Below are 57,671 nucleotides of genomic sequence, written 5' to 3'. Positions count from 1 at the left end.
ATTTGCTGAAGCGCGCGACTTTGCTAGTCAGGCGCTGAGTACCCAAATCAACCGGGAACAACAGCTCGTGCTCCGTTTTACGCAGTATGACCGGGAACAACAAGTCAAGTTAACCCAATTGGCACACCAATTAGATGGCGTCGTACAGGCGAGTCCGGCGGCTTTGACGATGCTGCTCAGCCAACCAGCAGCCCGCCAATTAACACGGCACTGGTCCCAAGTCTTTCAACAACAGGCGACCGTGCAGATTCAATTGACGCAAATCATGAAGCAATATGACATCTACTGGCAAGCGGGTGATCATCGCTTCAATTTAACGACGAAACCCTTAATCTATGGCATTATGAATATTACGCCTGATTCCTTTTACGATGGTGGCCGCTACGAAACGATGGCCGATGTCTTGGCGCACGTCGATGAGATGCTGCAAGCGGGTGCCGATGTCATCGAGGTCAATGGTCAAACGACGCGGCCCGGCTTTAAAGAAGTCACACCAGCCGAAGAGCTAGATCGGACCTTGCCATATATTCGGGCCATTAAAGCCCAATTTCCAGCAGCCGTCTTGGCCATCGATACGTACAAGTATCCCGTGATGCAAGCAGTCTTAACGGAAGGCGTCAGCATTATTAATGACGTGAATGCCTTTACGGATGATCCGCGTAAGCTACAATTAATGGCGGATAGCCGGGTGGGCTTATTGACGATGCATAGTAGTCGTGACCAAGAGTATGCGGACTTAACGAGTAGCATGCGGCAGTTTTTCGAGCAAAATCTAGCTGAATTGACCGCGGCGGGGATTGATCTAGAACGAATCGCCTTAGATCAAGGCATCGGGTATTCCAAAGTTGCTCATGGTGAACAAGACTACGTGATGATGCGTAATATTGATGAATTCAATTATTTAAAACGGCCGATGATGGTTGCCATCTCACGCAAAGGTTACTTGGGACTCTTATTGGGTCTGAAGAAAGAAGACCGCTTGCCAATGACTTTAGTGACGGAAGCGGCGATGATGTTAAAAGGTGGCCGAATCTTGCGGGTACACGATGTTGCCGAAACTAAGCAACTAGTGACATTGCTGAATCGGATTGAAAATGGGTATTGGTTGGCGAGTGCCAAATGATTGCGAGCGATGATTTTAATGAGATTATGGCTGATGGGGTTGCAGATTACAGCGCGTATTTCGGTACGCCAACACATGATGATCATGTCTTATTCGAATTGTTGATCGTCGGGATCTTGCAAACCGGTCTCAGTTGGCAGGTGGCGGCGAGTCAGTTGCCAAGCTTGCGTCAACACATGGCTGGACTACGGGTGGACCAAGTAGCCGGCTTTGATGAACCAGACTTTGAACGACTGATGCAAGCGCCGGGCGTGATGCATAATGGTCGGAAATTACGTGCAATCATGACCGATGCGCGGGCGATTGTAAAGTTGCAGGCCGAATATGGCAGTTTCAGTCATTATTTATGGGCATTTGTCGATGCAACGCCGTTCATCATGCCAGCGCCAGACGATGAATTGCCGATGCGTTCGGCCTTGGGGGCACGGGTGGCGAAAGACTTGCATCGCCATGGCTTTACTTTTGTCGGGCCAGTGGTGACGCATATGTTCTTGTTAGCGGCTGGAATTATTCAAGTTAATTAAGGGCAGGTTGTTAAGACCTTATATCTAGGCTGGGATTTTGGGTTAAATAAACCCCCAAAATTTAACATTGACTACTAATTAAGGATAAAATTCCTGGTTGGTAGTCTTTTTAGTTTTGAATCTGAGTTATCAGTTGATATAAGAAGTGGTTTCTTAAGGTCGGTATCAGTGTCATCATCCATCGCTTAGTTGGCAATGGGCAATAATTATGACCCAAATTTCTTTGTCCTTAGAACGTGTCTTCAAATTATTTTGTAAGTAGAAATATAGTCGCAATTTGGACAAATGCTAAAAACGACGACGCTAACTTATCAAAGCGCGTCGCAATATGTCTAAAATGCTTTAATTTATTGAAATAACACTCGATTATTTTTAATTTGAACTTTAGTATTGCTGTTTAATCGGGTTTTATGTAAGATTGACATTGGAAACTCTCCTTGCTGTTAATGTGTGTGTTGTGGTGACTTCACAATAACATAAGTGGAGTTTCTTTTTTCACCCAATGGGTGAAAAAAGAATAGCCTGGAATCTCTTATCGCTAAAGCGATGACAAGATTTCAGGCTATTTTTGTGAATAGATCGGGTAACAGGACTGGTAATATTTATGCTATCTGTATGCTTTGAAGACACACTCTAGTAGAACAGGAATAGTGACTAGATTAACATATTGAAGGCAGGTCTTAAAAAACGACTTTACAAAAAATTTATCTTTTCTTCAAAAAGGTAAACAATAAATTTACAATAAATTGAAGATTGTAAGTAATTACAAATGTTAATATAACTTCGTAACATATTGGTTGTTTCTTAATCAGGATTTCAGAAAGGATGTTTTTACTATGTTGAAAAGTCCCGTGCTTTATGGTTTATTAGCGACAGTGCTTTTAGCGCCAATCGTACTTGAATCTGCAACTGAGGCCAGTGCGAATGCAACTGATAACTCTTCCAACACAGTGGTAACTGCTGCATACAAGCAACGACATACCACTAGTCAAGAACATAATGCTACTGGGTTAACGGAATCTCAAATTCAAAAGATCAATCCATATGTTACTGTTTTAAATAATAGATATCAGTTAAATCATACTGCTTCAGGAGCTTTTAATAAGCAAGAATTAAAACAAATTAAGTTATCAATTAGTCAAGCCAATAAAACTGTCATTGAACAACACTTAACAATTGAGCCAGTGACTAAGAGTACAGTATCTATTCCTGAATCGAAAGCAGCCTGGAACAGTCATTATACAGCAACTAATTTTTGGTGGGGAACAAGATACTATTTTACAAGTAATGCGGCAGTGGCAGAAATGACAAATGAATTATCAAATATTGAATATGGGTTTGACGTGGCGGGAGTAATTGGGACTTTATTTACTGATGGCGGTGCGGCTGCGGTGGCAACAACCGCTACTGCATACTTTAATTCAATGTCTATCTATTTAAATCATTATAATAACAATCACCGACACAATCAGATATATATGGATGTAAATTACTCAGGTGGCTATTCGTGTCACGTTTTAGCTTAGTATTGTAAACGGAAATTAGGGAATTGTGTATACTATGTATTTGTCAGTTCTAACACATGTAATCATCTATATTAGTATCATTTTGTTGCTCAGTTACATTAAGAAATATTTTCCAAATAATTCAATTATAACGTTTTTTAAGCGATACGGTGGATTGCTAATTGTTATTGTATTTATCTATGTACTTTTACAATTGAGAGTGCCGATTACTACAGTTGGTGTGCTTATTATTGGGTTTATACTTGTCTTTGGTTACTTGATATTTAAAAGTAAGCAATGATCTTGATTTGGACGGCTTGATTTCGATACTTTTCGGAATCAGGCCGTTTAATGGTTTAATGTTGATTTACCAGCTTGACGGGATTGCTAGGCGCTTAAAGTTAGCTTTTAAAGCTTGATTTTGACCAATAAAAATAACCGTTCAGAGAGCGATCTGAAGCAGTCAATCAAAATCACATTCTAATTTTAATTGTTAATTCTAAATCGTGGCATCCGTCGTTTCACAGGCGTCTTTGCCAAGTTCTACTTGTACTATAATATGGAAACTATTCGTTCAAACCTCACTGAGTTTTTCCAGAAAGATATTATTATCATTTAAAGCTAAACGACAAAGATGAACGGTCGTTGCCGTTTCGGTTGTACTCATGCCCCAGATATGCAAGTCAGGACTTGATTAACCTTTGACAATGACATTAAGTAATCGTTTGTTGATCGATATTGTCTATGTGGCATATACTTATATAACGCGTTGTGCTAGGTTCGTAATAATTTAAAAAATCAAATAGTGAATTCGGGTCTAAAGCATGCAAAAAGCCCGCATTTGCGGTAACTTCTAAGGCGTCCAAACCAAGAAAGAAGAATCGTAAATGCTAGGCCTCCCTAAAGTTATCGCAAAATTCAATCCAATTCAAGTTTCTGTCATGAAATTCGTGTCAATTATCAAACCTTTCTATGAAAAACTGCCGAAAGAATTCCGATATCGTTGTAATTATCGTGAGCTTAAAGTTAGTGACCTTATCATTTTGGCTTGTATGTTGGCTCGAATTGACTTGCATGAATCCAGTGAATCGCATTTCCATCAAATGTTAGTGGCTTCGGGAATCGTCGTCCCAGAAAGAAGTCGCTGTAATCGGCGCTGTCGTAAATTGAAGGATGCGGCAAAGCCAATTCGACTTTGGATGTTGAAAAAGTTTGTGCATGAGCCAGCTTATGAAATCATTGATAGTGCGCCAATTACATTAGTTTCAGCACGACGCAGCAATCAAGCAAAAGTCTTGCGAAGTATTGCCAATAAAGGCTATAACGCCACCAAAAAGACTTATTATTATGGATTCAAATTACATGCCGTCATGACTAACGATGGTTACTCTGTTAATTGGAAATTAACACCAGCTTCCATAGATGACCGCAAGGCAGCCATTGAATTATTAAGCAAGAGTCCCACCAAATATGTGTTAGCAGATGGCGGTTATTTAAGCCGACCGTTGCAAGAGTTTCTAAAGCGGACCTATGGCATTCATCTCTGGTTTCCATTGCGAAAAAATATGCGACCAAGTGATCAAACTAACCCAGCATTCTTAAAGAATCAACAACGACATATTGAAACAGCTTTTAATAATTTGAACACTGTTAGTCACTTTGAACATCCGGGAACGGATACCATGAATGGCTTGGATAGCCGTCTATCAACGATCTTTCTTTGGAATGTAATCAAAGCTCACGAGCAACTACAGCACGGACGCAGTGGGCTTAAAATCAATGATTGAACAAAATGTGTCAAACCTAGAACAACGCGTTATATATACGAATGGAGGCAATCAATATGCCAACAAGAAGGAAAGAACGAGTTATTGGTGAGTATGAGACACGTAAAATTGGTAATTCTCTTGTTTTAACTGTTCCACAGAAAGTGGGAGTGCCTGAAAAGTCCAAATATTTATTAGTTGCCAAGTCAGATGGGGTGCTGGAATATAAACCTGTTGAGAGTAATCCTTGGCTAAATGGTGAATTTGATGATATTGATTTTGATGCTGAAATTGCCCAACTGAATGACATTGATACGGGCGTAGCGGTTGGCAAGGAGTCTGTGATATGGTAATGCCACAACAAGGAGACCTAATCTTTATCGATGTGGAGCCACATGCAGGACATGAAGAAGGAGGACATAATCCGACTTCAGGGAATATTAGGCTTCCATTGGTTGTCCTTTCAAATGATGGCTATAATCAGAGTACCAGAAGGGATGCCAATCACGTCAAAGCTACTGAGTAATGGACGGTATATATACAGATTGCTGAACCTGAAAGTGGTATAAAAGGCTCGATTATTACTTTCATGTTACCGAATTATGATTATGTGGCTAGACATGGTGAAGTTGTTGGTAAGGTAAAGACTTCAATGTTAAATGAATTGCTGACACGGGCTAAAACGGTATTTTAGGATAATGATAAACAGATCATAATGTGGCTTAAAAAAGACTACCAATTAGAGAAAAGTTCCTAATTGGTAGCCTTTTTTAGCTTTAAATCGAAGTATCTGTCGTCTCATAGTCGACCTTGCCGAGTTCTACTTGCACGGTAATATGGGTCACTGGGAATTGGTCGCTCAAGCCTTTGTTGAGCTTTTCCAGAAAGACGTTATTATCGTTTAAAGTCGAACGACAAAGATGGACGGTCATCGCGGTTTCGGTCGTACTCATGCCCCAGATGTGCAGGTCATGGACTTGATTAACCGTTGGCCGTGATAGCAAGTAATCGCGAATCGCCTGTTGATCGATATTGTCAGGAACGGCTTCCAGCGAGTAATTCATGGCATCGCGGAGTAAGCCCCAAGTCCCGATTAAGATGACCACCGCAATCAGTAAGGAAATTACGGGGTCTAGCCAGTACCAGCCGGTCATTAAGATGACGAACCCGGCTAAGACCACGCCTAGCGATACCCCGGCATCGGCGGCCATGTGGAGAAAGGCGCCTTTGATATTTAAATCATGTTTTTGCCCTTTCATGAATAAGAGAGCGGTGAAGCCGTTCACTAAAATCCCGATGGCGGCCACGATAATGACATCCCATTCGGCAACTGGCGCCGGATGGTCGAGTCGTTGAATAGCTTCGACTGAAATCCCACCAATGGCGACAAGTAGGAAGACAGCATTGAAAAGCGCCGCGAGAATCGAGGAGCTTTTATAGCCATACGTGTACTTTGCATTAGCACTTTTTTGTCCAAGCCATAGTGCTAACCAGGAGATTAAGAGGCCGAGAACGTCACTGAGATTGTGACCGGCATCGGCGACTAAGGCCAGTGAATGACTCGACAACCCGTAGCCTGCTTCTAAGACGATAAAGACTGAATTTAAGATGACCCCAACTTTAAAAGCCGTGGTCTGTTGTTTGATTTGATGATCATGCGCCATTCGAATCGCACCCTTCTAAGTTGAATTTGACCGTTGAATGGTTATAATTAATTTATGAATGACCAGACATATGAATGGCTGTTCATGTGTATTGTAACACCTTTAATTTGTGGAAACAATCGGAAAATGGAGCAACTATGAATCCAGAGAATGAACATCAAGCCATCGTTACGAAACTCAGTCAGTTAATCCCGCAAGACGCGGAGCTGAGTCAAATTACCGCCATCTTTAAAGCCTTGGGTGATCCCACGCGCGCCCGTATTCTGTATGCTTTGGGGGTTTCGAAGTTAAGTGTGGGGGAACTCGCATCCGGCTTGAATCTAACGCAATCGAACATTTCGCACCAACTATCCGTGCTACGGAACTTAAAGTTGGTGGTTGGGACGCGTAATGGGCGTAACGTCCACTACCAACTGGCCGATAAGCATATCATCAGTATCTTTCAGCAAGTCGCCGCGCATGCGGAAGAACGGGTCTGATCGTGGGACAACGCTTGATGCTGGTTAAATTCAACTAGTGTCAAATGTATGGGTCATAAAAAGTCCGATTATCGTTAGCGCGATAATCGGACTTTTTATGTCGTTTAAACTAACATCCGCAATCCCATAATGATTAATAAGACACCCATAAATGGTTTCACATACGCATTGAGCTTGGCAGCATCGACTTTAGCTAGTAGGCGGGGGGCACAAAAGGCACCCACAACCGCACCGACCATCAAACTGAGGCCGACTGACCAATTAATGTTGTTGGCCGATAGGTGAAAGAGTAGACCAACTAATGACGTCCCGACTAGTACGTAAGCTGAGGTCGCAGTGGCTGGTAGCATATCGAGTCCCAAGACGAGTAAGCCAGCGATAATTGGGCCGCCACCACTTAAGCCGGCCACACCAACCATAATCCCACTGATTAGCCCATAAATAGCGGCTTGGATTCCTTGGTGTTGAACGGGGTGGTTGCCATGACTAAGAAAACGTTTGATGAGAATCTGAATACCTAGTCCCGTCAGGATGACAGCAACAATCCAAGTGTACGCGATGGAAGAAATGTAAGGCGCGACTAATGCGCCCACGATGGTCGCGGGAATGGCGGTCATCAGCATTTGATTGCCGACTTTAAAGTGAATCTGACCGGTTCGGTAATGCCCATAAGCGCCGACTAGCAATGATGGAAACGCCGTGACGAGGGACGTCGAGGCGGCGACGGCTGGGGCTAAACCGAAGACGCTGGTGAGTAGTCCTAAGTAAATCGCCGCGCCCCCACCGCCAGTGGAGATCACTAATAGCCCGACTAAAAAGCCGATAATGATTAAACTAATTGACATTAACATGTTGAGGCCCCTACTTTCATATTGTAATGACTAAGCTTAGTTTAACATAAGGGCGTCAGGGGCTTGGACATCAATAGATTAGGTGACGGTTTTTAACAAGCTAAGTAAAAGGACTGAAATTTTTGGTTTCAGTCCTTCTTAGGTAATTTATTTGATTTTTTCGTTCGCAATCGCTTCAACGTACCCCTTAGCCAGCTGGTCTAAGTGTTTGTTGATGTGCTTGAAGTCGGACTTATTAGTAATGAAGCCGGTCTCAATCAAGCTGTAGTCGATGCCGCGTTTACGTAAAACGTTACAATTCCGTAAGTTGGTGCGGAAGCTATAGCCGTGGTTGGCGGGGTTCAAACCGACATATTGTTTAATAACTTTCCGGAGCTTAACGTCACGTTTAGTGGGCTTGCGTTTGTGAATAATCACATGGCCGCCGTGCGCATAGGCACTGGTGGTGGCGTCGAGATGGAACATAATGACGGTCGTATGTTTCTTGATCTTGTAGGACCCCTTATGGAAGACTAACGTATCACGGACAATGTTGTGGCTAGGATTATAAATCGTCACGTGGCTCTTTTTAATCTTCTTCGCGTATTTTGCTAACTTAGGCATCAACTTTTGCCGCATAAAGGTGGCCTCAGTTGTTCCTTGACCGCGGGCGCCAGGATCGCCAGCCCCGTGACCCATGACTAATAAGTAATGATGTTTAGCCTTTTTCTTTTTGGTTACTTTTTTAGTTGTTTTGGCAGTTGTGGTCTTGGCTGGGGTCGTGTCGGCTTTAGACGGTTGCGCCCAAGCTAAGCCCCCAGTGATAGCACCTAATGCGAGTAATGTGGTTAATTTTTTCATATGTAACAAACTCCTCCTTTAAATTCCCCTTATGGCTATTTTAGCAGACTTAACGTTGGTCAGACCGTTTTCTTTAATAATGACGTTCCCGTATGGTTATTTTTGCTATAATTATCACGACATTAAAACCAGCTAATTTTGGAGGAGCTTATGAAAAAAGGATTATGGATCTTGTGGGTGCTACTGGGAATGGGACTTTGTGCGATGATCTTCTTAGTAGGCTTGTTTTGGATGGGGGCGTCGAGTGATAACCAGACACAACCTACGACGGCATCAAGTCATGCCGCTGTCAGCAGCAGTAGTAGTTCGTCATCAGTATCGACGGCTAGTTCGGTTGGTAGCAGTAGTACCGCAGTAACGAGTACGGCGCGTGAAACTAAGGATGTTAAGCCGCTCAATCATGAATTAGTTCGGACACTGGATTCGATGGAGGGTAAAAAGGCGATTGAAGATCCTAAAACGATTGATAATAGTGAAGTGACTTATTCACGGTTTTACCAGACTGACGACCAGTGGTATTGGGAGTTAACTTCCGCTAAACGAGGCACGATTGAAAAAGGCCGTATCTTATCCGATCAAGGTAAGACTGACGGGATGGAATGGTATCTGAATATGGCAAGTGTGACGCAGAATGGACAACACTATACGTTGAAGTTCGTCGGCGCTAATGACTTGTTATACACGGTTGAAACGAATTTTCAACATTTGAAAGGTGTCTATCATTTTGGCGATGACGGTATTGATCAAAAAGAGAAAGTTTTGGGACAATTTACTGATACGGCTACGGAAGAAAGTAGTACCCGTAACAATGATGAAGTAACCTATTCAAAATTCTTTGAAGCTGACGATGGTTGGCACTGGCGGTTGTGGTCGAATGAACGGGGAACGATTGAAGAGGCTCGGGTTCAGTCACGTACGAATGACGGGTATTCAACGAAGCTCCAAATGATGAGTATCACCGCCGCACCGGGACAGACGTATACGTTGCGGTTAGTCGATATGGACGATGGCGAATACAGTGTAGAGACGAGTTTCCAACATATTAAAGGGGACTATCAGATTAATTAAGACTTGGAGGTCTGAAGCATGCAAAAGTTTGGTTGGGTATTAGGACTGGCAACTGTTACAGCTGGCATAGGATTGATGGTGGCACCAGTTAACTCGCAAGCGAGTGACTATACGCGGACAATGCCAAAATCGTTGCGCGGTACTTGGTATTTTTATAACAATGCGACTTTAAGTGGAGATGGGCATCATTACCGGTTAGTGATCAAGCCCCGTTCCGTTCGAAAGTATATGAAGAAAAGCCATCAATGGCATATTGTGACTAAGCTGACCGGTAAGAAGCTGCGGGCATATAAATCGACGATGTACCTCAAAAATAATCGGTCTGTGCGTGCCTATCGAATTGTGTTGGGTCAGTTTACGGATGCGCCGGACATACGTGCGAGTCATCGTACAATTAAGCACAAATCACATAAAGTCTTAATTGAAACGGCACAAATGGGGCCAAACCTCGTATGGACTAAGTTTCAGCCTAAGCGTGGGTATTACTACTAAAATGGAGGTCTTCGCTTGAAAAAATTCAGTCGCGCCGTTTTAATCCTGCTACTTGCAGCTGTCGGTCTGGGGCTATGGTCGACTAACGCCCAAGCGACGAGCTTAAAGCAGGAGCAAACGGCGATTAAAAAAATAGCCAAACGGGACCTAAAGCCCATGGGTGGTCGCTGGTCGGTTAAAGTGACGCGCCTAGGTCAACGGCCAGTCAGTGTGCAGACTGGTCATACCAAAGTCGGGCGGCAACGCGCGGCTAGTACGATTAAAGTCTACATCATGCTGGCGGTTTATCGCCGGGTGCAGCGACATCGGTTCAGATTGACGGCTCAAAATCAGCGAGATTTAAAATTAATGATTCACAACTCTGATAACGCGGCGGCCAATCGTTTGATCAAACGGGCTGGCGGTCTAAGGGCAGTTAATCAGACGATTAGGGCGTTTCATTTTAAGCAGACAATGTTAGCACGGCATTTGCTAGATACGCAAGCGTTGCGGCGCGGGCATGATAACTACACGTCAGTATCGGACTTAACGCATTTCTTGACTCGCGTTTATCGGCACCGGCTGTTAGGTCGGACCTATGACCGGAAAATGCTGACGTTATTAAAGGGTTGTCGTAATCACAGTAAGTTACCGGCGCTGGTCAAGCGGGCGACCGTCTACAATAAAACGGGTGAATATCCAGATAAAGGCGTTCAAAACGATGCAGCTCTCTTTAAAACTAAACACGGTGTTTACAGCATCGTTGTCTTGGCACAAAGTGGGAACCAGTATCAGCAATACCGTGGCATGAATCACTTCGGTCGCGATGTCGTGACTTATTTGAATCAACATCGTTAAGCATCAAATCGTGCGGTCAGTCATCAGCTGGTCACGCGATTTTTTTAGCTATGGGATAGTTTAAAAGGCTGATCTTGACGATTGTTTAAGACCAATACTCCAGCTGAGCAGTTTTAGTAACTGGTTTATCTATAACTACCGCTAGTTAATTTTGGTCCAATCAGAGTGGCAATCCGCACCAAACTAAGTAAAGCAATTTAATCATCTAGTTTTATAGACTAGATGTGTTGATATTAACATTATATGATGGTATGCTAGACCCAACGATATTTCGAGGTGATTAACATGCAACAGCCAACGCGGCGCTATCAAATTACGAATGAAGTTTTAAATGCGGTCACTCACGGCATCGGCCTGATTATGAGCATTGTCGGGTTTGTCTTTCTGATGTTCAAAGCCTATGAGGACAGTCGGGGATTAGAATGGACAGCTTTTATTATTTATGGTTGCTCACTACTAGTGCTCTACACTTGTTCAATGATGTTTCACAGTCTGTACTTCACCAAAGCACGTGAGGTGTTTCGAATTTTAGATCACAGTGGGGTGTACGTCCTAATCGCCGGTACGTATACGCCATTCAGCTTGTTGGCGATTCGCGGTTGGTTGGGGTGGACGATTCTCATCACCATCTGGATCTTAGCGATTGCAGGGATTACTGTGAATGCCGTCTGGCCAGGACGGTTGCATAAGATTGAAACGATTATCTACGTCTTGATGGGTTGGATGTGCTTGGCTGGTGGTCGGCAGTTGTGGCTGAATCTGGGGCTGACCGGCTTCTGGCTCTTGGTTGCTGGTGGCGTGGCATTTACTTTGGGCGCCCTGTTGTACAGCTTCCCGCATATCAAGTACTTACACGTTATCTGGCACATCTTCGTGATGATTGGGACGACGTTGATGTACTTTTCCATCTATTTTTATATTTAAAAATTTGAGCGTGATTTAGCTAGTTGGCTAGATGACGCTATTTGTTTGTCTTCATTTTGTCATGAAACTGTAATCAGCCAGGCGTATCTTTTGATTGCCTTTTTAGAAAAACTTCCGTAGAATGGGAGAACAGCGAAAATTTTAGCGAGGTGATAAATATGGCATACGTATTATTGTTTGGCGGTATTTTAATGGAAGTCGTGGGCAGCTTTTTCTTGAAGAAAGCGAACGGATTTCGAAATTTAATACCGACGATAATGGTGTTGTTGGGGTATTTTAGTTCTTTGGTCTTGGTGACGCTCGCCATGCAAAAGTTACCATTAGGGGTGACGTATGCCATGTGGGCAGGTCTCGGCACGTTTGCTACGGTGATTTTAGCCGTTGTTGTGTACCGAGAACGGCTTAGTCTTAGTCGAATCAGTGGCTTATTGGCCATTGTGATTGGCGCGATTTTATTAAATAGCTAAAAGGGGGTCTGTGTCATGCGGGCATGGGTACAGTTAATAGTAGCAATTGGTGTGGAAATTTTAGGGACTAGTTTGTTGAAACTTTCAGATGGGTTTAACCATCAATGGGTTGGCATCGCGGGGATGTTATTATACGGCTTAGCCATTTTTAGTTTTTCCTTAGCGTTGCGCCAGTTACCACTCAGTGTAGGTTATGCAATCTGGGCGGGAGTTGGTACGGCCATCACTGGCTTGATCGGTGTCTGGGCGTTCGGTGAAATTTTGACCGGAGCCAAGATTGTTGGGTTTGCGGCGATCATTATTGGCGTTATCTTACTCAACCGGCCCATCAAGGCGAGCAGTTCGCAGCCGGTTAAACCGTGGCGGCAACGACTACGGTCACGGACCACGCGTAATTAATTGAATATACAAACAAGGTATCTCAGCTGAAAAAGTTGTGTGAGATACCTTGTTTTTTGTTTAGATCGATTTGTCTGATACTTATGGTCAAATGACCTTGATTGACCTAAAACGGAAAATCAAAGTTGTAGTAAACAATTTGCGCGGCTCGATAAAAGTCTTCGTCACGCATAGTCTCAATGAAGTCGATTTGACGATTTGCATTGGGTGATGCATCAAATGAGTAGATTTGTGCAGCGACAACTTGGCCATGAATCTGGTAGTTGTCACTCAAGGTCAGATAACCTGGTAAGTCTCTGATTGTGGATGTGATTGGTGCAACAATCACAAAGCCAGTGTTCTGGTTGTAAAGGTCACTACTGAGTATCAGCGCAGGGCGACGCTTTTTGATTTCTCGTCCACGCTGCGGATCAGAATTAACCCAGATGAGGTCTTTTTGCTTAGGGGTATATGCCATTATTCTACTTCGCTCCAATTAACGTCAGACCATTCTTCAGTCATAGATTTTGAGCCTTTAGTTTGGGCGTATGGATTTTCCATTTTTGGAACCAAAGTGAAGGATTCTCCGTCTGTGGCGGGGATTAGCAGCCAACGTTGGCCTTTTTTGAAACGTTCATCTTTCGGCAAGCTCAATGCTAAAGAGTTACCACGACTTACTGTTTTTACTTCCATCATGATAAGCCCCCCCTTTCTTTTAACTAGTATAACACGTATTACGAAGTTAAACTATTTTGTAATCGGCAAGCCAGTATTGTTTTAGATGCATGGATGATAGTCACGGACCACGCGTAATTAATTGAATATAATATAAAACAAGGCTCTCGAATCGATTAACAGATTCGAGAGCCTTTTGGGTTCATTAAGCTTCTGGCCAGACTTTGTTAGCAGTATCAATGACCAGTTGTAACTTGGCCCATTGATTGGCTTCAGTTAACTGATTGCCTTCTTCAGTCGAGGCAAAGCCGCATTGCGTGGATAAGGCTAAGTTAGCTAGTGGTACTTTCGTCGCGGCTTCGTGGATGCGAGCAATCAGATGGTCGCTGGCTTCTAGTTCTGGGAATTTAGATGTGACTAACCCTAAGACAATCCGTTTGTGAGCGTCACCGTTCCAGATTCGGTCTAAGACGTCAAAGCCACCTGCGCGTTGGTTATCATATTCTAAGAAGAGTCCGTCATAATGTAGCTGACCTAAATAATCAGCGACAACATCATAGCTGCCAGAGAAGAGGTAAGTCGACTTGAAGTTTCCACGGCAAATATGCGTTGTTACAGTCAGGTCACTAGGGAGGTCAGCTAATAACGCGTTGATTACGGTTACGGCGTCTTGGGCAACTTGTAAGTAATGGTCATGATCGGCGGTGGACAACTGGTCGTCATTGAGCTTGCTGATTAAGAAGGCCCAAGTGGTGTCGTCGAGTTGAATATAGCGGCAGCCGAGGTCATAGAAATGTAAAATCGTTTCGTGATAAGCTTTTGCGAGGTCGTCTAAATACGCGTCCCAACTGTCATAGAATTGATGCCAGTTATCGCTACGGTTGTCTCGAAAGAGCATTGATGGTGACGGAATCGTTTGTTTGGCTAAGACGCCATCAGGAACAATCGATTGTAAGTAACTAAAAGCTTTGAAAAAGGGATGGTCGGGGTTAAACGCAACCTTGCCGACCAACTCGGCATTATCAGTCCGGGTGTGGTCACCTTTGAACTTATAACTTTGATGATAGTCGTATTTACCAACGCCGGTTAGGCCCCATAAGAAGTCGAGATGCCACCAGCTTCGTGAAAATTCGCCATCGGTCACAGCATGTAGGCCGAGCTTAACTTGTTCATCAACGATATGTTTGATTTCGGTTTGTTGGACCCGCAAGGCTGCTTCAGCGGTAATATCACCTGCAGCTAGTTGGGCATGGGCTTGTTTTAAAGCGGTCGGCCGGAGTAAACTACCGACGACATCGTAGCGAAATGGTGCGGTTAAAGTCGATTCTGTCATAATTGAACACCTCATAATTTTTTTAGTTAAGAACGAAAAAAACGCCGTCCTTGATTGATCGTTAAATCAATCAGGACGACGTTTGGTCGTGGTACCACCTGAGTTCCAAGCTGGGCGCTTGCTCATAAGGACGGTGACAGTTGTCACGATCCCTAACTGCGGTAACGGGCAGTTGCGGCGACGTTAGTTTGTGATAGTCACTCACCAACGTGAACTTAATCCAAGACCATCTTCAATCAGCGCGGTGACATTGTTCCACCAACCCAATGCTCGCTTAACACCACAACTAATCTACTCATCTTTTAATCGTTCTTTAATGTTGAAACCATTCTACCGGTTCAAATCTGGAAAGTCAAGTTTTGCTTAAGGAAGTGGCTGACCCCACGTTTTGCGGGGGGCAATGCTATAATGACAAGTAATACGCTTGGTGCTAGTTGAATTAAATTGCCACTCTGGTTGGCCCAGAATCGGCTGGAACGTGGTGGCCGCGTTTGCGAGCCACAGACCGGTCTCACAAGCCGGGCTTTATCTAAGTCGGAAAATCACCGACTAAGATAAACGACACCACTGAGCCAATTCTGGACCGCCCGGCGTTAACTAACGGGAATTAAAAAATTAACGATTAATTATTTAATTCCCGTTAGTTAGCCGAGAGGTTGGATTCTAAAATGCTCAGCCGTGTCGTTGGCTTTAGTGCGAGTGGGTTGCTCGGACTTAGGCCAAGGCCAGTTTTGAAGACCAGTCTTTGGCTTCAAAATGGCCCATGGCGTTCCAGCATTTTAGAATCCAACCGGCAGGCGGCAATTTCAACTAGCACCAAGCGCACAAGTAATGTATTGACATTTGATACGACTGCCAACTTAATCGGTAGTAAAAAGATTTGGGGGACCTGTTCATGGATCGAATCAGTCGTTTTTTGAAGCGTGACGACGTGGCTATGTATCTCACGCTGGCGTTTTTAATCGTGCTCATTTACTTAATGCGGGGTTTTGCAACGGTTGTCTTACTGACCGTGATTTTTGCCTTTTTAGCGGTAAAAGTCAGTCGGTGGTTGAACGTGAAGACGCATCTACCGTATTGGATTGCGGCGATTGTGGTGTACGTGGTCGTCATTGGCGTGTTGATTGGGGCCGTGTCCTATGCTGCGCCAACGCTAATCACACAGTTAAAAGTAATTCCGGATATGCTGACAAAAGCGGTCACCAATCATCCGGTCTGGAATGAGAATATTGATAAGTGGGTCGATCAAGCGATTCATAGTAGCGAGTTGATTCAAAATGGGAAGACCTTGTTAGTGACTGGGATTAAAGAGGCTGGTCATATTGGGACCGGCTTTACGCACGTTTTGATGGCGGTCTTCTTGAGCTTTATCTTCACGTTAACGCGTGGTCGGATGATGAGCTTTGGTCGCCAATTCCTAACATCGCGGTTCAGTAAGTTCTTCCATAATGTCTACTTTTTAGGGCGCAAGTTCGTCTTGATCTTAGGCAAAATTATTGAAACGCAGTTGATTATTTGTACCATTAATACCGTCTTAATGACGATTGGGTTTGTCATTATTGGCATGCCCAGCATTATGGTGTTATCGATCATCGTCTTCATCTTAGGCCTAGTACCGGTAGCGGGAGTGCTGTTATCGATGATTCCCTTGACCTTACTGGCGTTTGCATCCGGCGGGTTAGTCCGGGTCGCTGAGATTATTGTGCTGGTGATTATCATCCATGCGTTTGAATCTTACTTCTTACATCCACGGTTGATGGCTGATCGAACCGATTTACCGGTCTTTGCCACGTTTATCACGCTGATTATCATGGAAAGCTTGTTAGGTGCTTGGGGCTTGATCGTTGGGATTCCAATTGTTGCGTTCTTCTTAGATATTCTTGGGGTCCAAGATTCTGAACATCCGAAACGAATTACATCGAAATAATTAATAGTAGAGTAGGTCGCCATATAACTTGAGGCGAGCTACTCTCTTTTTATTTGCCGGTGAATAAGCTTGATACGCCTGGTGCTTGTTGGCTTACATTGCCACTCTGGTTGGGCCAGAATCGGCTGGAACGTGGTGGCCACGTTTGGAAGCTAATACTGACCAGTCCGGCGTTAGTTAGTGGCAATTTTAACTAGCACCAAGCGTACTACTGATAATTAATTATGGATGATATGACAGCACAGGGAGTGAACCCCTCCCCTTCTTTTTTGTTGCTCAGGGACATTGCGGTGGTGGCGTTATCACTGATTAGCTTAAGGTAGATTAAGCGATAAAAATATTAGGAGTGACTGATAATGACAATGATTAAGATGGGCTACGCACGAGTGTCAACAGCCGAGAATCGGCAAGAATTAGGCTTGGACTTACAATTACGTGCTTTAGAAAAAGCTGGGTGTCAGTATATTTATTCAGAACAACTTTCGGGTACAGACGATTCGCGTCCGGAATTCAAGCGAGCGTTACGATTCGCTAAGCGGCATGCTCGTCAAGGCAATCAGGTAGAGTTCGATGTCTATAAGTTAGATCGATTGTCGCGTAGTATGTTGAAATCAGTTGGGACGATTAAAGAATTGACGGAGGTTGGTGTACAAGTTGTGTCATTACGGGAACACTTGGATACTTCAACGCCAACGGGTATCTTGCAGTATCAGATGTTAGCGAGCTTCAGTGAATATGAGGTTAATACGATTCGGCAACGGACTAGCGATGCACTGAGAGAACTCAAGCGGCAAGGCGTGCAACTGGGTCGACCGCGAATTGAGGAAGCAGTTGTCAATAAGATCTGTGACTTGTATCGGGATTCAAATACGCTTGTTCGTGAGATTGCCGTCACTTGCGGTGTGTCGGAAGCCACAGTCTATAACATTGCCAAGCGTCACCAGTTAAGTCGGCGAAAAAACCGTTCTTGATAAAAAAGCTCATTGTAATATAATAAAAGTGTGTAAGCGCTGACCTTTAAAATACGACCGTTTTTTAGAGTCGTAGTTTAGACAGAAAAAGAGTCTTGATCAACAACATAGAATGCTGCTAAATCAAGGCTCTTAGATTTTATTTGTTAGTTATGTAATATCTCTAAAAAACGGTCGTTAATTAGAGAAATTGAGCTTAAACCTTTGGATTATTAATAAATTTAAGCGAATGGTGGCATGAAAATATTACAGGACAGATACCCGTTAAATACTCAAAAGAACAACTACTAGTGTTCGCTAAATTATTTTTGTTCAAAGGGATAAATATAAAAGGAGCTGTTAAGTATGGCATATGAATATCCGTATCCGCAAGGCTTTTCGTGTGAAAGTGCCGATATTGATGGTAATTGTCGTTACTCGTTAAAGATTGTAAATTCTAATACAAGTAAGCCAGAAACATTATTTGTATTGATGATGAATCCGAGTACTGCGAACGGGAATCAAAGTGATCAGACCGTTAATGGATTACTAACAGGCGTTGGGAAAGAATATCAGAAGATCATTATTGTGAATGTGTCACCAGTGATGATTGAGAAAAAAGATAAGTTTTCAGAGGATTCAGATGAAGAAAAAACTGGAATTACTGAACGTAATATTAGGGCCATTAAAGGTTTATTACGAGAATCTGAAAATATTTATTTCTTAGTTGGAACTGGGAATATTTCAGATACAGATGAAGAGACCTATGTAAAAATAATGAACATAATTTCTAATGTTGTAGGAAAAGATGAAATTCATGCGATGGAGTTGAATCAGACTGGTTATAGTATTAATCCGATAGTGGCAGCTCTAGCAGATTATAAAAATACTGAAAGCTTAAAAAGTGTTTACAAATATGATGATAGATGGCATTTGAAGAAAAGTGAAATATAACAAGTAAGCGTTAGCCCTCGCCGCTCGCTCCACTAGGTTGATCGCATTTCGGCTCGAACTCTAGGGTCTCGTTGAGCCGTCTACGCGGTCAGCCTAGCTGAGCGAATTGGCGGTGTTTAACGCCATTGGTTACGAGGTTGATGACTTGTTAAAGATGTAGAGGAATGTACTAATTATGGAGGAATATAATGAAGAGTAGTGTTTTTAAATCAGTATCATTAATTGCTTTAGCGGCCGCTTTAGGGGGTACGAGTATGGCGACCAGTGCTTCGGCTAAGTCGGTGAAGACCAAGGGGTTTCGAGTAACTAAGATTACCAAGAATACGCATTATCAGAAGTCTGCCTATACTAAGAAGGCACCTAAGACGGGGGTAACGATTTATTCAAGTCGTTACTTATCAAAGCACACGACTTCCAAGAAGACCAAGACCTTTTATTCAACCCAATCAGTTCGGGTGGTCAAGTCAACGGGCAAGCAAGCAACTTATCGGTATGTAACCAATAAGAGTAAGACGGTCAAGGGATGGATTTGGACAGGCAACTTAAAGGGAAAGCAGGGTAAGGTAACGAGTACCAGCAATAAGACGGTTAATGTGAACGGGAGTATTGTGACCCCCGCTAGTGTAACGACTTATAAGGGCATCCAACCCAAAGCAACTACCAATACTAAGATTGCTAAGAAGACTGTTTATGTACCACTGAAAAAGACTTCAAATGTTAAGTCTGTAAGTACTGATAAGAAAAAATTAACGATGCTGGTTGATACTGTCTCTGATAGTAACTATAAAGGAGTTAAAGGGGTGGCTACTTTACGAGATAGTATTAATAAGTTGGGGTACATTTTAGTTAATTATCCTAATGCTTGGGATTCATTAGGTGAAAAGCACAATGCTATGAATGATAGTGCTAGTGTTGTTCATAAGATTACGTATGATATGTATCTTGGGGAATATAATACTGACAAGCTTCTTTATGTTCAGAGCATTAAAGAGGTACAAACTGATCCTTCAGCTGTTAAAGACGTACAAGCCAATGTTAATGCTGCGTTAAAAGATGCTAAATATTAATAGTGATGTAGCTTTATTGGACACCTTGGATTAATTTCCAGGGTGTTTTTATTTGCCACAATCTTTAGCCGGTATTTATACCTTATAGTCATGGATTAGAATGGCAATTACACTTGTATACCTAATCCTACGTTATTGGCTTAGCTGTAAGTCAATTCTTGTATGATGAAATTATAGTCGATTTTATAAACATGAAGGGTGTGTAAGTTATGAAAGCTAGCAACAGGGGGTATTTATCTAAGACATTGATGGTAGGTCTGTTGTCAGTGTCCTTAGCAGGGGTATCGGCATTATCGACCACGATGCTGGTCAATAGTAATCCAATGGCTATCCATGCTGATTTGAGTAATGGTATTGGTACTACTAAGACTGAATTGAAACAGTTGATTAATAAATCTAAGTTAATCCTATCGCATACTGAACATCTTGATATTAGTTATATCACCCCAATTACAAAATATCAGAAGGCTGCCCAAAAGGTGTATGATGACAAGTCCGCAACTAAAGCACAGATTTACACAGCGTGGCATAATTTACAACTGCCAACGAGTAGGTTCAACGATGATGGCACTATGGGCGATTATGAAGAGAATAACAATAGTGTTGATGTTGGTGGTGAAGGGGCAACACAAGATAGTAAAGACGGCGGTGATAATACTGTTAATACAGGCGATAATGCTACTGATAACAGTCACGTAGACCCAATCAAGGACGCTGACACTTCGAATGTTCCAAACGAAGTTAATAATAAAGACAAGGGTAATTCGGTCAGTACTGATAGTTCGTCAACTAATTATGGTAATCAACAGACCAATATTACCGTGACTAAAGTTAAGCACCCTAAGCGTTCTAACCGGGATACAGGGATGGTATCTAAGACTAGTGCTTCTCGGGGTACTGATAATGAGTCGAAGCAACCAGATCGCCATACTAACACCGGTATTTCGCATTCAAATAAGGTCGATGGTAATCGTGATACCACTAATAACTCTGGTACAACAACTAACAGTTCAGTTAATGTTGCTAAAGGTTCGCGTAAAGGAAACTTACCAACCACTGGTGAACAACGGCGTCAAACGATGGTCGCTAGTATCTTAGGTATTTTGGTAGCGTTTGGTCTCGGGGGTACGGGACTAGCAATGTGGTTACGTAAACACAGTAAAGTAGATAAAGGTTAGAGGTGGATTAAATGAATTTACGTAAGAGTTTAAAATATTCTTTACTCACTCTAGGGGTACTTTCAGGTGTCGTATTGACACTAGGGGCGACCACTGACAGCGCTCATGCGATGGGGTCGGAACAAGATGGGTCACATCAAGTAACTTGGGCACCGCAAGTATTTAGTGATGACAAAGTCTCATATTCGTTCTCTAATACTGGTGGTCAGAAGCCCTTTCAATGGAGTTCACATTCCAAGTCAACTTTCTATCGGGCTAAGTCAGGGATTGCCGTAACTTTTAAGAATTTAGGCCATAACCCCAATTATTCCAGTACTACTAAGGCGGGTAAGAAGCATCAAGTTAATGTTAAAGTAACCATGTCTAACTTCAGTAAGAACGTTAAGTTCGTTGGTACTGAACCTTATGGTGGTTTTAATATTGAAATGGCAACACACCAAGGTTATAACACCTATCTGGATCGGTCGATGCACTTGAAACTCCAGTTTTATGATTCAGTAACTGGTAAACAGGTTAAGTGGGACAATGACTATATTGGGCTAGCCTATTCTGACTTGGAACCTAAAGTATTGTATCTTGATGGCAAAGAGGGGACTTCTTTCAATCAATATGTGACTAGTCTAACAGATACGACTTATTGGAAACCTTTAGGTAATATTGATGGTACTTATTCATGGATTAATCGACCTAATGCATCAAATAAGGGTGTATTTGGAATGAAGAACGAGTGGAAGTTCCCAAGTAATATGAAAGAAGGCTCTGGCTTTGGGTACAATTACAAGACCCATAAGAAGGTCAAAGAGACTAAGAAAAATGCCGATGACTTAATCCATTATATCTGGGATGATGCCTTGAACCGTGATTTACGACCATCGTTGCATTATTCTGGTGCAGCCGCCGTGTATAAGGCTACTGGGACGAAGACGATTAATTTAAAGGTTAATGGTTCTGCCAATGGGGTCGACCAATTCGTCTTCTCAGGTCTGAAGGTCTATCCTAAGAAGCCCACAAATTCAACTATCGGTAAGTCAATTACTTATAATGGTAAGACGACCAAGTCTAATACACTGCTTAACCAGAATGATACGATGGCTTACAATCTGGTGGCCAAGCTAAATATGGCTAAGAAGGGTGCGTATATATCTGATGCAATCCCACATCGTTTCACCGTAACGAGTGTATCGGGGGTATCAGGGTTTACCCATAATTCAGTAGCTGATATCAATAAGACGCACCAATTTAAGGCCAGTATCAATACGACCAAGTATCAGACGGCGACAAACAAGGTCGTAACGTTCCATTTGGCTGGTAATGTAGGCGAGTGGATGAGCAAGCACCCGAATACCAGTTTGAAGTGGCCATTTTACAACCACGCGATCTGGCACAAGACGAGTACAGATACACCAGGGACGCCATCAAACAAAGTTAAGACGACTTTTGGTAAGGATAAAGTAAACCCAACCAAGCACAAGGTGGTCTTTAACTTTTACGACTTTGACCACCACACAAGCTTGATCCGGGTGGTGGCTGCTCAACAGGTAACGGTGGCTTAACGTTTCGCATTATAGACCTCCGTTCGGATATGGTTCTTAAATGTTGGCGTCTCGATAGTGGTGTTATGCGCATAGACGAGTTTACCAGCGTGAGCCTTAGCTTGTTCATAGGGCATGAACTGGGCTTTGGGTGCTTTGATGCCTTTAGAGGCACTGTACAGGTGCATATGGGTTGGATAATACTGCAACCGGGCACCTTTGATGAAGGCTTTCTTCTGACCATCAACTATCTTGGTTGCAATTGGTCGTGATCCCTGATAATCGGTGAGTTGCTTTCCCTGTTGGAGAGGAATATCGGTCAGATGCGCCGTTAAGTACCAGCCGAGATTATCAATCGTCGTCATCTTAGTGATTTTTACATAGCCATGACCCCATAATTGGGCGAGCGTCGAGTTAGCGATGTAGCCAACCCCCTTTAATAGGACGTGATAATGCCAGACGGGTCGACCATCATGCATCCGTCCCTGTGGTTCAGTAATCTTCAGATAATCTAGGTGGGTCCAACGGCGTCTAAGTCGCTTCATAAAGCAATCAAAGTCGTGACTAATTTGTCTAGGGTCGGTCACGTCATTTGCATAGGTTAAAGTTAGAAAGCGTTCATCTTTACTCCCATCAAAGTTATTGTTAATCAGGTAACGTAGTCGCTTAAAGGTCTGCATTAGGTCATTAGGGTTCTGACTTCGATTAGCATGATGACGACTCGTCTTAATCTCCTGAGTTGAGACAACTAGGTAACGATGATTAGGTAGGCGTCTAACAGTAGCTCGATTATTATGATGCTCATTGGCTTGAATCTCAGTTAAGTGATGCATACGAGTGACCTTCACTAATAGCTTGTCTGGTATCTGCTGGTACTGGTTGGAACCAAGTGCTGATTTGGATATTGCCATATTGATAACCTCCACGGTGAGAAATAGTAATAGAATTAAATTAAGGGCACGCATGTTATCGGCCGTTCGCTATTGGACTAGTTGGTTGTTGTTCGTTGATTGGCTATGGACCAAAAATTCTTAGCCATTACTATTCGGCCCTTACGCTTGGTGCTAGTTGAAATTGCCGCCTGCCGGTTGGTTCCTAAAACGCGGCACCACGTTCCAGCCGATTCTGGACCAATCAGAGTGGCAATTTAAGCCAACTAGCACTTGTAGTAAGTAGTTGAAGGTGCCAAGCATGTGTGTCAAAAACAATTTAGGGTAGTTGGCTTAGTCTACGGGTACGTTGTGAGCGTCGTATCAGCCTATGCCTAAATTAGTCTCTGTATAGATATAGAATTTTTAGCGTGTTGTTGGAGGAATAAAAGTTAACATAACTCGGATCGTGGTGGTAGCTGGCTGGCAATGGGGATGAAAAGTGAGGCTTAACCCCTAAAAAAGGGGTAGCTGAGGTGGCAAAAAAAGTTTGGGTGCAGTAGTCAGGTGGGACAATTCAGGCTAGTTAGGGTTAAATTGGGGGTAACGATGTCGTGAGCAGCATAAGTTAGGGGTGGAATCGTAACAAGGGGGTGGCCGGATTTATCTAGGTGGGATTTTAGGCTAAATAAACACTAATAGAGTAGGCAGCCGTATGAATTGAGACTACCTACTCTATTAGTATTGTGGAATCATATTGGTGAAAAATTAGTCGTTTTTTTCGGATGACCAATGGTAGTGAACTCGCATAGTTGAAAACTGTGAGTAATCTAAGATACCTGCATTTTGTAGGCGGCCAAGGATAATATCGGGATGTGTTTGTATTTTTTTGGAAAAGGCGATAATTACCGCCTCATCTATTGGTTGGTTCGTAGTGTTATGGCTGGTGATAAAGGCATGCCAATCTTTTTTTGGAATTAAAATATTGGTTGCCCAAGCATCAGCCTGTTGTTCCTCAATAGTCTGCCCGTATGATCGGTTAACCGAAAAAAATGGTATTTTGTTGTGTAGGACTAAGTGACCTAATTCGTGGAAAAAAGTAAACCAAAAGCTATCATGTGATTTATGTCTGAAGCTTAATTCAATAATCGCTTTAGGGAAGGGTGAAAGCCAACGCGTTGCACCGCTGACACGACTCTTAGGCAATTCAGGAACGGCAACTACCGCAATCCCAACAGAAGCGGCTAATACTTGTAATTTTGGCATGAAGTCTCTGGGGTTAGTCAGTTGGACTAGTGCCCGAAATTCAGGAAGCTTTTCGTTTAAGAGGTTTGCGTTAAACTGGTGTGTGGTGATTTTGCTAGCTAAAATCGTTCCTTCTTGTAACCAGGCATGTAATGCGAACGTATCTAAATCAAATTTTGGGGCACTGGATCTAAAAGCACCGACTAATAATGGATTTTGACTGGTCTGATCAACAAAAGTTTCAAATGAAGAAACTCGAAAGAAACGTAATAGATTTTTTAGTTGTTCGGTTCGGTCTTTTGTGGCCGGAACAAAGCCGTTCTTAGCCATAGCATTGTATGGAAACTTCTTAACATACTTCACATGGTTTGCCAATTCTTCATCTTGTCTTGTTTTCTCTAGAAATTCATCATACTGACCTTGAAGTGCTAGCCAATATTTTGCAGGGACATCTAGTACAAATTCTAATTGATTGGCAGTTTGAGGCGTAATTCTGGATTTACCCGTTAGCAGTTCAGAGGCATGTTTGCGGGTGATTCCCATTCTTTCTGCTAACTCAGCTTGTGTCATACTCAATGATTCTAACGAGTCACGGAGCGTATCACCTGGTTTGGTCGTATAATCAGGCGTTATTTTATACATTTTAATGGCCATGATAATCAACAACCTCCCTCACTAAAATTGAAATAATATCAGTTTTAATCATTGTCATTTCGTTATTCATATCTAATCCGCGGAAGACTAAACGCGTATTTCTAGTTAAATCAACTGCAAAGTAAGTGTCGTATTTTCCAGTTAATTGATGTAATCGTTGTGGTGGTAAGTGACTAATGTCGGCCAAGCTAGTGGCAGCGGATAGCTCAGTAATACGACGCATTAACTTTGTGGAAATCGCTTCTCCGTATGCCCTGACCATGGCCTTTTGAGAGCTTAAGGCCTTTGTCATTTTCTTTGTTTCAGCATTGATTTCCAAAATGTGTAACCTCTCAGGTTAATGTCTTTACGTATGTTATAGCATGAATCCAAGTATAGCAAGTAAAATAATCTCAAATAAAGGCAGGAAAGAATACTAGTTAGCCAGTGTATGGTCGTCTTAGTTTGATTGTTGATAAGACTTAGTAAGGTAATATACACACTGGTGATTATTTTTAAGCAGGACGCTAAAAAAGCGCCCCTCAGTAATTGCGGTCGCTTTTAGCATCGTTTAGAGTGTGTGGTTAGATGATCTGGTAGACTTATTTCGGTGGTTGCATCTGATGCCGGACTGCTCGATTGGTTAAGGTCGCATCGGTCGCTGGATTCGTAAATAATGGAATCGTTTCTTCCAAGACATCACTAAATTCCAAGCCGTACCAACTGGCCGAGGATGGCGTGATGTTTTGCAGTAAGACCCGCCCACCGATTAAGATCCGGTCGAGCTGGCGCATGGTCGGATAACTGCTGAGATCCATAATCTGTTGATTCTGGACAACAAACTTGAAGTCGCCCACGTTGCGGTTGATTTGGGTGCCGTAGTGCGGGTGCTGTGGATCAATGATGTGATTGGCAATCAAGTAAGTTACAATTTCACGTAAATAGATCGTGACGTGTTGTGACTTCTTGAAGCCGAGGTTCAATTGGACTTCCACGATGTTGCGAGTGCCCAGCATATCTACGGTGTAGTTGCAGTCGTAGGGCTGATTGGTCTCGTTAATCGTGATAAACCAGTAAACGCGAGCCCGTTTCGGTCGTTTATCTAGAATCGAATACGGAATGGCACGTTTAACGTGATAATTCGCGTCGACTTTGGCGAGATAGACCAAGTTAGTAGCGAATAACGGCAAGCGGTCATCGTGGCTAAGTTGGGTGAGTTGCTGGCGGTAGTCGAGTAGGCTGACTTGTTCTTGGTCGCGGTTGTAGCACAGGCGCCGTTTGTTCCCGAAATACCAGAGGACCATGATGGCGAAGATTAGTAGTGTCAGGCCCAGCGTTAAGTAGCCGCCGTGAATGAACTTAGTCAAGCTGGCCACTAAGAAGACCATTTCGAGACTACCGAATCCGGCTAGTAGGCCGAGTGCCGCATAACGATGACCGCGTAATTGGACGAATTGCGTCAGTAAGATCGTGGTCATCAGCATGGTAATCGTAATCGCCAATCCATAGGCAGCTTCCATGTGCGCGGAAGTCTGGAAGAGCCAGACGATAGCCAAAGTGACCCCGCACAATAACCAGTTAATCGCGCCAATATAGATCTGGCTGCGAATCTGGCTAGGATGTTTAATAATCATGCGCGGTAGAAATTTCAGACCAATTGCTTCATCGACCAAGGTATATGAGCCGGTAATCAAGGCTTGCGAGGCGATGATGGCAGCTAAGGTGGCTAAGACAATGGCGGCGACGCGTAAGTTAGCTGGGATCATCTCATAAAAGGGATTAAGGTTCACCACATTGCGATAGCCGGCTTGCTGATAATGTTGGATGATCCAAGCGCCCTGACCCAAGTAGTTTAAGATGAGCATGCCATAGACGAATGGCCAGGTGGCATCAATATTGGCTTTACCGACGTGGCCCATATCAGAGTACAAGGCTTCAGCCCCAGTTGTCGCGAGGAAGACGCTGCCGAGAATGAAAATCCCCATTTTATTCGTTGGACTGACGAGTACTTTGAGCGCATAAAAGGGTGAGAACGCTTTTAAAATAACTGGCGCGGTGCCAATGTTGGCTAGTCCAACGACACCAATAGCGGTAAACCACAACAGCATTAACGGACCAAATGACCGCCCAATCAGTGCGGTGCCTAGGCCTTGAATCATGAATAGCGCAAGTAAGATGACGGTGACTGTTAATGGTACCAGTAAGGGATGCTGACTGAAGCTGGCGGTTCCGGGTAAGCCGCGTAAGCCTTCGACGGCGGAAGTCACAGTAACGGCGGGAGTTAAGGTGCCATCAGCCAATAAAGCGGCGCCGCCAATTAGCGCGACAAAAATCAGCCATTTAGCGCGTTGCCGGACTAACGCGTACAGCGCAAAAATGCCGCCTTCGTGGTGATTATCGGCGCGTAGGGCAATCAACACGTACTTAATCGTCGTAATCAGCATTAACGTCCAAAAAATCAACGACACACAACCAATGACATAGTCTGGGGTCGCTGACTTTAGGCGACCCGCGTCATTGATGATTGCATTCATGACATATAGCGGTGAGGTCCCGATATCGCCGTAGACGACGCCGAGTGTGATGAGCATCCCGAACAATGACCGTGACTGTAGCTTCTGTTGTCGCATGTGTGCCCGCCCCCTAGTGGTCATCTTGATTGGTGCCTATTAGGATACGCGCTTTTGGCGGTGATGGTGGCGGGAATGGCTTTAAATTAATTATTTTATGCTAATTTATAACTGACTTTTGTTAGCTCACTGACCGGACCAGTCAAAGTGGCGTTTTAACGCGGTTGTTGCTAAAATAATAGGTGTTAATGTAATCGCATTCAATAGAGAAACGGAGGACCGATGATGAAAAAGTTAAGTTGCCTATTATTGGTGGCCCTAGTCTTGGCCGGCTGTAGCGCCCAGCCAGCTGACCATGACGCCACTAGCAGTCAAGATAAGCATAGTCAGGTGACAACTAAGCAAGTGTCACCGTCAACGATCAAGGTCAGCGTGAAGCAGGCGGTGGCCAAGTATCATGATCAATTTGGTGCCAAAGCAACCGTCAGTGAACTCTCACTCGAACGTGAAAATGGTCGATATCAATATGAAGTCAGTGGCTTGGATCAGCGTCATGAATACGAATTAACCCTCAATGCACAAACGGGGCACGTCATTCGGCATGAACAAGAATTACTTGATACTGATGGCGATGATCTTACCCAAACGGCGCTTGACGTCACACGGTTAAAGCCACTTGCTACTGTTTCAAAAGCAGCGGAAAAGCGGGTTGGCGGTGGCACGGCCGTTGAATGGTCAATGGATCATGAAAATGGCACGGTGCTTTGGGAAGTGAAGGTGAAGCACGGTCACCAGGTGAGTGAGGTTCAGGTTGACGCGTATACTGGGAAGGTTGTGCGCGTGGCCGATGATGATTAAGGGTTGAAGAGGAAATCTGCCCGCTTTTCGGTGATAAAGCAGGATTGTAACATTCTTAAAATTATTGTTACATGTTGATGTTACAATTAAAAATAATATGTTACAATCCAATCATGGAGGTTGAAAGATGGCAGTTAATATTGAAAAACAACTTGCTGATTTTAACAAACGGATTGGTTTTAAAGTGACTATCGAGGCACCGGATACGCAATCATCTGAAGGTTTGGCGGCAGTAGAAAATCGACATGTTCAAGTCGCTTTTGCGCGGATTATGGATCATAGGATTATCGTCATTGCTTACGATAGTTCCAACATGGTGCGGTTAAGAAAAGTCATGCAGCGGTTATCTAATGAGTTTAACTTAATTTCGGTAGCGTTGATAACGCAATTAAGTGCGCAAGAACGTAAGCAGTTGTTGGCATGGCGATTGTCTTTTATAACTTTAGACGGTGACGTGTTTTTACCTTTTATGGGGACCAGATTAATGGCCGCACCAGTGGCACCAGCTACGGATGCAATCATGACACCGATTGCCCAGCGGTTAATATTGCTGATCTTAGATGCGCAACTTTTATATGAACGACAGGGGCAATCCGCACTGAATACGCACTTTGCACAGATGTTTCAGGTTGAAAATGGATTGTTTAAAATTACTGGCGGTCAGCGGTTTGTAACTGGTGTTGGCCAACGATTTGAAATTAATAATCGGGTCGCATTCACTCGGGCAACTAAGCCATTAATTGAGTTAGGGTTACTAAAAGGACATGGTGAGACAAAGAATCGGGTCTATACTTGTGAATTGACCAGCCGTAAATTATTTAATCAGCTAAAGCATAAGTTAATATCACCTATTTCAAAACGTCAGAGTAAACGGCTTTCGTATGCTGAACTAAAAAAGCTGAGTCACAATGACTTTTTGACGGGTGGGTTAACAGCATTGGCCAAACTGACGATGATTAATGACGATGCCATAAAAACGATTGTTCTTGATCGTCAGGCTTGGCAACAAGTTACTGAACCTCAAGTTGTTACTGATGAAGCGGACTGTCAAGCTGAGGTGTCGCTATATCCCTTAAATCCATTTGCAGATTTATTTAGAACGATTGTACCGAACTATCCAGAATCGGTTATTGATCCATTTCATCTATATGCAATTTTTGCTAATTACCCAGATGAACGTGTTGCTGGGGAAGTTGTTGAATTAGTCGATAAAATTTGGGAGTCGGTGGCGTAATGATTTCAAAGACGTTCTTTGATTATTTTCAAGATTATACAAATAGTTATGTGATTATTGGTGGTAATGCAGCCTCAATTTTATTGCATGATGATGGCCAGCAGTTTAGGGCAACCCAAGATTATGATGTTGTCGTGATTTTTGAAAACGCTGGTGGTGATTTTGCGGCAAAATTTTTAACATTTGTTAAAAAGTATGAGTATACAGCCTTAAACAGTGGCCTTTCTGAAGATGGTCAAAAGAACTATTATCGGTTTCAACGTTATGAAAAGAGTGGCGAGGTTCCGGTTCAAATTGAACTGTTTTCACGAAAACCACTAGCCTATATTTTGAAAAGTGATAATTTTAAGACGCCGTTGCACTATGATGATGGGCCTAGCTTGTCAGCTATTATTTTGAATGATGACTATTACGAGTTATTAAAAATTGGGTCGCAAAAAATGGGTAATCAGTCATTGCTGGGACCGTCAGCACTAATTTATTTTAAAGCTAAAGCTCATTTAGATGTTCGAAAGCGTATCAATGCTGGCCAGAAGATCACTCATCGTATGGATAAAACTAAACATTTTAAAGATGTTTGCCGGCTCTGCTCATTGTTACCGGAAGCTGACTTTGATACGAGTCAGGTACCGTTAGCTTGTCAGCAGGACTTAAAAGCATTTATCATGTTGGTTCAAGATGAGGACCCTAAACTGTTTAAAGGTCGATTTCGTAGTGATGTTGACTTTGAAATGACCCAATCGGAAGTGATCACAGTTTTAAAGACGTTAATACCAAAATAGCGAGTCGAATTGAAACGTACGCATATCAAAAGACTGCTAACCTAGGCATCCACCTAAGTCAGCAGTCTTTTGTTTAACCTTATTTAATTTCTTTTTCTTCCGGTTCGTCGGCTTTAGCCAATTGCACTGGGCTTAACTTGGAATGCTTGATCGAGTAGGTGAAGTAAACCACCATCCCAATTGCTAACCAAATTACGAAGCGTAACCAAGTGACGGGTTTTAAGTTGATCAATAAGAAGATGCAGCAAACCATTGACATAATTGGGACGAATGGGACCCAAGGTGTCTTGAATGGTCGACGTAAGTTCGGTTGGGTCTTGCGAAGCCGCATAACGGAGAAGGACACGAGTAAGAAGGCGGTCAATGTCCCGATGTTAACCAATTCAGCTAAGTCGGCCAGTGGAATGAACCCACCGATGACGGCGGCAATCACCCCAAACAACATGGTTGAGGCTACGGGTGCGCCGGTCCGTTTGCTGATTCGGCTGAAGAGTGGTGAGAGTAAGCCATCGCGGGACATTGAGAAGGAAATCCGTGTTTGTCCGTATAAGCAGACTAACATAACGGTGGTCATCCCTAAGATGGCGCCTAAGTCGACCACGCCAGCTAACCAGTTTTGCCCGGAATAGATGAGGACGGCTGAGATTGGATGGTCGATGTATTTAGCGAACATCCGGAAAGGCACTACGCCAGTCATAATCGCAGAGACAGCCACGTATAACACGGTACAGATACCAAGTGACATTAACATTGACTTGGGCAACGTCTTAGAAGGTTCCAGTGTTTCTTCAACACTGGATGAAATCGCATCAAAACCGATAAAGGCGAAGAATACGCTTGAAGCGGCCCCAAAGACGCCTTTCATGCCAAATGGCAATAGTGGTGACCAGTTGGCGGGCTTGATGAAGCGAACCGCCGTGAAGATGAAGAGTAAGACGACGGCTAGCTTGATGACGACCATAATGTTGTTGACCCGTTTAGTTTCTTTAACGCCCAAGGATAGCAACGCGGTGATCAAGATGATAATGGCAAAGGCCGGTAAGTTGAAGTATGAGGTAACGCCCGGAACGGAACCTGGAGCGGCAGTCAAAATAGTTGGTAAGTGTAAGCCGAAGCCGGCTAAGAATGATTGAAAATAACCTGACCAACCAGCGGAAACTGTTGAGACAGCGAATAAATATTCCAACATCAAATCCCAACCGATAATGAAGGCCACGATTTCGCCTAACGTCGTGTAGGAATACGTGTAGGCTGACCCGCTTTCGGGCACCATCGCTGCAAACTCGGCGTAACATAGGGAAGCGAATAAGCAGGCAATCGCCGCAATGACGAAGGAAATCATCAAGCCAGGTCCGGCGGTTAACGCCCCCGTCCCGGTTAACACGAAAATCCCGGTTCCGATGATGGCCCCAATACCTAACATCGTGAGATCAAATGTTTTGAGTTCCTTTTTCAGCGGACTGTGGTAACTAGCTAACATGGCCCCAATATCTTTTTTGCGAAGCAAATGCGTATGCGTAAGATCCATGAAAATCGCCCCATTTCGATTTGATGGGTTCTATTCTAATCGGTTTTTAATGAAATGAACTAGTTATTTTGACTGAATTGTAAATATTAGTTGGCTATTTTGGCTGATATAGCTAAAAATAACCGAATAATTGGTGAAATGGCTATTTTGATTGTTCAGTTTAACGTTTCCTGACTAAAGCTGGTTAACCGCTCTCAAGAGGCTTGAATAAGGGTTAGGAGGAAGGATTAAAAGTGGGAATGGTTGTAAAGTTAATTTTATTGGGATTTTGATATTTTGAGAATAAATTGAATGATAATAAAAAAGAGGAATCACCAGTGGCGATTCCTCAACTCATAAATAACAGATGACGGCATGAACTTAATCATGTAAGCTCACTAGTTCAAGCTTAACATCCGTTCTAATTTCATAATCAGTACAATGTACGATAGGTATCACAATACCATTAGAAATTAATCTACAGAAGTTCAAAACTTCTTCGTACTCGATACTTGGATTATATCTTATTAATAGCGGAGTGTCAAAAGATTAATCAAAAATGCAAACACCAAATTTAGAGGGATATACATTAGCAATATCCGGACCGTTATAGCGTGCTTTCCGTATTTTTTGATAAATTGATGGCTTACTTTGAGGAATGCTTGAATAGTTAAGTAAGAGTGGTCGCGGAATAAAATCTGCAATTTGTAAGCCAACATCATTTTCTTGTTTTTGAATAAATTTTATATAATAAATAGTTTGTTGTAGTTCCAATGCCGAGTAGATTAATGTTCCATTGACCAAAATTTTATTAAATATTTTGCGTGTGCGTTGATCTTGGATAGTTGAATTCTGATTCTTTCTTGATTCTAGAATAATGTTCCCATGGCTATGATTTTGCCTTAAAAATGCACAATAGTTTTCAACAATGCTTTTCAAACACAAGTAGTATGAAGAATATGAATCTCTGGTAATTTGATAATTATTTTCAACTTGTGTCTGATTTTCAATTGCACCAAGAATCGTTAACTTTTCATCTTGAATAATGTTCCCAATTTCTTCGATTACTTTCCGTTTATTGGAACGGTTTTGATGAAAGATGATATATTCGGGTCGTTTAGAAATAATATTGGTGTTGTCAGATCTTATTTCTGATTCATGGAAGATGAAGGACTCTGCTTGGTTAGCTAAATAGTTACTACTAGTTGTCCAAAGCTTCATTTTTAAATGATCTATTCGTTCTCTGATTGTGGGGAGTTGTTTATTATTAATAATGATACCAGCAATACAATAGATGTAATCTTGTTTGGATCAAAAAACTTACTTTCATCTAAATATAAGCTATAGAACATCCCGTCACTTCCGTTTCTGAATTAATAAACCAACTTATATGAGTATTATACCAGAAAGTTTGACGTTTATCTTTATTCATAATAAACAGGTTAGCGACCCGACTGGTTAATAAACCAGATCGAGCCGCTAAAAGGTTATTTCTGTTGCCGCCGATAATGGCGGTAAGCAATGTACAGTAAAATAATAATGAGCAGAATCCCAATGGCACCCCGCGAGCCGGCGACCCGTTCGGTTAGATGAAACATCCGAATAGGTCCCAGTCCATGAATTCCTAGCATAGCTAACATCGTAACGACCTCCATGTCGAAAGTATTACCGTTTTTCGCGAAAAAAGCAATGATTCCAATCGCAAAAGGTTATTATCCAATGACAATCTGCGTTAAAATGAGATTATCAATAAAATAGGTGGGTGCCTCAATTGCAATATATTTTGCCAATTTTAAACATCATCGTTGTGATTAACGCGGTTGCCGCGGTCATTACGGTGTTCCGGGATCGGCGCGATATTGCGGCGACTTGGGCATGGTTATTGGTGCTAGTGATGATTCCGGTGGCCGGATTTATTGCCTACGCCTTTCTCGGCCGGAAGCTGCCCAAAAATCGTTTATTCCGTTTAAAGAAAGAAACCCAGATTCGCTTGGAAGAAGCGATTCAGCGCCAACGTGATGAATTAGGCTCGGAACTCTTACCTGCCGATGCGGTCACAAGTTCGGTGCGTGGGATGGTCAGTTTATTCCTGAATTCAGACGGCGCGTTACTGAGTCGGAAGAATCGGGTCAAGATTTATACTGATGGTCATGCGAAGTTCCACGCGATGTTTCAAGATATTGAAGCGGCTAAGAAGCACATTCATATTGAATATTATACGTTCTACAACGATCGCATTGGGAACGATTTGTTACACCTGCTGGAACGAAAAGCCGCGCAGGGTGTCGATGTGCGGGTCTTGTATGATCCGTGGGGGTCAATGGGAACCTTCCGTAGTTTCTTCAAGCATTTAGAAGAACTTGGCGGTCATGCGCGGCCATTCTTGGGCGCCCATTCCGCCATACTCGACTTTCGGTTGAACTTCCGTGATCACCGTAAGATTGTGGTCGTTGATGGTCGGGTTGGCTACGTCGGTGGCTTCAATGTGGGTGACCAATATTTAGGTCGCGATAAAAAGTTCGGTTATTGGCGTGATACCCATTTGCGGATCGTGGGTTCGGGGGTCTTTGAACTTCAGGAACGGTTCATTCGTGATTGGAACGCGACTGATGCCGATCATCGAATCGAACCCAACAATCAGATGTTCCCAGTCATCAAGGTTAAAGGGAACACGTCACTACAGATTGTTTCCAGCGGTCCCGATAGTGATGCCCAACAGATTAAGTTAGGCTATATTAAGATGATAACCACAGCTCAACAGCGGCTTTGGATTCAATCGCCTTATTTGATTCCGGATGATTCCGTGTTAGATGCGATTCGGATTGCGGCCATGTCGGGCGTTGATGTTCGGATTATGGTGCCGGACAAACCGGACCATGCCTTTGTTTATCGGGCCACGCAGTACTATGCGCGGGAATTAGCCGAAGCCGGGGTCAAGATTTATTATTACAACAATGGCTTTATCCATGCGAAGACGATGGTCATCGATGGTCAGATTGCCTCAGTAGGGTCGGCGAATATGGACTTCCGTAGTTTTAAGCTGAACTTTGAAGTCAATGCGTTCTTGTATGATACCGACTTGGCCCAAGAGTTAGAAACAATTTTTTTAGCGGATCAGGCGAAGAGTAGCTTGATCACCGTGCAAGACTTTAAGCAACAATCATTCTGGTTGAAGTTTAAACAAATATTTTCCCGGCTGTTATCACCAATCTTGTAATTGAAAAAGCGTTGGACTTAGTTAAATTAACTAAATCCAACGCTTTTTTAATATGGTGAGGTTTAAAACTCTAAATCGATTATAAATACTGTTAGATAAGGGGAATCAGTGCTAATTGGATTGAATTGCCACTCTAGTTGGCCCAGAATCGGCTGGAACGTGGTGGCCACGTTTTCGAGCCGAAGGGCGGTCTCGAAAGCCGGGCTTTATCTAAGTCGAAAATCATGACTAAGATAAACGACACCACTGAGCCAATTCTGGGCCGCCCGCCGTTAATTAATGGATAGTTATAAATTAACGTTAATTCACTGCAATCAGGATTTTAGCTGAGAGGTTGGTCTCTAAAATGCTCAGCCGTTTCGTTGCCCTTAGTGTGAGTGGTCTGCTCGGGCTTAGGTCAAGGTCAGTTTTGAAGACTGACCTTTGGCTTCAAAATGGCCCATGGCGTTCCAACATTTTAGAAACCAACCGTCAGGCGGCAAGCTAAACAATCGTCAATCGTCAATCGTCTAAGTAAAGACGCCGCAAGTCATTAATATCGGCTTGGCTAAGTCCTAAGACTTCCCGTAAGTAGCCAATGCCACCGCCATAGAGGTCATCGAAAACGGCAAAAATCATCTTTAAGTTGTCAGATTCAACGTTTAAAGCTGAATTGAAGCGACTAGCTAAGTCCCCATTGTTTGCTTCTGTAATGATTGTGTCATTGTCGACTTGGTCGGCTGCCATAAAGACGGCGTTGGTCAGTAAGTAGTCCTGAATAATTGTTTCCCGCGGTACATCTAGCGCCGTCATAATCAAAGTACCCGCAACGCCAGTCCGGTCTTTACCAGCCGCACAATGGAAGAGCACTGATTGGTTGGGTTGGTCATTAGCCAGCAATGTACTGAAGAGCTGTTGCCAGACTTTGACCGGATGACTGTCGGTAATCATCCGCGCGTAGACTTGGGTGCCGAAAGTGTCCGGTGCCACTAACCGTTTAAAGAGTCGTTTGAGGCGGCGGTCAATCCGACGGTTATCGCTGAACGGATACACGGAGGTATTGATATAGGTCGTGTGCTTGGGATAGCGGTCCGGCGACATTTGGGTCTCGCTGGTTTGTCGGAGATCAATGTCGTAGCGTAGGCCATAATCATCTAAGTAGGCCAAGTCATTGGCTGATAGGAGCGACATGCCCCCACAACGCAAGAGTTTTTGCCATTTGATTGTTTGACCGCCAGTAGTGGCGTAACCGCCGAGTTCGCGGAAGTTAATCCCATGTTCTAAACGTAAAACCCGATTATGTTCCATCTTGATTACCTCGATTAGTAGTCGTCCTGGCAACTGCCAAGACATCATTATCTTAAGTATAACTGGTTTGACCAGTGAACGTCAGGGAAAAGGCGTTAAGGATTTACTAAAATCGAGGGTGTACGCGTGCTAGATCAACAAAAAACGAGCTTGGCCTTAGCCAAACTCGTACGGTACTTAATCACCATTATAGATTGAATTTTTGACGACCACATAATCACACTTGGTAATCGCTTTGAGATCGCGACCGCCAGCATATGAGATTGACGACTGGAGATCTTCTTGCATTTCTTTCAAAGTATCGGCTAAGTGGCCCCGATATGGGACTAACATCTGCTTGCCTTCAACGTTTTTATGTTCACCTTTTTGGGTCTCACTGGCGGAACCGTAATATTGCTTATATGTTTTGCCATCAATCTTGAGAATATTCCCGGGTGATTCTTGATGACCGGCCAACATGGACCCAATCATGACCATCGTGGCGCCGAAACGCATCGACTTGGCGATATCACCGTTGGTCCGCACGCCACCATCCGCGATGATGGGCTTCCGGGCAGCCTTGGCACACCAACGCACAGCCGCTAATTGCCAGCCGCCAGTGCCAAAGCCCGTTTTGACCTTAGTGATACAAGCTTTCCCAGGACCAACGCCAACTTTAGTGGCATCGGCGCCAGCGTTTTCTAGGTCACGTACGGCCGCTGGGGTTGCGACGTTCCCGGCAATCACGAAGCTATCCGGTAAGGCCGCTTTAATGTGCTTGATCATCTCAATCACACTGTCAGCGTGGCCGTGAGCGATATCAATCGTGATATATTCAGGCACAAGCTTATCGGCGGCTAAAGCGTCAACAAAGTCATGTTCACTTGACTTTACGCCGACTGAAATTGATGCAAATAGCTGGTCAGCATGCATCGTTTCGATAAAGTGGCGCCGTTGTTCCGGTTCAAAGCGGTGCATGATATAGAAGTAGCCGTTTCCGGCCAACCACTTGGCAAGGTCATCGTTAATGACGGTTGCCATATTGGCTGGGACGACCGGAATCTTGAAGCGACGGCCGCCAAGTTCAACGGTCGTGTCCGCTTCTGAGCGGCTATTAATGACACATTTGTTTGGAATTAGTTGAATATCTTCGTAATCAAAAATCTCCATGTCAATCGCTCCCTTAAACTAGTCCCAGATATTTTGGTCGATCACGTTAGTTTGGTCGCGGTCAGGACCAACGGAGAAGGTCGCCACTTTAACGCCAACGAGGTCTTCGATCCGCTTCAAATAGTTACGGGCATTTTCAGGTAATTCAGCTAAGGTCTTCACGCCGGTAATATCTTCGTCCCACCCAGGTAATTCGTCGTAGATTGGTTTGCAAGCTTCGAGTTCTTTTAAGCTAGCGGGGTAATGATAGATGGTTTCACCGTTTAAGTCGTAAGCCGTACAGATTTTGATGGTTTTTAAGCCGGTCAAAACGTCTAAACAGTTCAAACTCAAATGTGTTAAGCCTGAAACCCGCTTAGCATGGCGGAGAACGACACTATCGAACCAACCGATTCGACGGGGGCGTTTCGTCACGGTCCCGTATTCATGGGCCGTTTCACGAATGAAATCGCCAGTTTCGTCGAATAATTCAGTTGGAAATGGGCCGTCACCAACACGTGAGGTATAGGCTTTTAAGACCCCGACACAGTTATCGATTTTTGAAGGGCCGACGCCGCTCCCAATCGTCACGCCCCCAGCAACGGGATTAGATGAAGTGACGTAAGGATAAGTTCCTTGGTCGATATCGAGCATGACGCCTTGTGCGCCTTCGAATAAGACCCGCTTGCCATTATCTAACGCATCATTGATGACGACGGAAGTGTCAGTCACGAATGGCTTGAGTTCTTGACCATAATTATAGTAAGTTTCAAAAATATCATCGAAGTTAAGGGGTTCTAAACTGTATAGCTTGGTGATGATTTGGTTCTTTTCTTCAAGGTTACGTTTTAAGAGGGCGGCAAAGGTGTCCTTTTCCAAGAGATCCGCAACCCGAATCCCGATTCGTTCGGCTTTATCCATGTAAGCCGGGCCAATCCCTTTGTTAGTCGTCCCAATCTTGTCGCCAGCTTTGGCTTTTTCTTGGGCACCATCTAAGGTGATATGGTAAGGCAAGATAACGTGAGCCCGGTTGGAGATGCGTAAGTTATCCGGATTAACCCCGTTGTCACGGAGGTACTGGAGTTCTTCAACTAACGACTTTGGATTTAAAACCACGCCGTTCCCGATGATACTGGTCTTATCATGGAAGAAAATCCCTGAAGGAATCAGCCGTAATTTGAAAGTTTTACCATTAAATACGATGGTGTGGCCGGCATTATCGCCGCCTTGGTAACGTGATACCACATCTGCTTCCTGACTTAAAAAGTCCGTGATCTTTCCTTTACCTTCATCGCCCCATTGGCTCCCTACTACTACGACTGATGCCATAATTTTCCACCTCATTAAATTATTTTAATATATGAATGTTTAACAGCAATGGGTGGTCAAACGTTCACCAACCCAACAGCAAGAAGTATAGCAATTTTAATGACCGAGTGCAACCCTAAAACCGAATGTTCTTAATTTACTAGTTTATAAACGTTCATGGTTATTCGTGATTCACCGGAATATAACGATTTTAATATGAAAAGTAATGAAAATTAACTAGCTATTTTCAGCGTTCGTTCCTATGATTTGCAAGACGGGTATGATATAATAATGTTCGTGTTTTGTTAGTAAATGAGGTTATAGAAATGAGGATTAGCAATGATTGATCGTTATACGCGTCCAGAGATGGGCAAAGTGTGGTCCCTTGAAAATCAGTACCAAGCTTGGTTAGCTGTTGAAATTGCCGCCGATGAAGCCTGGGCTGAATTAGGCAAGATCCCCGCGGCAGATGTCGCTAAGATTCGTAAGAATGCTAAATTCGATGTAGATCGGATTGCGGAGATTGAAACCGTGACTCATCATGATGTCGTGGCCTTTACGCGCGATGTGTCCGAATCACTCGGTGACGAACGCAAATGGGTCCATTATGGCTTGACTAGTACTGATGTCGTTGATACGGCACAAGGGTACCGGTTAAAGCAGGCCAATGCTATCATTCGCCAAGATTTACAAGACTTACGCGCAACGTTAGCGTCACAAGCTAAGAAGTACAAATACACTGTTGAGATGGGTCGGACGCATGGCGTGCATGCTGAACCAACAACCTTTGGCTTAAAGCTAGCCCGTTGGTATTCCGAAATTAACCGTGATATTGACCGTTTTGAACATGCCGCAGCCGGCGTAGAAGCGGGCAAGATTAGTGGAGCGGTCGGGACGTTTGCTAACATTCCACCATTCGTTGAACAATTCGTGTGTGATCAATTAGGTATTCGGGCCCAAGAAATCTCAACGCAAGTCTTACCACGGGATTTACATGCCGAATACATCGCCACTTTAGCGTTAATCGCGACGAGTGTTGAAGTCTTCGCCACTGAAATTCGTGGGTTACAAAAGTCGGAAACCCACGAAGTTGAAGAATTCTTCAATAAAGGTCAAAAAGGCTCATCAGCGATGCCGCATAAGCGCAATCCAATTGGTTCTGAAAATGTGACCGGTTTGGCTCGTGTAATTCGTGGCCACATGATGACAGCCTATGAAGATGTCCCACTCTGGCATGAACGCGATATTTCGCATTCATCGGCGGAACGGATTATTTTACCTGACACCACGATTCTAACGGATTACATTTTAACCCGGATTAATAAGATTATCGGAACGTTGACCGTTTTCCCAGAACGGATGAAGGAAAACATGGGTGATACTTATGGTTTGATCTACAGTCAACGGGTAATGTTGAAGTTGATCGATACCGGCATGTCACGTGAAGGGGCCTATGATTTAGTCCAACCATTGACGGCGAAGTCTTGGGATGAACACTTACAATTCAAGCCATTGGTGGAAGCGAACGCTGAGATTCGACAACATTTAGACCAAGCGGCAATTGATGATGCGTTTGATTATCATTATCATTTACGCCATGTGGACGATATCTTTAAGCGTCTGGGTTTGGATGACTAAAAACTAATATCAATGATGAGCGACCTGGCTGCGGCTGGGTCGCTTTTTTTCGGCAGCCATGAGCATTTCGGCGTATGATTGATGATGGCACGCTGGTAACGATGACAGCGAATAGCGAAAAGGAATGGTGAGTGCAGTGCGGGCATTAGTAGCAATTGATTCATTTAAAAATTCAATGACGAGTATTCAAGCTAATCAAATCGTGGCGGATCAACTAGCCGCCCACGGGATTAGTGCCGATCAAATCGCGATTGCGGATGGTGGTGAAGGAACGGTCGCTGCCTTTTTAGCGAATCAAGCGGGTGGTGAGTTAGTTTCGGTCGCAACGGTGGATATTGTTCAGCACCCGATTACAGCTAGTTACGGGTACTTTGCCGATCAGCAGCTGGCCGTGATTGAAGTGGCGGCGGCTTCTGGTATTCAGTTTGTCACCGATCGACTGACGCCTAGTCAAACCAATACATACGGCACCGGTCTGTTGATTAAAGATGCCATACAACGTGGGGCTAGGCAGATTGTGGTTGGTTTAGGTGGCAGTGGGACCGTTGATGGTGGTGCGGGTATTTTACGGGCACTGGGCTATCAGTTCTTTGATGCCGATGACCACGAATTGATGATGGTTGGTGCTGACTTAGGTCAAGTGGCACGGGTTGAGACTGGGCAAGTCCTACCAGCGTTGGCAACGGTTCAGTTCGTCAATGCGTCGGATGTGACCAATCCACTGACCGGTGCACAAGGTGCGGCGGCGATCTTTGGTCCCCAAAAAGGGTTATCCCAAGCCGCTATTGGGTCTTATGATGCGGCGATGCAACACTTTATGCAAGTGTCGACCGGTCAAGTCAGTGATCACCTTGGCGATGGTGCGGCTGGTGGCATTGGGTTTGCATTGCGGTATTTTCTAGGTGCACCAGTTCAATCTGGGTTTAAACTGGTGGCTAAGCTCAGTGGGTTAGCGGACCGGATTCAAGCTGTTGACTGGGTGATTTCCGGTGAAGGTCAAGTCGATGACCAAAGCTTTATGGGCAAAGTGCCGATTCAAATCAGTGAATTGGCTCAAGCTGCCGACAAGCCATGTTACTTATTAGTTGGTAATCAACAAGGGGCGAATCAAGCCTTTGCGGAGCATGGCGTCACGGCGGTCTTGCCGATTGTGGACCATGTGTCAACCTTAGCTGAAGCGATGACCCAAGGATCGGCTAACTTGGCGAAGATGGCCGATCGATTGGCGCGCATTGTGACTGCGGTCAGCCGTCACTAAACTGAATTTAAATCAAATAGGTGGTGAAAACTGTAAAAGTTTTCACCACCTATTTAGGTTTAGTCGTCTAGATAACGATTCAAAAAGGCACTCACATGCTTTTCGTAAGCCGCGGGGCCAATCCAAAAGCTTTCCGCGTGCGTGGCATTCGGCACTTGCCACATCATCTTAGGTGCGGTTGTTGCACGGTAGTTTTTCTTCAACATCCAACTGGGGACGTAGACATCTTTTTCACCATGAATGAAGAAGATTGGTAACTTATTATGGCGTAACTGTTCAACAGAACTGACATCGCTTAAGAAATAACCCATACGGTGGCGATTGATAAAGCTAACAATTGGCACAAATGGGTATTTCGGTAAATGAAATTGCCGTTTCAATAAGTAAGCTAATTCTTCTTCAATACTGGTATAGCCACAGTCGGCGATGATGGCTTTTACTTGTGGTGGTAATTCTTCACCGCTCATCATCTCAACGGTGGCCCCACCCATACTGACACCAAAGAGGACGATTTCGGCTGACTTGCCGACCGTCTTAATGACTTGATCGACCCAACCAAGGTAGTCGCGCCGATCTTGCCAGCCAAAACTGATATATTTGCCGGCACTTTTACCATGACCACGATCATCTGGCAACAAGACGTTATAGCCCATGTTATGGAACATGTAGGCGTAATTCGCCATGGTTTCGCCGTCGCCTTTATAGCCGTGTGAAATAATAACCGTTTTACGACTATTGGCCTTAGCCGGGACATATTGCGCCACGAGACGGTTTTCAGCATCGCCCAGGTTCAATTGCCACTTTTGAATCGGCTGCCGATATAACCAGTTGACGTAAGCCCAATAAGCATCCGCGTACTTTTGTTTGTCAGCCGAAGTTTCAGGGACGTAATCGACCCGTTTGAAAGCAAAGTTATATAACTTTTCACTAGCTAACAGCGTGGCGGTAAATAACGTTAGGGGCGTCGCTAATGCCGCGACCCAACTACGCTTCTTCATGTAATCACTCCTTATCAAGCTTCCTCGATTATCATACGCTTGCCGGTTTTAGAATTGCAAGTTTTCTGAAAGTAAAAATAAAAACCATCGCTGTTAAGCGACGGCAAAAGGAGTAGTTCTTTTCGTTAGGTTGGAGTGCCCAACGAAACTAATTTTTCATTAACTTTGGAGGAGTAAATGAAAAAGATTATGGTAATTGAGTGACAAGTTCAACTACCATGTTCCTAGTATAACGACTTGGTGGGTAAAAGTTAAAGTGATATGTGTTAAGTTATGGAAATTGTAAAGTTTTCGTTTAAACTGCCGGTCGTTTTTTGGGGGCTAGTTGGCTGAAACGCGTTCGATCCAACTGGCGACTCCGCTTGCTACGCCACGCCAACAATGCCGGAAGGTCACCGACATCATTGACTGGCTAGGCAATACTCGTCACCAACCCGTTGGCTCTCTCAGGCATTTGCTTCAAACTTGCCGAAACGTGTTCGGCAAAGCTGGTGACTGTGCTTGCTACGCTAAGTCAACCATCCGGAAGCCCACCGGATAATTGATTTAGCTAGGCAATGCTCGTCACCAACCCACTTTGCCTCTCACTCTACAAAAAAACCACCGTACGGGGATACGGTGGAAAAAGGAGTAGGGTAGTCAGGTGATGGGGAGTCACCTGACGTTATTAATTTCATTACTTTGGAGGAGTAAATGAAAAATTTTAGGTTGTAGATAGTAACAATGAGCTTTACCTCAATTGCTATGATGCTATCATACCGAGTGCCTGTGAAGAATATGTGAACGAACTGGTGCAATGTCGTGAAAAAATCCCTAAGCATTTGTTAAGCTAACTTTTAATCGTTGTCGCGATTGCCGCCGAATAAGAGCACCAGCCGCAAGAGTTGTAGGAAAGTCGATAGCGCCGCGGCAACATAAGTTAGCGCCGCTGCGACTAAAACTTTGCGAACCATCGGCACTTCGGTTGGCGTTAGGACTTGACCATCTGACAAAATCTTTAAAGCACGCCGGGACGCATTGAATTCTACGGGTAAGGTGACTAGTTGGAAAAGTAACGCTAACGAGAATAAGAAGATTCCGATATGAATTAACGTTGTGTTGTAACTCAATAAGACCCCGACGATGATTATTGGTAATGATAACATTGACCCGAGATTGGCGGCGGGAACTAAGGCCGTTCGTAAGCGCATCGGCCAATAATTGACGTGATCTTGAACCGCGTGTCCGCATTCATGCGCCGCGACACCAATTGCGGCAACTGAAGTTGAGTTGGCGGTAGATTCAGACAAGCTGAGTACCTTAGTCTGGCCGTTGTAATTATCAGTTAAGTCGCCACTGATGGCCTGGACGCCGACATCTTGAATACCAGATTGCGATAAGATAAAGCGGGCCGCATCGCTCCCGGTCTGGTTGCTTTGGCTACGGTAACTATCATAATGATGGAACGTGCGGTTAACGTAGCTGGAAGCGGCCATCGAGATGATTAAGCCGATAATGACGAGAAAGTAAGTTGGGTCAAAAAAGAACAAAGTGGGTTCCCCCTTCAAGTTTTAATTGTTAAGGGGTATTCTAGCAAATTTTGTGACGTTTGCCTACTGAATAGTGGCTATCAAAAAAGATTGGACGCTAGCCCAATCTTTTTTAATGCCTTAGTTTAATACACTTGGACGCCTGCTTTATAGACGGCCTTGTCTAATTGTTGGACGGCCTTGACGTCCGCTAACGGATCGCGGTCTAACACTAAGAAGTCCGCAATTTTATTTTCGGCTAGCGTTCCATAATCATCGGCGATGTTTAATAACGCCGCTGAATTTTGATTGGTCTGTAAGGCAGCAAAGTTCGGCGCACCATTACGGACCATTAATTCGAATTCAACTGGCGTCATTGAGAAGTCATTATAGGGCGTACCGGCATCGGTTCCCAACGTGATTTTTACGCCGCGTTGACGAGCATGTTCGATGTTGACGCAAATATCGCCCCAGGCATCGGCGGACTTTTTGACTTCCCAGTCGGGTAACTTACCCGGGCCAAATTCAGGAATCGTCCAAGCGGCGACTAGGGTGGGTGTCAAGTAAGTGCCTTGATCGAGCATCATGTCGATCTCGTCATCGGTGACGTAACAGCCGTGTTCGATCGAATCAACGCCGGCTTTGATGGCGTTATAGATGCCGGGATTGCCTTCCGCATGGGCGGCGACAATATTACCCTTGTGATGGGCTTCGGCGACCGCGACTGACATTTCTTCAATGGTCAATTGCGGATCATCCATAAAGTCACCAGGGGTCATGACGCCACCGGTTGCCATGAGTTTGACCGCTTTGACGCCATCACGCAGGGCCGTCCGCACGGCTTTACGCATTTCGTCTGGTGAATCGACTAGTTTGCCGAAGTTTGGCAAGTCACCATGACCACCCGTCATTGAAAATGGCTGGCCAGACGGTAAAATGTTGGGAATCTTGGTTAATTTACCAGTTGCGCGTAGTTTCTCAAGTGCGACGTCGATGTTAAATGTACAGCCGCATTCGCGAATATACGTTACACCTGATTTTAAGAGTTCATGTAAATTTTGAACGGCGCGGACCGTCGCCGTGACTTCATCGACGCCAGTGTCGCCACTGCCGACTTTGGGGTCCATCGTGATGTGCGTGTGAGCATTGATCAACCCCGGCATGACATATTTGCCATTGAGATCAACAACGTGGTCACTGCTTGGCGCGGTCCCGGTCCCTATCGCGGTAATGCGACCAGTATCATTAACCGTGAACCAACTATTAGCTTGAATGGCGTCATGGGCGCCGTCGAATAACTGGCAATTCTTGAATGTAGTTTTAGACATATGAATTTCCCCCATCTTTAAAGTAGTGCCAGCTTACGATAGGATGTTGTAGTTGGTCAACGAAATGCCGGTGTGATGGGGACTTTGTTAGGTGAGCTAATGGGTTGGATTGGGGTGCGGACTTACTAAACGGGTTAGAAAATTGTGGTAAAAGGGAGATTTTAGGACTGTTGAGGCCTAAGTAGTGCTAGTGACAGCGGCTTTTTTGTGAATTTGCCGAAACGTGTTCGGCAAAGCTGGCGACTACGCTTGCTACGCCAGTCAATAATTCCGGACAGTTCATCGGTATCATTGACTAGCTAGGCAATGCTCAGGGGCACCCGTTGGACCTCACACTCTAAAAACCACCATCCGGGGAAGAATGGTGGAAAAAGGGATAAAACTTTAAAGTTAGGGTATCACACACACAATTCATTACTTGGGGGCGTCAATGAATTTTAAAGTTAGGATGTCGTTCGGGAATGGGGCGTTCCTTAATTGACTATGCCTAAAGTATAGCCGCGGCCTGTGAACAAACTGTGACGGCTTTCGGCTAAAGCCGTGATTTTGAGTCGACTAATTATCCTTGGGTTGGAATCTGTTTGAGTAAGCTAATGCAATGAACTTGTCGGGCCGTTGGTAAGAAAGACTTGCGGACGACGAGTTGCATGTAGCAGGTAATTGCTTCACTGGACTTTAATGGCACGGCCACGACGTCTTGGCTCAGCGAGACCGAACCGGCAATCACGAAGCCGATGCCGAGATTACGGGCGACTAATTTCTCAACTAATTGATTCGAATGGGCCTCGTAGATAATATTTGGCTGCAGTTGTCGCTGCTGGCAATATTGTGCTAAAGCGGTGCGTGGCAACGAGTGTGGTAAGCGCGCGATGATGGGGACTTGTTGTAAATCAGTCGCTTGGATCATCGATTGCTGGCTGAGCGGGTGATGGCGATTAACGAGTACGCAAAGTGGGTGGGTCGTTAATTGAAAGACCTGCAAGTCTGCTGATTGCATCGGCTGTAAGGTCGACAAGATGGCAGCGTCCAACTTATGGTGATGGAGCTGGTCGAATAAAGGTTCCGACATTGCGACGGTCGTAGCAATAGCTGGCAGTAAGTGGTGATGCGCAAAGGTTTCAATGACTGTTGGCAACCAAATACTGGCGGCGTTATGTGAAAATCCTAGTCGAACCTTTTGATCATCGGCGTGCTGGACGTCTAAGGCTACTTGAGCGAATTCTTGAATGAGCTTGCGCGCGCGAATATATAGGACTTGACCGGCAGCGGTCGTGACTAAGCGGGCGCGATGATTGGCTTGGCTTAATAGCTGGGTGCCGTATTGGGTTTCTAACCGTTTCAAAGCAGCCGAAATGGCGGGCTGGGTCACTTGAAAGTGTTTGGCCGTGGCCGTGTAGTTGCCGCTCTCGACTAAGTGACAATAGTATTTTAAATCGCGCTCATTCATTAAAAAACCTCCCCTAAACTAAGTTAAGTATAGCGTAAATTAGTTTAGGAGCGGCTTTTAATTTTTGATTACCAGAGGCCGATAACCTTGGTCCATAAGAGACCGCCACCCAGCCAGATGACGTTGAAGATAACCCCAATCAGGGCGCTTAGCTGCCACCATTCTTTATTAGAAACGTAACCAGTACCAGAAAGCAACGCAGCTGGACCGGCTGAATAAGGGGTCGTGGACAAATAGATTGACCCACAAAAGGCCAGCATTAAGGCCGCTAACGTATGGGGCACTCCTGCCCCAATCGCTACGGAGAGAAAGCCAGCATACAGGGCGGAGATTTGGGTCGAGACACTGGGGAACATGTAATGTAAGTAGAAGTAAGCTAAGAATAAAATGATTAAGACAAACAGCCAGCTCATCCCGTGCAAGGCGTTACCCAACGTCTTTGAGAACCATGGGAAGAAGCCTAATGTCATGAGTTTTTGAGACATTAACATAATGACTGATAACCACACTAAGATATTCCACGCAAAGCTTTCTTTTAACATATCCTTGGTCGTTAAGACCCCCGTGATTAAGAGGATGACGACCGCAATAAAGCTGACTTCAGTGGCGTCAATACCAAGCTTGGTCCCCACGAGCCAGAGCCCAATTGCTAAGACGAAGGTCGTTAACATGATCTTTTCACTCAAGGTCATTTTACCGATTTCTTTTAGGCGGGCATCGGCCCATGCATGGGCATTGGGCGTTTCTTTGACTTCGGGTGGATAGACTTTGTAAAGGACGAACGGAATGATTAAGAGGGAAAGAATCCCAGGAACACTCGCAGCCGCAAACCATTGTAACCAAGAAACGGTGATTCCTTGTGTCTTAGCTAGACCTAACGCGACCATGTTCCCAGCCAGCCCAGTTAGAAACAGGCCAGAAGTAACGTTGTTGATTTCGTATTCATTAAAGATTAGAAATGAACCTAATTTGCGTTGGGTGCCTTTTTTCGGATCAGAACCCATCTCGTGCGAGAGGTTATCGATGATTGGATACATAATCCCATTGACCCGGGCATTGTTACTTGGAATGCCAATGGCTAAGACGGTATCGACGGCTGATAATGCATAAGCTAAGCCCAACGTGTGCTTACCGAATAACTTGACGAAGAGGTAGGCGATTCGTTTACCTAAGCCGGACTTGATGAAGCCAGCGGCCATGAACATACACATCGCAACCATCCAAGCGGTCGAGTTCCCAAAGCCCGCCGTGACTTCATCCATCGTAAAGATTCCTGATAAAGTTGCAATGGTGATCCCAATTAAGGTTGTCGCCATCATTGGCAGTGGCTTGGTAATGCAGGCCACGATCGTTGCGACGAAGATAGCAAATAAATGCCAAGCGGCGGTATTAATATCGGTGGGTTTGAATGGTGTCAGCAGCCAGATGGCGATGCCGAGAATTAAAGGTAAGAGAAATGCTTTCCAATTGATTTTGCTAATCATAATTTTGAGCCCCTTTATGCTGATGGTTTGAACCATGAATAATGGCAATCACGATCATCGACGCAACCGTCGTCAGTGATCAATTGATAAAAGATTCACATGAATGTGGAGGTTGAATCCGCTTGCTTAAGATTCATGAGGTATCATAACTTTTATTTTGTGAATGTCAATCCTTGGATAGGGGGTATGAGTAATAACTAAGATTGGGTAGTTGCTTGAATGCTGATTTAACAAGGATAATAAATAGAAGAGCGCTAGATAATAGTTATTGTTACGTGGCTTTAAACGTTAAATGTCGGTCTTATGATAGTCATATTTATTAATAATATTTATGGATAGCAAATTATTATTTAGCTAAAGTAAGCGCTTTACATAGTGATAATCAAGGTATTAAAAAAATATAAAGCTAATTTAACCTGATATATCAGGCTTTCATCAGCTTAATCAAAATTGCACATTGCCTTTTCGTCAAAAGTCGTTATATTGACCTCGTGAACAACCACACGCTGTTAAATGAAATCAGACATAAAACTGAAAAGGACTGTTAATTATGAAATTAGTCGCTATTGTCGGTACGAATGCCGAAAAGTCGTATAATCGTGAATTACTACATTACATGCAACATCATTTCAGTGCCCAGGTCAGCATGACTGTGGCTGAGATTGATCAAGTGCCATTATTTAAAGAACCTAGTAAAGACGCTGAATTACCAGCCGCTGTTCAAACCTTAGCCGATCAAATCGATGCCGCTGACGGGGTCATTATTGGGGTACCTGAATATGATCATGCTGTGCCGGCTGCTTTGAAGAGTGTCATCGAATGGCTCTCATATAGTGTGCATCCGTTAAATGGCAAGCCGCTAATGATTGTCGGCACGTCCTTAGGCATCCAAGGTACGTCACGCGCCCAAGATGAATTACGACTAATCTTGAACTCACCTGGGGTTGGCGCGACCGTCTTACCGGGTAATGAATTTATGTTGAGCTTTGCACCGAAAGCCTTTGATGACCAAGGGAGCTTAGTTGATCAAAAGACGATTAGTTTCTTGGAAAGTTGCTTTGTGCATTTCACGCAATTAGTTAAAATGCAAAACGGTACGCCAGCGTTGGCCGTTAAATGGCAAGGCAATTATGATGTGATCGTGTTAGGCTTTGGTGGCGCCGGGGCCTCTGCCGCACGGTTTGCCGCCGACAATGGCGCGCGGGTCTTAGTTGTTGAAACGGCGCCTTATGGTCGTGAAGGTGGGAATACCCGTTATTCCGCCCAACACGTGGTCATGGGTGAAAACTTAAAAGATTTGACCGATTACTATCATGGCTTGAATGGCGCGTTTGTGACCCCGGAAAAGACTTTGCAGGCTTATTTACGGGGCATGAGCCAGATTCCCGCTTACTTTGAAAATTACTTAGGAATTAAAGCCGTTAGCTGGAAGCATGATGTCAAGCCCGGCGATGCGGTTGATATGAAGAAGACGATGGCGGAATATCCAGAACTAAAGGGTAGCGAGACGGTTGATTTTGCCCTAGTCCACAAACGTGACAAAGATGCTGGCTTGTGGAAAGTTTTGCGGCAAGAAGTTATGGATCGGACTGACAAGATTGATGTTTGGTTGGAGTCACGGGCTCAAAAGTTGATTCAAGAACCCGGGACGGGCATTATCCGTGGCGTACAAATCAAACGTCACGATCAAGTGATCAATGTGCATGCGAAAAATGGGGTCGTCTTAGCGATGGGCGGCTTTGAAAATAACCCTGAACTCGTCCAAACTTACTTGCATAGTAAGCGGCTAACACCATTAGGCACGCTCTATAACCGTGGTGATGGGGTTAAGATGGCCCAAACGGTGGGTGCCAAGATGTGGCATATGGCCAACTATGAGTCACATGGCGTTTTACCAGGTTTGACCTTTAAAGAAGCTGATAATGAACGTGGTCGGCAATTGAACTGGCCATTATTGAAGCAAGGAAGTATCTTAGTGACCGCTGATGATGGAACCCGTTACTTCCCAGAAGATGCCCCGCATCGGCATGGTCACATTAAGACCCATGGCTCATGGTTGATTCCAATGAAGAACTTGCATCCATACTTGATCTTTGATCAAGCCCAATATAATGACTTTAAGCAAGAATTAGCCACTAACGGTCGGTTACCTTACCCCCAATTTATGGATAAATTGATCTCTGCGGATTCTTTAGCTAAATTGGCCACCCAAATGAACGTACCAGCTGATAATCTAGCAAAGACCGTTGCTCGCTTTAATCAATTTAAAGCAGCTGGTGAAGATTATGAATTTGGCCGGCACGTTGAGAGTATGCGGGCCTTTGATGATGGGCCTTACTATTCGATTGCGGTCGCTAACGATGTCCTGAATACCCAAGGTGGGCCTGAACGCAATGAAAAGGCGCAAATTTTAGGCGTCAATAACCAACCGATTCCACATCTTTATGGTGCCGGTGAACTCGGTGGGATTGTCTCGAACTGTTACCAAGGTGGCGGTAACTTAGCGGAATGCTTGATCTTCGGTAAGTTAGCTGGCGAACAAGCGGCGACTGAGAAAGCCGACGCCGATGATGTCGAGGCTGATGACGTTAACGGGGTCAATGACATTGTGGACACCGAGAATGCGGCCAAGGTCGATCTTGGCGCTAATCAGTATTTAGGCAGTTCGAACAGTGGTTTAGGCGGCAAGATTACCGTGCGGGTCACGTATCGCGCCCAACAGATTGAAAATGTCGAAGTCGTTCAACATCATGAAAGTGAAGATGTTGGCTTAGTTGCGGTTGACCAAGTGCCAAAAGAAATTGTGGCTGCTAATTCGACCGATGTTGATGCGATTTCTGGTGCATCGGCTTCTAGTCGGGCAATTAAAGAAGCGGTTCAGGATGCGCTGAAACACGTGAAATAATTAATGTTGAAGACACTGGCTGGTAAATAACTAGCTAGTGTTTTTTGTTGTACAAAACAGGCCATGAAAACCCGTGAAAGATGTTTTCTGTGGTCTACTAAAGATTCAATTGGTAGGAAACATTTTAACTAACACCAAAGGCATTAATAGTCACTTTTTTTTGAGTAATAGTAAAAATCTGGTATTGCTGAAGTGACGTTGAAATGGCGTAAAAAGTTAGAGAAAAGCAATTATGAAAATATAAAGAGAAAAAAACTTTTTTGGTTATTAATGAGAAAACTGCGCGGCTATAGGGCGTCTGGGTGTAAAAAGAATGTGTCTAAGTTGTGTTAATCATGGGATTGAAGTTCCTTGTTTAGATATAAGCAAACGAATTTGTTGATATAAAAATAATGATTATGATTAGATGCTGATTAAAAAGTTATAGACAGCTGCTGACTTTATCATGTAGTCTTATGCGAACAGAACCGAAAAATGAAAATTGGGGAATCTTTCACTTGAATGCGAAAGCGTTTTTTGTGGTCGGTACTTTAGCACTTACGCTTATGGAAAGTGGGATCAGTATTTTATCAGTTTCAGCCGATACCGTTGATACTTCTTGGTCAAATAAATATACAGTATGTAGCATGTGCGATCATACACCAGCTTGTCAGAAGAGCAGTCGTTCTGCCTATTATAATTACACAAATTATGTTAGTTCATCGATGAAATATATCAATATTCATGCAGCTTTATACGATGGACGGGACGTTTCAGGTCATCGTGGATATAAATCATATACTGGTTCAACAACTCATTTATGGAATAATGCAATTGAATCGACTGGAAATGGTATTTCAGTAAGAATTGATCGTATTCGTAAGGCAAATGGAACTGCATCTGGCGTCTGGAACCCAGATGTTAAGTAAGTGAAATTACAGATTCGGCTCTGTAATACATCAACTTTTTAGGAGGAACGAGACAGTGGACTTAATATTTAAACGATTAGATTATCGTGTTGTAACACTTTATTTTGGAATGGCGTTAATTTTACCGATAATTCAAATCTTTCAGTCACTTAATAAGCGGTTACTAGTTAGTAATACTTTTTTTGATTCACCATATACGAAATGGATTGGTATCGACAGCTTTCATTTTTCGGCAACAGCTTTTTACTTGCTATTGCCATTATTAGCGGCACTGCCAGTCAGTACATTGATAAGAAAGGATTTAGAGATAGGCTTTTTTGCACAACTCCAAGTTAGAATAGGGATGAGAGCAGTCTTTAAATCTTATTTTTTGTGTGCTGTTACCATGGGTGCTGTAATCGTCATGATACCGTTATTAATTAATTTAGCGGGTTACTTCTTATTGTTACCTGATAGTCATCCAGATCATCTGTTGAATAATAATATTTTGGTGATTAATCGAAATACGCTACTGGTGAGTTTGTATTACCAGCACCCGTTAATGCATGCGTTGTTATCGATCCTTTTTGCAGGCTTTTGGGGTTCGTTGTTTTCAGTATTTTGCTTAGGTTGGTCGCTATTAATTAGTAATCGTTTTGTTGCATTGACAATGGGATTTATCTTGCAATTGGGGATGATCCTTTTTCAAGGGATGACCGATTTAGCTGCTACTTTTGTACCAATGTACTTTGTTACGGAGACAAGTCAAAATGATTTACAAGTAGGCCTGGTTATTTTAATTACCAGCATTATGATAGTGGCGACAAGTCTACTAGCTATTGGAGGACGCCGTTATCGAATTGTTATGTAGTATTTGGGGTCAAGAATGGTATCGAATTCGGGCCCAAAAAGGCTTATTGTTACTAATTACGCTAATCGCTCTGGGTGGTGGATTGATGTCTTTTTGGGGCCTGTTTGTGCATGATACACAGACATTTGAGGCACTTTATGAATGTACGTTTGATCGCTTTTTTATTTATTATGTTCTTTTACCACTGACAGTGGTCACAGGTGCGATGGTTACACGTTATCGATTAGTGGATAGTATGCTTTGCCAACAGCGATGTGCATTGTATTATCAAACAATTTTTCAGAACTTAATCACGACTAGTTTGATTTGGTTGGGGTGGAGTTTGGCGTCACTATCGTTGTTAGTTATCCGTTTGTGGCAGCAGTTCCCTGTACCATTCATGATTGCCAATGGATTGGGTATAATTTCACTTTGGTTAGTCCAGTTGATTTTTAATAGTAGTTTTTTAGGACTCTATTTCTTGTTTAAGAATAAAGTGATTGCGGTGATTGGTGTACTCGCGGTTAATGTCGGTATTTTTGAATTGAGCATGCGTGGTCATCAGACATTATTGTATGAATTTACAAAGCTAGGCGGGACTGTAGGACGACTTGGTCAAATTTGGTTGTTAATTATTGTGATTATTGCGATTAATCTGATTACTTATTGGCTAGTCTTAAGGCGGGAATTTTAAAGATGGGACGCTTATGGCAAGTTCAATACAGATATTATTGGCAACTAGTCAAATATCGCTTTTGGCTAGTTACGCTCAGTATTAGTGTTGCGAGTTGTTTAGTGGGAACACAGCTTTGGGGAGACATTTGTCTGAACATTGTTTCTAAATTTTTTATGGGGCCAACCACAGTGGATTTACATCAACATGAGATTGTTTTTCCGAGTTTGTGGTTGTGCTATTATCTATTTCCATTAATCATTGTTGGAAATAGTTTTCAAGTGCTGTGGAAGCAGCATGTGGTCCAACTGTTGGGCTATCATTTTTCTAAGGCACATTTTGGGCAGTTGAATTTAATTTTAGTGAACTTGGTGGCTTTTTTATATACAATACTGGGAATAGGCAGTATGGCAATGATTAGTTGTGTCAATAATACTGTGCCACTCAGGATTGGTGTATTACAAGGCATTAATGCTTGGCTGATTTGGGGATTATTGGTATATGCGGAAGTTTTGTTAATTCTTTTGTTTCAATTACTGGGGAATCTAATTAACACTGCTTTAGGTCTGTTTGGACCGACAGTTTTATTGGTCCTAACCATTTATTGGGATAATCGCTATAACCCGTTAAATTTAAGTGTTTTTCAACGAGCATCGGATTTAAATATGACAACAATATTGGTATTAGTGGGCAGTCTTTTGAGTTTAATACTGAGTTATTATTATTATTATTATCGTTATTGCGAGGTTTATTGAAGATAGAGAGGAATGAGGTTGTGAGTTTAATTGAGTTAGTGAAGGTGTCGAAAAAGGTCAAAGGCCAAACTTTGCTAAATGAGGTGAGTTTAACGATTGAAGGTGGAGAAATTGCTGTTTTTGAAGGAATTAATGGTTCCGGTAAGACGTTGATTTTAAAAGCAATACTTGGTCTGATTAAAACGACCGGTCAAGTTAAGATTAAAGGCCAAGTGTTAAAGGCAGGGGAGGCCTTTCCAGTTCAGGCTGGGATTATGATTGAAAGCCCGAGTGTTATCGAAGAATTTACTGCTAAAAAGAACTTAGCGTTATTGGCCAAGCTTTTACCAAGCGTGAATGATGTTCAGATAAATCAACTATTGACTCAATTTGAATTACCCAACACTGGTTCAAAGCGGGTTAGGAAATTTTCGTTAGGAATGCGCCAAAAACTGGGGATTGCGCAAGCGATGCTAGGAGTTAGTGAGCTAATTATTTTGGACGAACCGACCAATGCATTAGATGCTGAAAGTGTTGATAATCTAGTCGAATATATTCACCAGTTAAATCAGCAGGGGAGTACGTTTTTAATTGCTTCGTACGATCGTGAATTTGTTGCCCAAGTAGCTACCAGAAAGTTTATGGTCAAGGCAGGTCAAGTTAATGAAGCTTAGATCAAAGATAGTGCTATTAATGACGCCTGGACTGCTTGGTGTAGGCTTTGTAGTCAGATACCGAATGGTGAATCGTAATTACCATCGTCAAACTGTCAAAGAAGTGATAGTTAAGCAAGGTGAATTAGTCAAAGATAAAACTGTCCATTTTAAAATACTGAGTGCAGAAACTAAATTAACTGCTACTGAAGCTTTCGCAAGTGTGAGGATCAGTGTCAACCAGATTGGGCCGGGAAACTATGGTTTTAAGCACGATTACCCTTATTACGATGAAAATATGTGGTTTAATATTCCTTACGGCTATTACAGCGTTGCTAAAGGGGCAGAAAAACCACATGGGGGTCTGTTAAACATGGCTGAAATGGAGAGACCAGGCACTAGAATGATTGTGATGAATTTTCGAACGCCAATTGATAACTATCGTGGTCGCAATGGCACTTCACGCTTCAGTTTCTTGGTACCACAAGACTCAAATCGATTTATTAAGTATTCGTATTTATTGAATTTTGAATCGTAGGGTAAACTGATTCTGTGAAATGATAAAGGTTGACCCCACATGTGATGTGGGGCCAAAGATGATGAATTTATTTTTCAGTTAAAGGTACTCTTAGGAATCTTATAAATTGTCTGTGCAACAGGGCGTGTGCCGTTTTTATGAAAGTGTTGGCTGACAAAAATATCGTTTTCCTTTAGCTGAATACCCTCGATTTCGTTATCTTGCATCCGTGAAGTGATTTGTGAAGATACGAGCTGAATAACCATATTAGGAAAACCATTTCCCCAGAAGTATTTGCCAATTTTAGGTTGGTCGAGATTGTTGTAATTGTGAGTACCACTTGAAATGTAAATGGCCCTGCCGTCAGAAAACTCAAGTCCTTGGGTCGAATTAGAATTAGGTACTCCCCAGTGATTATTATCAAATTGTACTTGGTCTTTGCAAGCCGCTTTAACTGGGGCTTCTTCACAACCAATCTATTTGTAAATTCATTGTTTATAATATCAGAATAACCTTTGGAGACTGAATATTAAGCTTGTTTTCACAATATATTTAGTATTATAAGAATATACAATTTGTATCTTTTATTTTAGTGCGAAAAATTATTGATATTAGAAAAAATTAGGAGATAAAAATGAGAAAAGTACAGTGTTTAGGGTTAACGGTGAGTGTGTTATCATTTCTAACTGTTATAATTATTCCGTATAAAATAGCATCCGCAAATAATCACTTTTCACATTATACAGAGCTGAGAAATGATGGCTCAAAAAGAAATGTAGAAACGAATGGTAAGTATGGATTGTTTACTAAACCCGGAACTGAAAGAGGCGCTAAGCAAGTGCTCTCTAAAAATATTTTAAAAGTGATGGGTACGTATTCACAGAGCGATCGTGATTATTACTATAGCCATGCTTTAAATAATCATAAATATAAAGGCTCGAGATATTATTTTCGGGTGTACGGTTATAAAAAGGCTACGAACGGTGCTATTTATTATCGTGTTGTTACAATGAATGGTGCGTACCGAGGTTATATTTATGGCGGTCATAACCTAACTAAATTTGGTGGGGGAATTAGAAGTGCACAAACGACGAAAAAGCTTAGAAATGGTCTTGATGTCGGGCCCTATTACTTGTCGTATACATCGCTATTAAAATTTCCTCAGTATACACAATATGGGAAAAATAGTGAAGTTGCCACAATTGATGGTGAACACGGTAAAGATCCTTTTAGACTAGGTAAGTCATATACGCTACAGCGTACTCGTGAAGGAGAAAAATTTGTCTATCTTAACGATCTTATGCACCCTAAAATAAAGGGGTGGACACAGTCAATTAGTACGGATTACCAAGAATAGATTTATGATGAAGTAGAGCAAGAGAAAGCGCACGCGCATAAGTGTACAAAATTAAAGAGTGATACATGATGAAAAATGGGTGTATTTATGTAGCTCTAACAGTGGTTCAGGATGCGCTGAAACACGTGAAATAGGGTTCAGTAAACTGACAGGTTGAAAAAAAGTCTTGCGGAAATTTCAATAATTAAAGTGAACCCCCAAGGTTGGACAGAAAAATCCAATTTTGGGGGTTTCATTTATGAGTAAATTTAATTTCGATTTT

General features: G+C 43.4%; 53 protein-coding genes and 1 pseudogene (1 of these 54 running past the window's edge). 32 read left to right on the top strand and 22 right to left on the bottom strand.

What is annotated here, in order from left to right:
- Both folP and FFM80_RS08615 read left to right on the top strand, forming a co-directional pair.
- Nucleotides 1-1,123, top strand: partial view of a dihydropteroate synthase gene (gene folP / locus FFM80_RS08620; RefSeq protein ID WP_137640416.1) — the 3' portion only. It extends 26 nt beyond the left edge of the window; the window shows 1,123 of its 1,149 coding nt (coding positions 27-1,149); the start codon falls outside the window, past its left edge; it ends in the stop codon at nucleotides 1,121-1,123.
- Nucleotides 1,120-1,647, top strand: a complete 528-nt coding sequence (locus tag FFM80_RS08615) for a DNA-3-methyladenine glycosylase I (protein ID WP_137640415.1) — start codon at nucleotides 1,120-1,122, stop codon at nucleotides 1,645-1,647. The genes folP and FFM80_RS08615 overlap by 4 nt, the downstream gene beginning before the upstream one ends.
- A gap of 247 nt (nucleotides 1,648-1,894) precedes the next feature.
- Here FFM80_RS08615 and FFM80_RS08610 read toward each other — a convergent pair.
- Nucleotides 1,895-2,017: pseudogene (locus tag FFM80_RS08610) on the bottom strand (IS5/IS1182 family transposase); the annotation flags it as partial.
- Between the two features lie 466 nt (nucleotides 2,018-2,483).
- On the opposite strand from FFM80_RS08610, the gene FFM80_RS08605 reads away from it, so the two are divergent.
- The 3 genes from FFM80_RS08605 to FFM80_RS08595 all read left to right on the top strand — a co-directional run bounded on the left by FFM80_RS08605 (nucleotide 2,484) and on the right by FFM80_RS08595 (nucleotide 5,271).
- The gene (locus FFM80_RS08605; protein ID WP_137640414.1) at nucleotides 2,484-3,173 is read left to right on the top strand and encodes a hypothetical protein; all 690 of its coding nucleotides are present in this window, start codon (nucleotides 2,484-2,486) and stop codon (nucleotides 3,171-3,173) included.
- Nucleotides 3,174-4,039: 866 nt separating this feature from the next.
- Nucleotides 4,040-4,939, top strand: a complete 900-nt coding sequence (locus FFM80_RS08600) for an IS982 family transposase (RefSeq protein WP_137640413.1) — start codon at nucleotides 4,040-4,042, stop codon at nucleotides 4,937-4,939.
- 56 nt (nucleotides 4,940-4,995) lie between these two features.
- Nucleotides 4,996-5,271, top strand: a complete 276-nt coding sequence (locus FFM80_RS08595) for a hypothetical protein (RefSeq protein ID WP_137640412.1) — start codon at nucleotides 4,996-4,998, stop codon at nucleotides 5,269-5,271.
- Between the two features lie 423 nt (nucleotides 5,272-5,694).
- Here FFM80_RS08595 and FFM80_RS08590 read toward each other — a convergent pair whose 3' ends face one another.
- On the bottom strand, nucleotides 5,695-6,582 hold the full coding sequence (locus tag FFM80_RS08590) for a cation diffusion facilitator family transporter (protein WP_137640411.1): 888 nt from the start codon (nucleotides 6,580-6,582) through the stop codon (nucleotides 5,695-5,697).
- 137 nt (nucleotides 6,583-6,719) lie between these two features.
- Between FFM80_RS08590 and FFM80_RS08585 the strand changes: the two genes are divergently transcribed.
- Nucleotides 6,720-7,061, top strand: a complete 342-nt coding sequence (locus FFM80_RS08585) for an ArsR/SmtB family transcription factor (protein WP_137635945.1) — start codon at nucleotides 6,720-6,722, stop codon at nucleotides 7,059-7,061.
- Nucleotides 7,062-7,165: 104 nt separating this feature from the next.
- Here the strand turns inward: FFM80_RS08585 and FFM80_RS08580 are convergent, their stop codons facing one another.
- Nucleotides 7,166-7,906: a sulfite exporter TauE/SafE family protein gene (locus FFM80_RS08580; protein WP_171001066.1), complete on the bottom strand. Its 741-nt coding sequence runs from the start codon at nucleotides 7,904-7,906 to the stop codon at nucleotides 7,166-7,168.
- A gap of 153 nt (nucleotides 7,907-8,059) precedes the next feature.
- Entirely contained in the window at nucleotides 8,060-8,752 is a 693-nt protein-coding gene (locus FFM80_RS08575) for an N-acetylmuramoyl-L-alanine amidase (protein WP_137640409.1), read from the bottom strand.
- Nucleotides 8,753-8,902: 150 nt separating this feature from the next.
- Between FFM80_RS08575 and FFM80_RS08570 the strand changes: the two genes are divergently transcribed.
- The 6 genes from FFM80_RS08570 to FFM80_RS08545 all read left to right on the top strand — a co-directional run bounded on the left by FFM80_RS08570 (nucleotide 8,903) and on the right by FFM80_RS08545 (nucleotide 12,939).
- Nucleotides 8,903-9,820, top strand: coding sequence for a hypothetical protein (locus FFM80_RS08570; RefSeq protein WP_137640408.1), 918 nt, complete (start codon nucleotides 8,903-8,905; stop codon nucleotides 9,818-9,820).
- A gap of 18 nt (nucleotides 9,821-9,838) precedes the next feature.
- The gene (locus tag FFM80_RS08565) at nucleotides 9,839-10,312 is read left to right on the top strand and encodes a hypothetical protein (protein WP_137640407.1); all 474 of its coding nucleotides are present in this window, start codon (nucleotides 9,839-9,841) and stop codon (nucleotides 10,310-10,312) included.
- A 15-nt stretch (nucleotides 10,313-10,327) separates the two neighbouring features.
- Entirely contained in the window at nucleotides 10,328-11,149 is an 822-nt protein-coding gene (locus FFM80_RS08560; protein ID WP_137640406.1) for a serine hydrolase, read from the top strand.
- Nucleotides 11,150-11,434: 285 nt separating this feature from the next.
- The gene (gene trhA, locus FFM80_RS08555; RefSeq protein WP_137640405.1) at nucleotides 11,435-12,073 is read left to right on the top strand and encodes a PAQR family membrane homeostasis protein TrhA; all 639 of its coding nucleotides are present in this window, start codon (nucleotides 11,435-11,437) and stop codon (nucleotides 12,071-12,073) included.
- Nucleotides 12,074-12,231: 158 nt separating this feature from the next.
- Nucleotides 12,232-12,540, top strand: a complete 309-nt coding sequence (locus tag FFM80_RS08550) for a DMT family transporter (protein WP_137640404.1) — start codon at nucleotides 12,232-12,234, stop codon at nucleotides 12,538-12,540.
- A gap of 15 nt (nucleotides 12,541-12,555) precedes the next feature.
- The gene (locus FFM80_RS08545; RefSeq protein WP_137640403.1) at nucleotides 12,556-12,939 is read left to right on the top strand and encodes a DMT family transporter; all 384 of its coding nucleotides are present in this window, start codon (nucleotides 12,556-12,558) and stop codon (nucleotides 12,937-12,939) included.
- A gap of 106 nt (nucleotides 12,940-13,045) precedes the next feature.
- On the opposite strand, the gene FFM80_RS08540 is transcribed toward FFM80_RS08545, so the two are convergent.
- The 3 genes from FFM80_RS08540 to FFM80_RS08530 form a co-directional block, all read right to left on the bottom strand.
- Complete coding sequence (locus FFM80_RS08540) at nucleotides 13,046-13,396, bottom strand: type II toxin-antitoxin system PemK/MazF family toxin (protein ID WP_137640402.1); 351 nt, start codon at nucleotides 13,394-13,396, stop codon at nucleotides 13,046-13,048.
- Nucleotides 13,396-13,614, bottom strand: coding sequence for a type II toxin-antitoxin system PemI/MazE family antitoxin (gene mazE / locus FFM80_RS08535; RefSeq protein WP_137640401.1), 219 nt, complete (start codon nucleotides 13,612-13,614; stop codon nucleotides 13,396-13,398). The genes FFM80_RS08540 and mazE overlap by 1 nt, the downstream gene beginning before the upstream one ends.
- 184 nt (nucleotides 13,615-13,798) lie before the next feature.
- Nucleotides 13,799-14,926 (bottom strand): vitamin B12 independent methionine synthase, encoded by a 1,128-nt coding sequence (locus FFM80_RS08530; protein WP_137640400.1) that lies wholly within the window; start codon nucleotides 14,924-14,926, stop codon nucleotides 13,799-13,801.
- An 895-nt stretch (nucleotides 14,927-15,821) separates the two neighbouring features.
- Here FFM80_RS08530 and FFM80_RS08525 point away from each other — a divergent pair.
- The 6 genes from FFM80_RS08525 to FFM80_RS08500 all read left to right on the top strand — a co-directional run bounded on the left by FFM80_RS08525 (nucleotide 15,822) and on the right by FFM80_RS08500 (nucleotide 22,555).
- Nucleotides 15,822-16,853 (top strand): AI-2E family transporter, encoded by a 1,032-nt coding sequence (locus tag FFM80_RS08525; protein ID WP_137640399.1) that lies wholly within the window; start codon nucleotides 15,822-15,824, stop codon nucleotides 16,851-16,853.
- Between the two features lie 356 nt (nucleotides 16,854-17,209).
- Entirely contained in the window at nucleotides 17,210-17,824 is a 615-nt protein-coding gene (locus FFM80_RS08520) for a recombinase family protein (protein WP_137640398.1), read from the top strand.
- Nucleotides 17,825-18,169: 345 nt separating this feature from the next.
- A complete protein-coding gene (locus tag FFM80_RS08515) occupies nucleotides 18,170-18,757 on the top strand; it encodes a DUF1643 domain-containing protein (RefSeq protein ID WP_137640397.1) in 588 nt (195 codons plus the stop codon).
- A gap of 188 nt (nucleotides 18,758-18,945) precedes the next feature.
- A complete protein-coding gene (locus FFM80_RS08510; RefSeq protein WP_137640396.1) occupies nucleotides 18,946-19,824 on the top strand; it encodes a hypothetical protein in 879 nt (292 codons plus the stop codon).
- 209 nt (nucleotides 19,825-20,033) lie between these two features.
- Nucleotides 20,034-21,002 (top strand): hypothetical protein, encoded by a 969-nt coding sequence (locus tag FFM80_RS08505; protein ID WP_137640395.1) that lies wholly within the window; start codon nucleotides 20,034-20,036, stop codon nucleotides 21,000-21,002.
- Between the two features lie 11 nt (nucleotides 21,003-21,013).
- Entirely contained in the window at nucleotides 21,014-22,555 is a 1,542-nt protein-coding gene (locus FFM80_RS08500) for a hypothetical protein (protein WP_137640394.1), read from the top strand.
- On the opposite strand, the gene FFM80_RS08495 is transcribed toward FFM80_RS08500, so the two are convergent.
- The 4 genes from FFM80_RS08495 to FFM80_RS08480 all read right to left on the bottom strand — a co-directional run bounded on the left by FFM80_RS08495 (nucleotide 22,552) and on the right by FFM80_RS08480 (nucleotide 27,911).
- Nucleotides 22,552-23,445: a rolling circle replication-associated protein gene (locus tag FFM80_RS08495; RefSeq protein WP_137640393.1), complete on the bottom strand. Its 894-nt coding sequence runs from the start codon at nucleotides 23,443-23,445 to the stop codon at nucleotides 22,552-22,554. The two genes, FFM80_RS08500 and FFM80_RS08495, sit on opposite strands and share 4 nt — an antisense overlap.
- A 726-nt stretch (nucleotides 23,446-24,171) precedes the next feature.
- A complete protein-coding gene (locus FFM80_RS08490) occupies nucleotides 24,172-25,302 on the bottom strand; it encodes a HigA family addiction module antitoxin (protein WP_137640392.1) in 1,131 nt (376 codons plus the stop codon).
- On the bottom strand, nucleotides 25,292-25,621 hold the full coding sequence (locus FFM80_RS08485; RefSeq protein ID WP_137640391.1) for a type II toxin-antitoxin system RelE/ParE family toxin: 330 nt from the start codon (nucleotides 25,619-25,621) through the stop codon (nucleotides 25,292-25,294). Before FFM80_RS08485 ends, FFM80_RS08490 begins: the two co-directional genes overlap by 11 nt.
- Before the next feature lie 262 nt (nucleotides 25,622-25,883).
- A complete protein-coding gene (locus tag FFM80_RS08480; RefSeq protein ID WP_137640390.1) occupies nucleotides 25,884-27,911 on the bottom strand; it encodes a KUP/HAK/KT family potassium transporter in 2,028 nt (675 codons plus the stop codon).
- Between the two features lie 225 nt (nucleotides 27,912-28,136).
- Here FFM80_RS08480 and FFM80_RS08475 point away from each other — a divergent pair, with 225 nt between their 5' ends.
- From FFM80_RS08475 to FFM80_RS08465, 3 genes are all read left to right on the top strand, one after another.
- Nucleotides 28,137-28,709 (top strand): PepSY domain-containing protein, encoded by a 573-nt coding sequence (locus FFM80_RS08475; RefSeq protein ID WP_171001065.1) that lies wholly within the window; start codon nucleotides 28,137-28,139, stop codon nucleotides 28,707-28,709.
- A 127-nt stretch (nucleotides 28,710-28,836) separates the two neighbouring features.
- Nucleotides 28,837-29,943 carry a hypothetical protein gene (locus FFM80_RS08470; RefSeq protein ID WP_137640388.1) on the top strand — a complete coding sequence of 369 codons (1,107 nt, stop codon included), beginning with the start codon at nucleotides 28,837-28,839 and terminating at the stop codon, nucleotides 29,941-29,943.
- Nucleotides 29,943-30,725 (top strand): hypothetical protein, encoded by a 783-nt coding sequence (locus FFM80_RS08465; RefSeq protein WP_137640387.1) that lies wholly within the window; start codon nucleotides 29,943-29,945, stop codon nucleotides 30,723-30,725. Before FFM80_RS08470 ends, FFM80_RS08465 begins: the two co-directional genes overlap by 1 nt.
- 79 nt (nucleotides 30,726-30,804) lie before the next feature.
- Here FFM80_RS08465 and FFM80_RS08460 read toward each other — a convergent pair whose 3' ends face one another.
- The 3 genes from FFM80_RS08460 to FFM80_RS14495 form a co-directional block, all read right to left on the bottom strand.
- The gene (locus FFM80_RS08460; RefSeq protein WP_137640386.1) at nucleotides 30,805-32,253 is read right to left on the bottom strand and encodes a branched-chain amino acid transporter BcaP; all 1,449 of its coding nucleotides are present in this window, start codon (nucleotides 32,251-32,253) and stop codon (nucleotides 30,805-30,807) included.
- 528 nt (nucleotides 32,254-32,781) lie between these two features.
- Nucleotides 32,782-33,528, bottom strand: coding sequence for a DUF3800 domain-containing protein (locus FFM80_RS08455; protein WP_137640385.1), 747 nt, complete (start codon nucleotides 33,526-33,528; stop codon nucleotides 32,782-32,784).
- 191 nt (nucleotides 33,529-33,719) lie between these two features.
- Nucleotides 33,720-33,872, bottom strand: coding sequence for a hypothetical protein (locus FFM80_RS14495; RefSeq protein WP_171001063.1), 153 nt, complete (start codon nucleotides 33,870-33,872; stop codon nucleotides 33,720-33,722).
- 131 nt (nucleotides 33,873-34,003) lie between these two features.
- On the opposite strand from FFM80_RS14495, the gene cls reads away from it, so the two are divergent.
- Nucleotides 34,004-35,449, top strand: coding sequence for a cardiolipin synthase (gene cls, locus FFM80_RS08450; RefSeq protein WP_171001062.1), 1,446 nt, complete (start codon nucleotides 34,004-34,006; stop codon nucleotides 35,447-35,449).
- 501 nt (nucleotides 35,450-35,950) lie between these two features.
- Here the strand turns inward: cls and FFM80_RS08445 are convergent.
- The 3 genes from FFM80_RS08445 to FFM80_RS08435 all read right to left on the bottom strand — a co-directional run bounded on the left by FFM80_RS08445 (nucleotide 35,951) and on the right by FFM80_RS08435 (nucleotide 39,193).
- Nucleotides 35,951-36,736 (bottom strand): tyrosine-protein phosphatase, encoded by a 786-nt coding sequence (locus tag FFM80_RS08445; RefSeq protein WP_137640383.1) that lies wholly within the window; start codon nucleotides 36,734-36,736, stop codon nucleotides 35,951-35,953.
- A gap of 177 nt (nucleotides 36,737-36,913) precedes the next feature.
- Nucleotides 36,914-37,885 carry a GMP reductase gene (locus FFM80_RS08440; RefSeq protein ID WP_171001061.1) on the bottom strand — a complete coding sequence of 324 codons (972 nt, stop codon included), beginning with the start codon at nucleotides 37,883-37,885 and terminating at the stop codon, nucleotides 36,914-36,916.
- Between the two features lie 18 nt (nucleotides 37,886-37,903).
- Nucleotides 37,904-39,193 carry an adenylosuccinate synthase gene (locus FFM80_RS08435; RefSeq protein ID WP_137640381.1) on the bottom strand — a complete coding sequence of 430 codons (1,290 nt, stop codon included), beginning with the start codon at nucleotides 39,191-39,193 and terminating at the stop codon, nucleotides 37,904-37,906.
- 318 nt (nucleotides 39,194-39,511) lie between these two features.
- Here FFM80_RS08435 and purB point away from each other — a divergent pair, with 318 nt between their 5' ends.
- On the top strand, nucleotides 39,512-40,810 hold the full coding sequence (purB, locus tag FFM80_RS08430) for an adenylosuccinate lyase (RefSeq protein WP_137640380.1): 1,299 nt from the start codon (nucleotides 39,512-39,514) through the stop codon (nucleotides 40,808-40,810).
- A 136-nt stretch (nucleotides 40,811-40,946) separates the two neighbouring features.
- Nucleotides 40,947-42,068 carry a glycerate kinase gene (locus FFM80_RS08425; RefSeq protein ID WP_137640379.1) on the top strand — a complete coding sequence of 374 codons (1,122 nt, stop codon included), beginning with the start codon at nucleotides 40,947-40,949 and terminating at the stop codon, nucleotides 42,066-42,068.
- A 59-nt stretch (nucleotides 42,069-42,127) separates the two neighbouring features.
- On the opposite strand, the gene FFM80_RS08420 is transcribed toward FFM80_RS08425, so the two are convergent.
- The 5 genes from FFM80_RS08420 to FFM80_RS08400 form a co-directional block, all read right to left on the bottom strand.
- Entirely contained in the window at nucleotides 42,128-43,066 is a 939-nt protein-coding gene (locus tag FFM80_RS08420; RefSeq protein WP_137640378.1) for an alpha/beta hydrolase, read from the bottom strand.
- Nucleotides 43,067-43,902: 836 nt separating this feature from the next.
- Nucleotides 43,903-44,595, bottom strand: coding sequence for a zinc metallopeptidase (locus FFM80_RS08415; RefSeq protein WP_137640377.1), 693 nt, complete (start codon nucleotides 44,593-44,595; stop codon nucleotides 43,903-43,905).
- A gap of 125 nt (nucleotides 44,596-44,720) precedes the next feature.
- Nucleotides 44,721-45,902, bottom strand: a complete 1,182-nt coding sequence (locus FFM80_RS08410) for a metal-dependent hydrolase family protein (protein ID WP_137640376.1) — start codon at nucleotides 45,900-45,902, stop codon at nucleotides 44,721-44,723.
- A 559-nt stretch (nucleotides 45,903-46,461) separates the two neighbouring features.
- Nucleotides 46,462-47,349 carry a LysR family transcriptional regulator gene (locus FFM80_RS08405; protein ID WP_137640375.1) on the bottom strand — a complete coding sequence of 296 codons (888 nt, stop codon included), beginning with the start codon at nucleotides 47,347-47,349 and terminating at the stop codon, nucleotides 46,462-46,464.
- A gap of 68 nt (nucleotides 47,350-47,417) precedes the next feature.
- Nucleotides 47,418-48,833 (bottom strand): DASS family sodium-coupled anion symporter, encoded by a 1,416-nt coding sequence (locus FFM80_RS08400; protein ID WP_137640374.1) that lies wholly within the window; start codon nucleotides 48,831-48,833, stop codon nucleotides 47,418-47,420.
- Nucleotides 48,834-49,383: 550 nt separating this feature from the next.
- Between FFM80_RS08400 and FFM80_RS08395 the strand changes: the two genes are divergently transcribed.
- The 8 genes from FFM80_RS08395 (at nucleotide 49,384) to FFM80_RS08360 (ending at nucleotide 57,409) form a co-directional block, all read left to right on the top strand.
- Nucleotides 49,384-51,738 carry an FAD-binding protein gene (locus FFM80_RS08395; protein ID WP_137640373.1) on the top strand — a complete coding sequence of 785 codons (2,355 nt, stop codon included), beginning with the start codon at nucleotides 49,384-49,386 and terminating at the stop codon, nucleotides 51,736-51,738.
- Nucleotides 51,739-52,235: 497 nt separating this feature from the next.
- Nucleotides 52,236-52,646, top strand: coding sequence for a hypothetical protein (locus FFM80_RS08390; RefSeq protein WP_223877321.1), 411 nt, complete (start codon nucleotides 52,236-52,238; stop codon nucleotides 52,644-52,646).
- Nucleotides 52,647-52,701: 55 nt separating this feature from the next.
- Complete coding sequence (locus FFM80_RS08385) at nucleotides 52,702-53,496, top strand: hypothetical protein (RefSeq protein ID WP_137640372.1); 795 nt, start codon at nucleotides 52,702-52,704, stop codon at nucleotides 53,494-53,496.
- Entirely contained in the window at nucleotides 53,486-54,169 is a 684-nt protein-coding gene (locus FFM80_RS08380; protein ID WP_137640371.1) for a hypothetical protein, read from the top strand. The genes FFM80_RS08385 and FFM80_RS08380 overlap by 11 nt, the downstream gene beginning before the upstream one ends.
- Before the next feature lie 2 nt (nucleotides 54,170-54,171).
- On the top strand, nucleotides 54,172-54,903 hold the full coding sequence (locus FFM80_RS08375) for a hypothetical protein (protein ID WP_137640370.1): 732 nt from the start codon (nucleotides 54,172-54,174) through the stop codon (nucleotides 54,901-54,903).
- Nucleotides 54,904-54,923: 20 nt separating this feature from the next.
- Nucleotides 54,924-55,556: an ATP-binding cassette domain-containing protein gene (locus FFM80_RS08370; RefSeq protein WP_137640369.1), complete on the top strand. Its 633-nt coding sequence runs from the start codon at nucleotides 54,924-54,926 to the stop codon at nucleotides 55,554-55,556.
- The gene (locus tag FFM80_RS08365) at nucleotides 55,546-56,073 is read left to right on the top strand and encodes a hypothetical protein (RefSeq protein WP_137640368.1); all 528 of its coding nucleotides are present in this window, start codon (nucleotides 55,546-55,548) and stop codon (nucleotides 56,071-56,073) included. The genes FFM80_RS08370 and FFM80_RS08365 overlap by 11 nt, the downstream gene beginning before the upstream one ends.
- Nucleotides 56,074-56,686: 613 nt before the next feature.
- Nucleotides 56,687-57,409 carry a hypothetical protein gene (locus tag FFM80_RS08360; RefSeq protein WP_137640367.1) on the top strand — a complete coding sequence of 241 codons (723 nt, stop codon included), beginning with the start codon at nucleotides 56,687-56,689 and terminating at the stop codon, nucleotides 57,407-57,409.
- Nucleotides 57,410-57,671 lie beyond the last annotated feature (262 nt).

This window comes from Lactiplantibacillus dongliensis, from assembly GCF_005405105.1.
Classification (GTDB): Bacteria; Bacillota; Bacilli; order Lactobacillales; family Lactobacillaceae; genus Lactiplantibacillus; species Lactiplantibacillus dongliensis.
The sequence above is the reverse complement of the archived record's forward strand: the minus strand, read 5'-3'. Positions and strand labels throughout refer to the sequence as shown.

Coding starts and splice junctions, on each gene's coding strand:
- FFM80_RS08615 (WP_137640415.1), top strand. CDS start 1,120: ATGATTGCGAGCGATGATTTTAATGAGATTATGGCTGATGGGGTTGCA.
- FFM80_RS08605 (WP_137640414.1), top strand. CDS start 2,484: ATGTTGAAAAGTCCCGTGCTTTATGGTTTATTAGCGACAGTGCTTTTA.
- FFM80_RS08600 (WP_137640413.1), top strand. CDS start 4,040: ATGCTAGGCCTCCCTAAAGTTATCGCAAAATTCAATCCAATTCAAGTT.
- FFM80_RS08595 (WP_137640412.1), top strand. CDS start 4,996: ATGCCAACAAGAAGGAAAGAACGAGTTATTGGTGAGTATGAGACACGT.
- FFM80_RS08590 (WP_137640411.1), bottom strand. CDS start 6,582: ATGGCGCATGATCATCAAATCAAACAACAGACCACGGCTTTTAAAGTT.
- FFM80_RS08585 (WP_137635945.1), top strand. CDS start 6,720: ATGAATCCAGAGAATGAACATCAAGCCATCGTTACGAAACTCAGTCAG.
- FFM80_RS08580 (WP_171001066.1), bottom strand. CDS start 7,906: ATGTCAATTAGTTTAATCATTATCGGCTTTTTAGTCGGGCTATTAGTG.
- FFM80_RS08575 (WP_137640409.1), bottom strand. CDS start 8,752: ATGAAAAAATTAACCACATTACTCGCATTAGGTGCTATCACTGGGGGC.
- FFM80_RS08570 (WP_137640408.1), top strand. CDS start 8,903: ATGAAAAAAGGATTATGGATCTTGTGGGTGCTACTGGGAATGGGACTT.
- FFM80_RS08565 (WP_137640407.1), top strand. CDS start 9,839: ATGCAAAAGTTTGGTTGGGTATTAGGACTGGCAACTGTTACAGCTGGC.
- trhA (WP_137640405.1), top strand. CDS start 11,435: ATGCAACAGCCAACGCGGCGCTATCAAATTACGAATGAAGTTTTAAAT.
- FFM80_RS08550 (WP_137640404.1), top strand. CDS start 12,232: ATGGCATACGTATTATTGTTTGGCGGTATTTTAATGGAAGTCGTGGGC.
- FFM80_RS08545 (WP_137640403.1), top strand. CDS start 12,556: ATGCGGGCATGGGTACAGTTAATAGTAGCAATTGGTGTGGAAATTTTA.
- FFM80_RS08540 (WP_137640402.1), bottom strand. CDS start 13,396: ATGGCATATACCCCTAAGCAAAAAGACCTCATCTGGGTTAATTCTGAT.
- mazE (WP_137640401.1), bottom strand. CDS start 13,614: ATGATGGAAGTAAAAACAGTAAGTCGTGGTAACTCTTTAGCATTGAGC.
- FFM80_RS08530 (WP_137640400.1), bottom strand. CDS start 14,926: ATGACAGAATCGACTTTAACCGCACCATTTCGCTACGATGTCGTCGGT.
- FFM80_RS08525 (WP_137640399.1), top strand. CDS start 15,822: ATGGATCGAATCAGTCGTTTTTTGAAGCGTGACGACGTGGCTATGTAT.
- FFM80_RS08520 (WP_137640398.1), top strand. CDS start 17,210: ATGACAATGATTAAGATGGGCTACGCACGAGTGTCAACAGCCGAGAAT.
- FFM80_RS08515 (WP_137640397.1), top strand. CDS start 18,170: ATGGCATATGAATATCCGTATCCGCAAGGCTTTTCGTGTGAAAGTGCC.
- FFM80_RS08510 (WP_137640396.1), top strand. CDS start 18,946: ATGAAGAGTAGTGTTTTTAAATCAGTATCATTAATTGCTTTAGCGGCC.
- FFM80_RS08505 (WP_137640395.1), top strand. CDS start 20,034: ATGAAAGCTAGCAACAGGGGGTATTTATCTAAGACATTGATGGTAGGT.
- FFM80_RS08500 (WP_137640394.1), top strand. CDS start 21,014: ATGAATTTACGTAAGAGTTTAAAATATTCTTTACTCACTCTAGGGGTA.
- FFM80_RS08495 (WP_137640393.1), bottom strand. CDS start 23,445: ATGGCAATATCCAAATCAGCACTTGGTTCCAACCAGTACCAGCAGATA.
- FFM80_RS08490 (WP_137640392.1), bottom strand. CDS start 25,302: ATGGCCATTAAAATGTATAAAATAACGCCTGATTATACGACCAAACCA.
- FFM80_RS08480 (WP_137640390.1), bottom strand. CDS start 27,911: ATGCGACAACAGAAGCTACAGTCACGGTCATTGTTCGGGATGCTCATC.
- FFM80_RS08475 (WP_171001065.1), top strand. CDS start 28,137: ATGAAAAAGTTAAGTTGCCTATTATTGGTGGCCCTAGTCTTGGCCGGC.
- FFM80_RS08470 (WP_137640388.1), top strand. CDS start 28,837: ATGGCAGTTAATATTGAAAAACAACTTGCTGATTTTAACAAACGGATT.
- FFM80_RS08465 (WP_137640387.1), top strand. CDS start 29,943: ATGATTTCAAAGACGTTCTTTGATTATTTTCAAGATTATACAAATAGT.
- FFM80_RS08460 (WP_137640386.1), bottom strand. CDS start 32,253: ATGGATCTTACGCATACGCATTTGCTTCGCAAAAAAGATATTGGGGCC.
- FFM80_RS14495 (WP_171001063.1), bottom strand. CDS start 33,872: ATGTTAGCTATGCTAGGAATTCATGGACTGGGACCTATTCGGATGTTT.
- FFM80_RS08445 (WP_137640383.1), bottom strand. CDS start 36,736: ATGGAACATAATCGGGTTTTACGTTTAGAACATGGGATTAACTTCCGC.
- FFM80_RS08440 (WP_171001061.1), bottom strand. CDS start 37,885: ATGGAGATTTTTGATTACGAAGATATTCAACTAATTCCAAACAAATGT.
- FFM80_RS08435 (WP_137640381.1), bottom strand. CDS start 39,193: ATGGCATCAGTCGTAGTAGTAGGGAGCCAATGGGGCGATGAAGGTAAA.
- purB (WP_137640380.1), top strand. CDS start 39,512: ATGATTGATCGTTATACGCGTCCAGAGATGGGCAAAGTGTGGTCCCTT.
- FFM80_RS08420 (WP_137640378.1), bottom strand. CDS start 43,066: ATGAAGAAGCGTAGTTGGGTCGCGGCATTAGCGACGCCCCTAACGTTA.
- FFM80_RS08410 (WP_137640376.1), bottom strand. CDS start 45,902: ATGTCTAAAACTACATTCAAGAATTGCCAGTTATTCGACGGCGCCCAT.
- FFM80_RS08405 (WP_137640375.1), bottom strand. CDS start 47,349: ATGAATGAGCGCGATTTAAAATACTATTGTCACTTAGTCGAGAGCGGC.
- FFM80_RS08400 (WP_137640374.1), bottom strand. CDS start 48,833: ATGATTAGCAAAATCAATTGGAAAGCATTTCTCTTACCTTTAATTCTC.
- FFM80_RS08395 (WP_137640373.1), top strand. CDS start 49,384: ATGAAATTAGTCGCTATTGTCGGTACGAATGCCGAAAAGTCGTATAAT.
- FFM80_RS08375 (WP_137640370.1), top strand. CDS start 54,172: ATGGGACGCTTATGGCAAGTTCAATACAGATATTATTGGCAACTAGTC.
- FFM80_RS08365 (WP_137640368.1), top strand. CDS start 55,546: ATGAAGCTTAGATCAAAGATAGTGCTATTAATGACGCCTGGACTGCTT.
- FFM80_RS08360 (WP_137640367.1), top strand. CDS start 56,687: ATGAGAAAAGTACAGTGTTTAGGGTTAACGGTGAGTGTGTTATCATTT.